The 56397-nt window shown below is 66.7% G+C and carries 55 protein-coding genes (1 of these 55 only partly in view); 29 read left to right on the top strand and 26 right to left on the bottom strand.

Going from position 1 to position 56397, the window contains the following annotated elements; all coding sequences use genetic code 11:
- The 11 genes from mnmG to DIE13_RS28045 all read right to left on the bottom strand — a co-directional run.
- Positions 1–636, bottom strand: the start of a protein-coding gene (mnmG, locus tag DIE13_RS28100) for a tRNA uridine-5-carboxymethylaminomethyl(34) synthesis enzyme MnmG (RefSeq protein ID WP_124830310.1). 1335 nt of this gene lie to the left of the window's left edge; only the first 636 of its 1971 coding nucleotides appear in the window; it begins with the start codon at positions 634–636; its stop codon lies beyond the left edge, outside the window.
- Between the two features lie 538 nt (positions 637–1174).
- Complete coding sequence (locus tag DIE13_RS28095; RefSeq protein WP_124830309.1) at positions 1175–1930, bottom strand: ABC transporter ATP-binding protein; 756 nt, start codon at positions 1928–1930, stop codon at positions 1175–1177.
- Complete coding sequence (locus DIE13_RS28090) at positions 1930–3714, bottom strand: ABC transporter permease subunit (RefSeq protein ID WP_124830308.1); 1785 nt, start codon at positions 3712–3714, stop codon at positions 1930–1932. The genes DIE13_RS28095 and DIE13_RS28090 overlap by 1 nt, the downstream gene beginning before the upstream one ends.
- A 4-nt stretch (positions 3715–3718) precedes the next feature.
- On the bottom strand, positions 3719–4774 hold the full coding sequence (locus DIE13_RS28085) for a branched-chain amino acid ABC transporter permease (RefSeq protein WP_124830307.1): 1056 nt from the start codon (positions 4772–4774) through the stop codon (positions 3719–3721).
- A gap of 199 nt (positions 4775–4973) precedes the next feature.
- Positions 4974–6131 carry an ABC transporter substrate-binding protein gene (locus DIE13_RS28080; RefSeq protein WP_124830306.1) on the bottom strand — a complete coding sequence of 386 codons (1158 nt, stop codon included), beginning with the start codon at positions 6129–6131 and terminating at the stop codon, positions 4974–4976.
- A 1115-nt stretch (positions 6132–7246) separates the two neighbouring features.
- A complete protein-coding gene (locus DIE13_RS28070) occupies positions 7247–8221 on the bottom strand; it encodes a branched-chain amino acid ABC transporter permease (protein WP_175752065.1) in 975 nt (324 codons plus the stop codon).
- The gene (locus DIE13_RS28065) at positions 8221–9105 is read right to left on the bottom strand and encodes a branched-chain amino acid ABC transporter permease (protein ID WP_124830303.1); all 885 of its coding nucleotides are present in this window, start codon (positions 9103–9105) and stop codon (positions 8221–8223) included. Before DIE13_RS28065 ends, DIE13_RS28070 begins: the two co-directional genes overlap by 1 nt.
- Before the next feature lie 114 nt (positions 9106–9219).
- Entirely contained in the window at positions 9220–10419 is a 1200-nt protein-coding gene (locus DIE13_RS28060) for an ABC transporter substrate-binding protein (protein ID WP_124830302.1), read from the bottom strand.
- Positions 10420–10496: 77 nt separating this feature from the next.
- Positions 10497–11252: an ABC transporter ATP-binding protein gene (locus DIE13_RS28055; RefSeq protein ID WP_124830301.1), complete on the bottom strand. Its 756-nt coding sequence runs from the start codon at positions 11250–11252 to the stop codon at positions 10497–10499.
- Positions 11249–12028: an ABC transporter ATP-binding protein gene (locus DIE13_RS28050; protein WP_096506728.1), complete on the bottom strand. Its 780-nt coding sequence runs from the start codon at positions 12026–12028 to the stop codon at positions 11249–11251. Before DIE13_RS28050 ends, DIE13_RS28055 begins: the two co-directional genes overlap by 4 nt.
- A gap of 467 nt (positions 12029–12495) precedes the next feature.
- Positions 12496–14184, bottom strand: a complete 1689-nt coding sequence (locus tag DIE13_RS28045) for a GMC family oxidoreductase (protein ID WP_124830300.1) — start codon at positions 14182–14184, stop codon at positions 12496–12498.
- A 302-nt stretch (positions 14185–14486) separates the two neighbouring features.
- Here DIE13_RS28045 and DIE13_RS28040 point away from each other — a divergent pair, with 302 nt between their 5' ends.
- Together DIE13_RS28040 and DIE13_RS28035 are read left to right on the top strand one after the other, a co-directional pair.
- On the top strand, positions 14487–15386 hold the full coding sequence (locus tag DIE13_RS28040) for a LysR family transcriptional regulator (protein WP_124830299.1): 900 nt from the start codon (positions 14487–14489) through the stop codon (positions 15384–15386).
- Positions 15387–15599: 213 nt separating this feature from the next.
- Positions 15600–16133, top strand: coding sequence for a class IV adenylate cyclase (locus DIE13_RS28035; RefSeq protein WP_124830298.1), 534 nt, complete (start codon positions 15600–15602; stop codon positions 16131–16133).
- Between the two features lie 54 nt (positions 16134–16187).
- Here DIE13_RS28035 and DIE13_RS28030 read toward each other — a convergent pair whose 3' ends face one another.
- Positions 16188–16673: an Lrp/AsnC family transcriptional regulator gene (locus DIE13_RS28030; RefSeq protein ID WP_124830297.1), complete on the bottom strand. Its 486-nt coding sequence runs from the start codon at positions 16671–16673 to the stop codon at positions 16188–16190.
- A 106-nt stretch (positions 16674–16779) separates the two neighbouring features.
- Here DIE13_RS28030 and phhA point away from each other — a divergent pair, with 106 nt between their 5' ends.
- Both phhA and DIE13_RS28020 read left to right on the top strand, forming a co-directional pair.
- Positions 16780–17706 (top strand): phenylalanine 4-monooxygenase, encoded by a 927-nt coding sequence (gene phhA / locus DIE13_RS28025; RefSeq protein WP_124830296.1) that lies wholly within the window; start codon positions 16780–16782, stop codon positions 17704–17706.
- Positions 17706–18134: a 4a-hydroxytetrahydrobiopterin dehydratase gene (locus tag DIE13_RS28020; protein WP_409333480.1), complete on the top strand. Its 429-nt coding sequence runs from the start codon at positions 17706–17708 to the stop codon at positions 18132–18134. Before phhA ends, DIE13_RS28020 begins: the two co-directional genes overlap by 1 nt.
- 92 nt (positions 18135–18226) lie before the next feature.
- On the opposite strand, the gene DIE13_RS28015 is transcribed toward DIE13_RS28020, so the two are convergent.
- Positions 18227–18457, bottom strand: a complete 231-nt coding sequence (locus DIE13_RS28015; RefSeq protein ID WP_069746363.1) for a DUF3717 domain-containing protein — start codon at positions 18455–18457, stop codon at positions 18227–18229.
- Positions 18458–18579: 122 nt separating this feature from the next.
- On the opposite strand from DIE13_RS28015, the gene DIE13_RS28010 reads away from it, so the two are divergent.
- Together DIE13_RS28010 and DIE13_RS28005 are read left to right on the top strand one after the other, a co-directional pair.
- Complete coding sequence (locus tag DIE13_RS28010; protein WP_006401494.1) at positions 18580–19272, top strand: response regulator transcription factor; 693 nt, start codon at positions 18580–18582, stop codon at positions 19270–19272.
- Between the two features lie 118 nt (positions 19273–19390).
- Positions 19391–20875, top strand: a complete 1485-nt coding sequence (locus tag DIE13_RS28005) for a sensor histidine kinase (RefSeq protein WP_124830295.1) — start codon at positions 19391–19393, stop codon at positions 20873–20875.
- A gap of 107 nt (positions 20876–20982) precedes the next feature.
- Here the strand turns inward: DIE13_RS28005 and DIE13_RS28000 are convergent, their stop codons facing one another.
- From DIE13_RS28000 to mnmC, 7 genes are all read right to left on the bottom strand, one after another.
- Positions 20983–21513 (bottom strand): SET domain-containing protein, encoded by a 531-nt coding sequence (locus DIE13_RS28000; RefSeq protein ID WP_124830294.1) that lies wholly within the window; start codon positions 21511–21513, stop codon positions 20983–20985.
- Positions 21514–21692: 179 nt separating this feature from the next.
- Entirely contained in the window at positions 21693–22805 is a 1113-nt protein-coding gene (locus DIE13_RS27995; RefSeq protein WP_124830293.1) for an NADH:flavin oxidoreductase/NADH oxidase, read from the bottom strand.
- A gap of 188 nt (positions 22806–22993) precedes the next feature.
- Complete coding sequence (locus DIE13_RS27990; RefSeq protein WP_124830292.1) at positions 22994–23704, bottom strand: glutamine amidotransferase; 711 nt, start codon at positions 23702–23704, stop codon at positions 22994–22996.
- A 28-nt stretch (positions 23705–23732) separates the two neighbouring features.
- Positions 23733–24371, bottom strand: a complete 639-nt coding sequence (locus DIE13_RS27985) for a MarR family winged helix-turn-helix transcriptional regulator (RefSeq protein ID WP_096506737.1) — start codon at positions 24369–24371, stop codon at positions 23733–23735.
- A gap of 505 nt (positions 24372–24876) precedes the next feature.
- Positions 24877–25992, bottom strand: a complete 1116-nt coding sequence (locus DIE13_RS27975) for a YbdK family carboxylate-amine ligase (protein ID WP_096506738.1) — start codon at positions 25990–25992, stop codon at positions 24877–24879.
- Between the two features lie 14 nt (positions 25993–26006).
- Entirely contained in the window at positions 26007–27221 is a 1215-nt protein-coding gene (locus DIE13_RS27970) for a cation:proton antiporter (protein ID WP_124830291.1), read from the bottom strand.
- 687 nt (positions 27222–27908) lie between these two features.
- Positions 27909–29879: a bifunctional tRNA (5-methylaminomethyl-2-thiouridine)(34)-methyltransferase MnmD/FAD-dependent 5-carboxymethylaminomethyl-2-thiouridine(34) oxidoreductase MnmC gene (gene mnmC / locus DIE13_RS27955; RefSeq protein ID WP_124830289.1), complete on the bottom strand. Its 1971-nt coding sequence runs from the start codon at positions 29877–29879 to the stop codon at positions 27909–27911.
- 388 nt (positions 29880–30267) lie between these two features.
- On the opposite strand from mnmC, the gene DIE13_RS27950 reads away from it, so the two are divergent.
- A complete protein-coding gene (locus tag DIE13_RS27950; protein ID WP_006401505.1) occupies positions 30268–30546 on the top strand; it encodes an HU family DNA-binding protein in 279 nt (92 codons plus the stop codon).
- A gap of 131 nt (positions 30547–30677) precedes the next feature.
- Here the strand turns inward: DIE13_RS27950 and DIE13_RS27945 are convergent, their stop codons facing one another.
- Positions 30678–31991 (bottom strand): GTP-binding protein, encoded by a 1314-nt coding sequence (locus DIE13_RS27945; protein ID WP_124830288.1) that lies wholly within the window; start codon positions 31989–31991, stop codon positions 30678–30680.
- Between the two features lie 159 nt (positions 31992–32150).
- Complete coding sequence (locus DIE13_RS27940) at positions 32151–32600, bottom strand: lytic transglycosylase domain-containing protein (RefSeq protein WP_124830287.1); 450 nt, start codon at positions 32598–32600, stop codon at positions 32151–32153.
- Between the two features lie 367 nt (positions 32601–32967).
- Between DIE13_RS27940 and gspD the strand changes: the two genes are divergently transcribed.
- Genes gspD through gspF form a run of 3 tightly spaced genes read left to right on the top strand, consistent with a single transcriptional unit; the run spans position 32968 to position 38016 of the window.
- A complete protein-coding gene (gene gspD / locus DIE13_RS27935) occupies positions 32968–35298 on the top strand; it encodes a type II secretion system secretin GspD (RefSeq protein ID WP_124830286.1) in 2331 nt (776 codons plus the stop codon).
- Complete coding sequence (gspE, locus tag DIE13_RS27930) at positions 35295–36794, top strand: type II secretion system ATPase GspE (protein ID WP_124830285.1); 1500 nt, start codon at positions 35295–35297, stop codon at positions 36792–36794. Before gspD ends, gspE begins: the two co-directional genes overlap by 4 nt.
- 4 nt (positions 36795–36798) lie before the next feature.
- Positions 36799–38016 carry a type II secretion system inner membrane protein GspF gene (gene gspF / locus DIE13_RS27925; protein ID WP_124830284.1) on the top strand — a complete coding sequence of 406 codons (1218 nt, stop codon included), beginning with the start codon at positions 36799–36801 and terminating at the stop codon, positions 38014–38016.
- Positions 38017–38046: 30 nt separating this feature from the next.
- On the opposite strand, the gene DIE13_RS27920 is transcribed toward gspF, so the two are convergent.
- Positions 38047–38457, bottom strand: a complete 411-nt coding sequence (locus DIE13_RS27920; RefSeq protein ID WP_124830283.1) for a general secretion pathway protein GspC — start codon at positions 38455–38457, stop codon at positions 38047–38049.
- 181 nt (positions 38458–38638) lie between these two features.
- Here DIE13_RS27920 and gspG point away from each other — a divergent pair, with 181 nt between their 5' ends.
- From gspG to DIE13_RS27880, 8 genes are read left to right on the top strand one after another with little or no spacing between them, the layout of a single operon-like run.
- On the top strand, positions 38639–39091 hold the full coding sequence (gspG, locus tag DIE13_RS27915; RefSeq protein ID WP_124830282.1) for a type II secretion system major pseudopilin GspG: 453 nt from the start codon (positions 38639–38641) through the stop codon (positions 39089–39091).
- Between the two features lie 44 nt (positions 39092–39135).
- Complete coding sequence (locus DIE13_RS27910) at positions 39136–39675, top strand: GspH/FimT family pseudopilin (RefSeq protein ID WP_124830281.1); 540 nt, start codon at positions 39136–39138, stop codon at positions 39673–39675.
- Between the two features lie 2 nt (positions 39676–39677).
- Positions 39678–40133, top strand: a complete 456-nt coding sequence (gspI, locus tag DIE13_RS27905; RefSeq protein ID WP_261323699.1) for a type II secretion system minor pseudopilin GspI — start codon at positions 39678–39680, stop codon at positions 40131–40133.
- Positions 40111–40815: a type II secretion system protein J gene (locus DIE13_RS27900; RefSeq protein WP_124830280.1), complete on the top strand. Its 705-nt coding sequence runs from the start codon at positions 40111–40113 to the stop codon at positions 40813–40815. The genes gspI and DIE13_RS27900 overlap by 23 nt, the downstream gene beginning before the upstream one ends.
- A gap of 2 nt (positions 40816–40817) precedes the next feature.
- The gene (gspK, locus tag DIE13_RS27895) at positions 40818–41942 is read left to right on the top strand and encodes a type II secretion system minor pseudopilin GspK (protein ID WP_124830279.1); all 1125 of its coding nucleotides are present in this window, start codon (positions 40818–40820) and stop codon (positions 41940–41942) included.
- Between the two features lie 24 nt (positions 41943–41966).
- Entirely contained in the window at positions 41967–43340 is a 1374-nt protein-coding gene (gene gspL / locus DIE13_RS27890; RefSeq protein WP_124830278.1) for a type II secretion system protein GspL, read from the top strand.
- Positions 43337–43843, top strand: coding sequence for a type II secretion system protein GspM (gspM, locus tag DIE13_RS27885; protein ID WP_124830277.1), 507 nt, complete (start codon positions 43337–43339; stop codon positions 43841–43843). The genes gspL and gspM overlap by 4 nt, the downstream gene beginning before the upstream one ends.
- A 31-nt stretch (positions 43844–43874) precedes the next feature.
- Positions 43875–44663, top strand: a complete 789-nt coding sequence (locus tag DIE13_RS27880) for a type II secretion system protein N (protein WP_124830276.1) — start codon at positions 43875–43877, stop codon at positions 44661–44663.
- A gap of 40 nt (positions 44664–44703) precedes the next feature.
- Here DIE13_RS27880 and DIE13_RS27875 read toward each other — a convergent pair whose 3' ends face one another.
- Both DIE13_RS27875 and DIE13_RS27870 read right to left on the bottom strand, forming a co-directional pair.
- A complete protein-coding gene (locus DIE13_RS27875) occupies positions 44704–46263 on the bottom strand; it encodes an efflux transporter outer membrane subunit (RefSeq protein WP_124830275.1) in 1560 nt (519 codons plus the stop codon).
- A gap of 280 nt (positions 46264–46543) precedes the next feature.
- Complete coding sequence (locus tag DIE13_RS27870) at positions 46544–46828, bottom strand: multidrug ABC transporter ATPase (protein ID WP_124830322.1); 285 nt, start codon at positions 46826–46828, stop codon at positions 46544–46546.
- Positions 46829–47004: 176 nt separating this feature from the next.
- Between DIE13_RS27870 and DIE13_RS27865 the strand changes: the two genes are divergently transcribed.
- Entirely contained in the window at positions 47005–47493 is a 489-nt protein-coding gene (locus tag DIE13_RS27865) for a MarR family winged helix-turn-helix transcriptional regulator (protein ID WP_096506756.1), read from the top strand.
- A 179-nt stretch (positions 47494–47672) separates the two neighbouring features.
- The gene (locus tag DIE13_RS27860; protein ID WP_124830274.1) at positions 47673–49235 is read left to right on the top strand and encodes a DHA2 family efflux MFS transporter permease subunit; all 1563 of its coding nucleotides are present in this window, start codon (positions 47673–47675) and stop codon (positions 49233–49235) included.
- Between the two features lie 64 nt (positions 49236–49299).
- Here the strand turns inward: DIE13_RS27860 and DIE13_RS27855 are convergent, their stop codons facing one another.
- Positions 49300–50226 (bottom strand): LysR family transcriptional regulator, encoded by a 927-nt coding sequence (locus tag DIE13_RS27855; RefSeq protein WP_124830273.1) that lies wholly within the window; start codon positions 50224–50226, stop codon positions 49300–49302.
- Positions 50227–50367: 141 nt separating this feature from the next.
- Here DIE13_RS27855 and DIE13_RS27850 point away from each other — a divergent pair, with 141 nt between their 5' ends.
- The 9 genes from DIE13_RS27850 to fliR all read left to right on the top strand — a co-directional run bounded on the left by DIE13_RS27850 (position 50368) and on the right by fliR (position 56271).
- Positions 50368–50844 (top strand): CidA/LrgA family protein, encoded by a 477-nt coding sequence (locus DIE13_RS27850; protein ID WP_124830272.1) that lies wholly within the window; start codon positions 50368–50370, stop codon positions 50842–50844.
- A gap of 13 nt (positions 50845–50857) precedes the next feature.
- On the top strand, positions 50858–51580 hold the full coding sequence (locus DIE13_RS27845; RefSeq protein WP_124830271.1) for an LrgB family protein: 723 nt from the start codon (positions 50858–50860) through the stop codon (positions 51578–51580).
- 203 nt (positions 51581–51783) lie between these two features.
- Positions 51784–52320, top strand: coding sequence for a flagellar basal body-associated protein FliL (gene fliL / locus DIE13_RS27840; RefSeq protein ID WP_124830270.1), 537 nt, complete (start codon positions 51784–51786; stop codon positions 52318–52320).
- A gap of 22 nt (positions 52321–52342) precedes the next feature.
- Positions 52343–53341, top strand: coding sequence for a flagellar motor switch protein FliM (gene fliM / locus DIE13_RS27835; protein ID WP_124830269.1), 999 nt, complete (start codon positions 52343–52345; stop codon positions 53339–53341).
- A complete protein-coding gene (fliN, locus tag DIE13_RS27830; protein WP_096506765.1) occupies positions 53334–53804 on the top strand; it encodes a flagellar motor switch protein FliN in 471 nt (156 codons plus the stop codon). Before fliM ends, fliN begins: the two co-directional genes overlap by 8 nt.
- Positions 53801–54370 carry a flagellar biosynthetic protein FliO gene (gene fliO, locus DIE13_RS27825; RefSeq protein ID WP_124830268.1) on the top strand — a complete coding sequence of 190 codons (570 nt, stop codon included), beginning with the start codon at positions 53801–53803 and terminating at the stop codon, positions 54368–54370. Before fliN ends, fliO begins: the two co-directional genes overlap by 4 nt.
- 36 nt (positions 54371–54406) lie before the next feature.
- The gene (gene fliP / locus DIE13_RS27820; protein WP_124830267.1) at positions 54407–55168 is read left to right on the top strand and encodes a flagellar type III secretion system pore protein FliP; all 762 of its coding nucleotides are present in this window, start codon (positions 54407–54409) and stop codon (positions 55166–55168) included.
- A 19-nt stretch (positions 55169–55187) separates the two neighbouring features.
- Entirely contained in the window at positions 55188–55460 is a 273-nt protein-coding gene (gene fliQ / locus DIE13_RS27815; RefSeq protein WP_006750427.1) for a flagellar biosynthesis protein FliQ, read from the top strand.
- Between the two features lie 28 nt (positions 55461–55488).
- The gene (gene fliR, locus DIE13_RS27810; protein ID WP_124830266.1) at positions 55489–56271 is read left to right on the top strand and encodes a flagellar biosynthetic protein FliR; all 783 of its coding nucleotides are present in this window, start codon (positions 55489–55491) and stop codon (positions 56269–56271) included.
- Positions 56272–56397 lie beyond the last annotated feature (126 nt).

Below are 56397 nucleotides of genomic sequence, written 5' to 3'. Positions count from 1 at the left end.
AAAGTCAATCGAGCGCCCATCGATACGCGGCGGCGTACCGGTCTTCAGGCGGCCCTGTGGCAGCTTCAGTTCCTTCAACCGTGCCGACAGCGACACGGCCGCCGGATCGCCCGCGCGACCGCCCGTATAGTTGTTCAGGCCGACGTGGATCTTGCCGTCGAGGAACGTGCCGGCCGTCAGCACCACCGCGCGTGCGCGGAAACGGATGCCGATCTGCGTAACGGCGCCGACCACGCGGTCGCCTTCGACCATCAGGTCGTCGACGGCCTGCTGGAACAACCACAGGTTCGGCTGGTTCTCGAGCCGGTGGCGGATCGCGGCCTTGTACAGGATACGGTCGGCCTGCGCGCGCGTCGCACGCACAGCCGGCCCCTTCGATGAATTGAGGATCCGGAACTGAATACCACTCTCGTCCGTCGCGGCCGCCATCGCGCCGCCGAGCGCGTCGACTTCCTTGACCAGATGGCCCTTGCCAATGCCGCCGATCGACGGATTGCAGCTCATCTGCCCGAGCGTTTCGATGTTATGGGTCAGCAGCAGCGTCTTCGCGCCCATACGCGCGGATGCCAACGCAGCCTCCGTACCGGCGTGACCGCCACCGACGACGATGACGTCAAATTCTGTGGGAAAAAGCATGGTGGATTCCGTACGCAGAGCTACGCACGAACCTATCTGAGAAATGTATGGGCCGAATTATAGCGGGTTCGCTTTTCACCCGAAGACCGTCCGAATGGTAGGGTCGGTTCGTTTCGCTGTTTTTTTTGTTTTTTTGCGCGCCAAGCGGTCGAACTGTGGGGCTGAGCCCTGCTCCGACCGCACATCCGCCACCTCACAGCACATCGTCACGCTGCGCAGAATCGACGGATTGGATAGAACGGACTTCCCCGGAGCTTCCACCACAGTGTTCTCGATCCGTCGCCAGGCACTTATCCACTGTGCCATGCAACACGCGCCGGCGGGGCCCCGCCGGTCACGCGACCCTCGGGATTCTGTGCAATTCACACGTCGCCAAGATCAATCTCTTTCCTGCTCATCACAGAGCTTCCGACTATTCCTTCGGCACTTATCCCCTGCCAAGTCCCCCCGACGCAATCCAATCGCCCTGTGCCCCAAAACAAAAGCGGCGTGTTTCACGTGAAACACGCCGCCCGTTTCCCGCCAACCGTACCGATCATCAAGCCATTTTCTTCGCCAACCCGAGGTACGTCTCGATCACACGCGGATTCTGAGCCAACTCGGCCGCCGGCCCTTCGAGCACAAACTCCCCGGTCTCCAGCACATAGCCGTAGTCGGAGATCTGCAGCGCGGCTCGTGCATTCTGTTCGATCAGCAGCGTCGCGACGCCCGTGCCGCGCAACGCGCTGATGATATGAAAGATCTCCTTCACGATCAGCGGTGCCAACCCGAGGCTCGGCTCGTCGAGCATCAGCAGATCCGGCTTGCCCATCAGTGCACGGCCAACTGCGAGCATCTGCCGTTCGCCGCCCGACAGCGTGCCGGCGGCCTGCTTGCGCCGCTCCTTGAGCCGCGGAAACAAGGCAAACACGGGGTCGAGCTGATCCAGAAAGCTGGATTCGCCCGCCAGCTTGCGGCGGTACGCGCCCAGCACAAGGTTGTCCTCGACCGTCATCGTGCTGAACAACTCGCGCTTCTCCGGCACGAGGCACATCCCGCGCGCAACGCGCTGCTCGACGGGCAGCGCGCCGACGTCGTTGCCGCGATACACGACCGCGCCCGATGCATGTCCGGTCACCGGCAGCGCACCCATGATCGCGTTCAGCAACGTCGATTTGCCCGCGCCGTTCGGGCCGATCACGCTGACGATCTGTCCCGCTTCGACCCTGATCGCTGCACCGTGCAGCGCCTCGACCTTGCCATACCGGACCGCCAGCCCGCGTACTTCGAGAATCGGCATCGTCGTGTCCGTCATCACTCCACCCCGCCCAGATACGCTTCGAGCACCGCAGGATCCTGCTGCACATCCTGCGGCAGCCCTTCCGCGATTCGCGTGCCAAATTCCATCACCACCAGCCGGTCGGTGAGATTCATCACGAAATCCATGTCATGTTCCACCAGCAACACGCTCATCCCTTCAGCCTTCAGGCGTCGCAGCAGATCGGCAAGCTGCTGCTTCTCCTGGTAGCGCAGCCCGGCGGCCGGCTCGTCGAGAAGCAGCAGCGTCGGGTCGCAGCACAGCGCGCGCGCGATTTCGAGGATGCGCTGTTGGCCGAGTGCGAGGCTGCCTGCTTCGTCGTACATGTGCTTTTCCAGCCCGACACGGCGGATCTGCCGCGCGGCTTCCGCGAGCAACTGCGCTTCCTCATGCCCATTGAGCCGCGCGATGCTGCGCCACACGCCCGTCCGGCCGCGCAGATGCGCGCCGATCGCGACATTCTCGAGCACCGTCATCGTCGGCAGCAATTTCACGTGCTGGAACGTACGGCCGATGCCGCGCCGCACGATCTGGCGGGACGTGAGCCCGTCGATCCGTTCGCCGCGGAATGTGATCGTGCCGCCGGTCGGCTGCAGCACGCCGGTCACGAGATTGAAGGTAGTCGACTTGCCGGCGCCGTTCGGCCCGATCAGCCCGATGATTTGCCCCGCTTTCACATCGAAGCTGACGTCGTTGACCGCCACCAGTCCGCCGAACTGCTTGCGCGCGTTGTCGACCACGAGCAGCGGCTCGCCCGCGACCGGCTTGCCGCGCTGCGGTAACGGATCGGCATGTTCAGGGACGTGCGCACGCGGCCCGCGCGGAAACAGCCTCGCGACGAACGGCCACACGCCCTGGCGCGCGTACTGGAGCAGCAGCACCATCAGCACGCCGAACACGATGATCTCGAAGTTGCCTTCCGAGCCGAGCAGCTTCGGCAGCAGCGTCTGCAGGTAGTCCTGCAGCACGGTGAGGATCGCCGCGCCGAGCACCGCGCCCCACACATGCGACACGCCGCCAACCACGGCCATGAACAGGAATTCGATCCCGTGGTTCAGGCCGAACGGGGTCGGGTTCACGGCGCGTTGCAGGTGCGCGTACAGGAAGCCCGACACCGCCGCGAGCACGGCCGCGTAGACGAAGATCACGACGCGCATCCATGCCGTGTTCACCCCCATCGCCTCGGCCATCACGCCGCCGCCGCGCAGCGCGCGGATCGCACGGCCGGGCCGGCTGTTGAGCAGGTTCTGCACCGACACGATTGCGGCCAGCACGACGACCCAGATCAGGAAGTACAGGCTGCGGCCGCTGTCGAGCTCGATGCCGAACAGGTTCAGCGCCGGAATCCCGTTGATCCCGTCGTACTTGCCGAGCAGTTCGAGGTTGCCGAACAGGTAGAACAGCGCGAGGCCCCATGCGATCGTGCCAAGCGGCAGGAAGTGCCCGGACAGCCGCATCGTGACCGCACCGAGCACAAGCGCGACGAGCGCCGTCAATACGACGCCGACGATCAGCGCGAGCCACGGCGACACGCCGTACTGCGTTGTCAGGAACGCGGTCGCATAGGCACCGATGCCGACGAATGCCGCCTGCCCGAAGCTCGTCATCCCGCCGACACCGGTCAGCAGCACGAGCCCGATCGCGACGATCGCGTACAGGCCGATGTAGTTCAGCAGCGTGATCCAGTACTCGGGCACCTGCAGCGTGCCGGGCAGCACCGGCAGCGCGAACAGCACCACGAGAAACACCCAGAAGGTCTTGTTGCGTACGATCGTCTTCATCGCGTCACTCCTCTTCCTCTTCCGCATGCGGCGTCGCGAAGCTGCGCCACAGGAGCACCGGGATGATCAGCGTGAACACGATCACTTCCTTGTAGGAACTCGCCCAGAACGACGAATACGATTCGAGCACGCCCACGAGCAGCGAGCCTGCGGCCGCGAGCGGATAGCTGACGAGCCCGCCGATGATCGCGCCGACGAAGCCCTTCAGGCCGATCAGGAAACCGGAGTCGTAATAGATCGTCGTCAGCGGGCCGACAAGGATGCCGGACAGCACGCCGAGCCCCGCCGCCAGCGTGAACGCGAGCCGCCCTGCCGCGGTCGTGCCGATGCCGACCAGCTGCGCGCCGAGCCGGTTCACCGACGTCGCCCGCAGTGCCTTGCCGGCGATCGTGCGGCCGAAGTACACGTAGAGCGCGCCGATCAGCACCAGCGCGGTCACGACCACGAGAATGCTCTGCACCGACACCGTCATGCTGCCGATCGACAGCGACGCATCGGCGAATCCGTTGGTGCGTGAACCTTCCGCGCCGAACATCACGAGTCCGAGGCCGACCATCGCGAAATGGACGGCGACCGATACGATCAGCAGCAGCAACGTCGTGCCTTCCGCGATCGGCTGATAGACGAGCCGATAAATGAACGGCCCCATCGGCACGACGATCGCGAGCGTGAGCGCGATCTGCGCGAGCATCGGCAACGGCTGCGCGGCGACGCTGCGCGTGATCGCGAACACCGCCAGCGGCAGCAGGACGTAGCGGCTGGCAAGCGTGGCGAGCGTGCGTCCGAGCTGATGGCGGCGCTCGCGATGGCGGACCAGTCCGCCGACTTCCAGCAGGAAGCACGCGATGCCCATCACGAACAACAGCCAGCACGTGGCGGGAAATTTTTGCGCCTGCAACGCAGCGAGCGTCAGCGCACCGTAGGCGACGAATTCGCCCTGGGGAATGAAGATCACCCGCGTGACGGAAAACACCAGCACGAGCGCCAGCGACAGCAATGCATAAATGGCGCCGGTCGTGATGCCGTCTTGCGCGAGGATCGCCGCAATCGAGAGATCCATACGTTTCGTGTATCGAGAATGCTGCGGGGAAACGGCGATGGGAGCGGCCCGGGCGCGTGCCGGCAGAACCGGAGTGCAGGCGCCGCGCGGGGGCTTCCCGGAAGTTCCATGCGGCGCGAATGCAGGCCGCGAGGCCCGCTGCGCCGCCGACGGCGTGCGCGGCGCCGTTCGCGCCGCGCACGCCGGTTTCACGTGATGCTTACTCGGCTTGCAACTTCCACTTGCCGTCGACGATCTGCACCATCACGCGCGCACGCGTGTCGAAGCCGTTGTGATCGGTCGGCGTCATGTTGATCACGCCGTGCGACACGGGCAGATCCTTCACGTTCTCGAGCGACGCGCGCAGCGCCTCGCGGAATGCCTCGGTGCCCGGCTGGCCCTTCTTGAGCGCTTCGGGAATCGCACGCTGCAGCAGCAGCCCCGCATCCCACGCATGTCCGCCGAACGTCGACAGCGAACCCGCGCCATATGCTTTCTCGTACGCCGCCTTGTACGCGAGCGCCGGCTTCTTTACCGGATTCGAATCGGGCAGTTGATCGGTCACGAGCACGGGGCCGGCCGGCAGGATCTCGCCTTCGCAATCCTTGCCGCACACGCGCAGGAAGTCGTTGTTTGCAACGCCGTGCGTCTGGTAGATCTTGCCCTTGTAGCCGCGCTCCTTCAGCGTCTTGGCCGGCAGCGCGGCCGGCGTGCCGGAACCGGCGATCAGCACCGCGTCCGGGTTCGAGCTCATCAGCTTCAGCACCTGCCCCATCACCGATGCGTCGGTGCGGTTGTAGCGCTCGTTCGACACGACCTTCAGGCCGTTCTTCGCGGCCGCCGCGTTGAATGTGTTGTACCAGCTGTCACCGTACGCGTCGGCGAAGCCGATGAAGCCGATCGTCTTCACGCCGTGCTTGGCCATGTAGCCAGCGATCGCGTCGGCCATCAGCTGGTCGTTCTGCGGGACCTTGAACATCCACGCACGCTTCGCGTCCATCGGCGCGATGATCTGCGCGCTCGCCGCGAGCGAGATCGTCGGCGTCTTGCCCTGCGACACCGGGTCGAGCATCGCGAGCGAGTTCGGCGTGACGGACGAACCGATGATCGCGTCGACATGATCCTCGTCGATCAGCTTGCGCACGTTCTGCACCGCGCGGCTCGTGTCGGACGCATCGTCGAGCACGATGTACTGCACGCTCTTGCCGGCGATTTCCTTCGGCAGCAACGCGATCGTGTTCTTTTCCGGAATCCCGAGCGACGCAGCCGGGCCGGTGGCCGACAGCGTCACGCCGATCTTCACCTGTGCCGACGCCGTTGCCGACGCACACACGAGGCCCACGGCAAGCACGGCTTCCATCCATCGATTCATCTTCATTTACGTTGTCTCCAAACGCTGCTCGAAAAATCCGCGGGTCGCTCGGGCGGCCCCGGTCATCAAACAAGTTAATATTTTAAGTATCTCGCTGTGCCACTGCCTACGCTCGTTTTCCCGTGAAACACCGCTGCGACAGGCCTCTGCCGGCATCGGCACTGCTCACGCACGCGCCGCGCCGCGGCCGCAACGGTCGTGCGACCGCCACGATGCGTGGCAGCAATGTCGTCAGGATGAAGAAAGCCGGAAAAGGTGACGTTGCAGACGCAACGATCGGGGGAAGATGCGCAGACCTGGCGCGGCTCGACCACGCTCGCCGACGGCGCAAAACAGGAAAAGCGGCCGCTCATGCGCAGGCGATCGAGGAGTCGGATGCGGACACAACGACCGGGGGGACAGTCGTGCAGGCAAATCGCGCCGAAGCGCGCATACCCGCCGCAGGACGGTTCGCGACAGCCGGGACATGCCCAGGCACCCCCGAACTCGAACGAGCGGCCCATGCCACCCCTGCTGCCCCGACGATTCGTCCTGCGCTTCTCATCCAACCGTGCTCCCTCTTCTGCATTTTGCTTGTAGGAGAACTGCCGACCGATTTTCCCGACCGTGCGGTCGGCGAAAGCCGAGTGTAACGGACGCTTTTTGCGCACGCCAACCGGGTAAGCCCGAACGGCATGCGCGTGGCCGCGCGCCATCTGCGACATGCTTGCGGCAAAAGGGAAGAACGGGGGGACGGACGTGAAACGCGGGAGATGCGAGATACCGGCGCGGTCGCGAACCTGCGACGCCGGCCGCTGCACCATCAAAGGTAATTCGCGCACACAAATGAAAAAGCGCTGTTGGATTCCGTCCAACAGCGCTTTGGGGTCCGGGCACTTTGTGCCTCGATTGTCTCCTCGTTCTCCACCTGCAAATTCGTTTCGCGGTGCATCAGAACTGAAACGAAGATTAAAGGAGCTTTCACCCTGCGACAACTTAGCATTTACCCCTATGGTGCATCGCCGCACGAAATTGGGGCACCAGCCTTGCCGCGCGGCGCCGGCCGGAGCCGGTCGCGATGCCCTTTCCGGCCGCGCCGGATGGTGCTTCGCATCAACGCGCCGCAAGGCCGCCCCCCGCTCTCAGGACGGCCTGAGTGGCTTGATTCGCGCGACCATCTCGCCGACGATCCCGCGCCGGAACGCCAGCACGCATGCGATGAAGATCAGCCCCGTGACGATCGTTGCCGACTCGCCGAGCGAGTGGAACCAGCCGATACCGGTGGTCGACGCGAGCCATTCGCCGATGTCGCCGAGGCGATCCTCCAGCGCGACGATCAGCGCCGCGCCAAGCAGCGGCCCGAACAGCGTGCCCATCCCGCCGACGAGCGTCATCAGCACGACCAGCCCCGACATCGTCCAGTACGCGTCGGACAGCGTCTCGAAGCCGAGCACAAGCACCTTCAGCGAACCGGCCAGCCCCGCGAGCCCGGCCGACAGGATGAACGCAAGCAGCTTGAAGCGGTCGGTGTCGTAGCCCAGCGAGATCGCGCGCGCCTCGTTCTCCTTGATCGCGACGAGCACCTGGCCGAACGGCGAGTGCACGATCCGCACGATGAACGCGCATGCGGCGACGATCACCGCGAGCACGATGTAGTACAGCGTCACGTCGCTGGACAGGTCGAGCAAGCCGAACAGATGCCCGCGCGGCACGCCCTGCAGGCCGTCCTCGCCGCCGGTGAACGGCGCCTGCAGGTAGATGAAGTAGACCATCTGCGCGAACGCGAGCGTGATCATCGCGAAGTAGATCCCCTGCCGGCGGATCGCGAACAGCCCGACGACGAGCCCGAGCAGCGTCGCGGCGAACGTGCCGACGAGCACGCCGAGCTCCGGCGTGAAGCCGAGCGTCTGGATCGCATAGCCGGTCGCGTAGCCGGCGGTCGCGAGGAACATCGCATGGCCGAACGACAGCAACCCCGTATAGCCGATCAGCAGGTTGAACGCGGCCGCGAACAGCGCGAACGTGAGCACCTTCATCACGAAGACCGGATACGCGCCGATGAACGGCGCGGCGAGCAGTGCGGCGAGCAGCACGCCGTAGAGCACTTTTCTCTGCATCATTTTTCCTTGCCGAACAGGCCCGCCGGGCGGATCAGCAGCACGATCGCCATGATCACGAACACGACGGTGGCCGACGCCTCCGGATAGAACACCCGCGTGAAGCCCTCGATCACGCCGAGCAGCAGACCGGTGACGATGGAGCCGAGAATCGAGCCCATCCCGCCGATCACGACCACCGCGAACACGGTGATGATCATCGGCTGGCCCATCAGCGGCGACACCTGGATCACCGGCGCGGCCAGCACGCCCGCGAACGCCGCGAGCGCGACGCCGAACCCGTAGGTGAGCGTGATCATCATCGGCACGTTCACGCCGAACGCCTCGACGAGCTTCGGGTTCTCGGTGCCTGCGCGCAGATAGGCACCCAGCCGCGTCTTCTCGATCACGAACCACGTTGCGAGGCACACCGCGAGCGACGCGACGACCACCCAGGCGCGGTAGTTCGGCAGGAACATGAAGCCCAGATTGGTCGCGCCGGACAGTTGCGACGGCACGTCATACGGCTGGCCGGACGAGCCGTAGATCGACCGGAACACGCCTTCGACGACGAGCGTGAGGCCGAACGTGAGCAACAGTCCGTACAGGTGATCGAGCTTGTACAGCCAGCGCAGCATCGTCCGCTCGATCACGATCCCGAACGCGCCGACGATCAGTGGCGCGAGCACGAGCATCGCCCAGTACGGCAACCCGAAGTACGACAACCCCATCCACGCGAGCATCGCGCCCAGCATGAACAGCGCGCCATGCGCGAAGTTGATCACGTTGAGCAGCCCGAAGATCACCGCGAGCCCGAGACTCAGGATCGCGTAGAACGAGCCGTTGACGAGCCCGAGCAGCAACTGGCTGAGCATCGCCGGCAACGGAATGCCAAAGATTTCCATCGACTTAGCCGTCAGAATGAGTTTCGTTGCGTGCGCAACGTTCAAGCCGTCGCGCACGCGGGCGGCGCAGCGGGCGCATCGCTGCGGCCGCCGCCGCGCGCCGCTACGTCGCGCTTACTTCCACAGCGCGCAGCGCGATTCCTGCTTGGTGCCGAACGCCTGGTCGCCCGGAATCGTCGCGAGCACCTTGTAGTAGTCCCACGGCTCCTTCGATTCCGACGGCTTCTTCACTTCCATCAGGTACATGTCGTGGATCATGCTGCCGTCCTGGCGGATGTAGCCCTTCGCGTAGAAGTCGTTGATCTTCATCTTCCTCAGCTCGGCCATCACCTTGTCGGAGTCGGTCGTGCCGGCGGCCTGCACGGCCTTCAGGTAGGTCGTCACCGATGAATAGTCGGCCGCCTGCAGGCTCGACGGCATCTTCTTCATCTTGCCGAAGTAGCGCTGCGCCCACTGGCGCGATGCCGCATCGCGGTTCCAGTACCAGCTGTCGGTCAGCACGAGCCCCTGCGTCGTCTCGAGGCCGAGGCTGTGCACGTCGTCGATGAACATCAGCAGCGCGGCGATCTTCATCGTCTTCGTGATGCCGAATTCCTTCGCGGCCTTGATCGCGTTGATCGTGTCGCCGCCCGCGTTCGCGAGGCCGAGGATCTGCGCCTTCGACGCCTGCGCCTGCAGCAGGAACGACGAGAAGTCCGACGCCGACAAAGGATGCCGCACCGAGCCGAGCACCTGGCCGCCGTTCGCCTTCACGACGTCCGACGTGTTTTTCTCGAGCGCCTTGCCGAATGCATAGTCGGCGGTCAGGAAGAACCACGTCTTGCCGCCCTGCTTCACTACCGCCGACCCCGTGCCCTTCGCGAGCGCCATCGTGTCGTATGCGTAGTGGACCGTGTACGGCGTGCACTGCTCGTTGGTCAACGTGTCGGCGCCCGCGCCGATGTTGATGTAGACCTTCTTCTTTTCGGCCGCGACCTGGTTCATCGACAGCGCGGTCGCGGAGTTCGTGCCGCCGACCAGCAGGTCGAGCCCACCGCGGTCCATCCATTCGCGCGCCTTCGACGCGGCGATGTCCGCCTTGTTCTGGTGGTCCGCATAGACGACCTCGATCGGCTTGCCGAGCACCTTGCCGCCGAAGTCGGCGACCGCCATCCGGATCGCCTCGAGGCCGCCCTGCCCGTCGATGTCCGCGTACAACCCCGACATGTCGGTGATGAAGCCGATCTTCACGCTGTCCGCGGCGTGTGCGGCACCGGCGGTCAACGTTGCAGTGGCGAGTGCGAGACACGCATGCGCAAGGGTCTTCATTTTCATTGACGTCTCCTGTTGTTCTGATGCGTTGTGGTTGTTAGAGGGCCGCCACGGCTAGCGGCAAGGGAAACGGGGCGGCGTCACACCCCAAGCAGGTCGTGAAGGATCGGCATCTTGCCTTCCAGTTCGGCCGCGCGGAAATGCTCGACGATGCGGCCATGCTCCATGACGTAGAACCGGTCAGCGAGCGGTGCGGCGAAGCGGAAATTCTGTTCGACCATCACCACGGTGTAGCCGCGCGCCTTCAGCGCGACGATCATCCGCGCGAGCGCCTGCACGATCACCGGTGCCAGGCCCTCGGAAATCTCGTCGAGCAGCAGCAGGTTCGCGCCGGTACGCAGGATCCGCGCGACCGCGAGCATCTGCTGTTCGCCGCCCGAGAGCCGCGTACCCTGGCTCTGCCGGCGCGAAGCGAGGTTCGGAAACATCGCGTAGATCTCGTCGAGCGACATCGCATGGTCGCGCGGCCCGATCGGCGGCGGCAGCATCAGGTTCTCCTCGCACGACAGGCTCGAGAAGATCCCGCGCTCCTCCGGGCAGTAGCCGACGCCGAAATGCGCGATGCGATGCGTCGCGAGGCCGATCGTCTCGTTGCCCGCGACCTTGATCGAGCCGCTGCGGCGGCCCGTGAGCCCCATGATCGCGCGCAGCGTCGTCGTACGCCCCGCGCCGTTGCGGCCAAGCAGCGTGACGACCTCGCCGCGATGAACGCTCAGGTCGACGCCGTGCAATATGTGGGATTCCCCGTACCAGGCTTCGAGGCCCGTGATCTCCAGCGCGGGCGTGCCGCTCTCGACACCGCTCAATTCGCGTTCCTCCCGTTCGCTGCGCTTCATGCGTGCGCCCCCGCGAGCGCCGCGTCGGCGCTGCCCATGTATGCCTCGATCACCAGCGGATTCTTCGATACTTCCGCATACGACCCTTCGGCCAGCACTTCGCCGCGCTGCAGGACGGTGATCGTGTCGGAGATGCCCGCGATCACGTTCATGTTGTGCTCGACCATCAGGATGGTGCGGCCATTCGCGACCTTCTTGATCAGCGCGGTCACGCGGTCGACGTCCTCGTGGCCCATCCCCTGCGTGGGCTCGTCGAGCAGCATCAGTTCGGGCTCCATCGCGAGCGTCGTCGCGATCTCGAGCGCGCGCTTGCGGCCGTAGGCGAGTTCGACGGTCGGTACATGCGCGAAATCGGTAAGGCCGACCTGCGTGAGCAGGTCCATCGCGCGATCGTCGAGGCGCCGCAGCGTGCGCTCGCTGCGCCAGAAATGGAATTCGGTGCCGAGTGCGCGCTGCAGGCCGATGCGCACGTTCTGCAACGCGGTCAGGTGCGGGAATACCGCCGAGATCTGGAATGAACGGATGATGCCGCGGCGCGCGACCTGCGCGGGCCGCTCGTCGGTGATGTCGATCCCGTTGAAGACGATCTGACCGGCCGTCGGCGTCAGGAACTTGGTCAGCAGGTTGAAGCAGGTGGTCTTGCCTGCGCCGTTCGGTCCGATCAGCGCATGGATCGCACCGCGTCGCACACGCAGGTTGACGCCATTCACGGCGGTGAAGCCCCGGAATTCCTTCGTCAGTCCACGTGTTTCCAGAATCGTGTCGCCGAGAATCATGTTCCCTTCCGTACGAAGTCAGGCGAAGCACCGGGGAAGATTCGCGCAAGCGACCGCGAACAGGTCAGCGGATGAGCGGACTGCCCCCGGCGCCGTGCTATGCATCGAGGGTGGTCTCCCGCGCCGATGCACATGCATGCTGCGCAACATTGTCGCCCCGTTGGTGCAGTGCAATCATCGGGATTTGCACTTATAGGGCTGGCCGCCATACGGGGCGTTGCCGTGCTCGGTTTTTCGACGCGTTTTTTTGGCGCGCGCATCATCGTCGACGGTACGCGTCAGGCTGCGCCCGCTCGTCCGCTAGACACAATGCAAGCCGCGCTCGATGCGCCGCTTCATGATCCAGCCCGTTCGAGCACGACAACCGGGCGCACCGTGCAAGTTGCTTCGCATGGCGAATCAGCAGACGCCTGCGTGGCCGCCCGCTGTCGCGCGGGTCGGCGTATGTCAGCGCGTGTCGGCATGTGTCATGCCGCGGTCATCACCGTTTCCGTTCGCACCTGCGTCGCTTCTTCGCGCGATGCGCGACGATCGGCGCGGATCATGTCGCTCGCGCGCTCCGCGATCATCAGCGTCGGCGAATTCGTGTTGCCGGACGTGATGAACGGCATCACCGACGCGTCGACAATCCGCAGCCCGGCGATGCCGCGCACGCGCAACCGGCTGTCGACGACCGCGCGATCGTCGTCCGCGCGGCCCATCCGGCAGGTCCCGACCGGATGGAAGATCGTGGTGCCGACGGCCCCCGCCGCTTCGATCAGTTCCGCTTCGGTCTGATACTGCGTGCCCGGCAGGATCTCCTGGGGACGGTAGCGCGCGAGCGCCGGCGCGGACGCGATCCGGCGCGTGAGTCGCAGCGCGTTCGTGGCGACATGGCGATCGTGATCGGTCGACAGATAGTTCGGCGCGATCGTGGGCGCCACACCCGAATCGGGGCTGGCGACATGCACGCTGCCGCGCGAGCTCGGCCGCAAATGGCACACGGATGCGGTAAAGGCGTTGAAACGGTGCAGCGGCTCGCCGAAGCGCTCGAGCGACAGCGGCTGCACGTGGTATTCGAGATCGGGACGCGTGAGCGCCGGATCGTCGGGATCGGATTTTGCGAATGCGCCGAGCTGCGACGGCGCCATCGACATCGGCCCGCGTTGCAGCAGCGCATATTCGGCGCCGATCATCAGCTTGCCCCACCAGTGCGCGGACAGCGTGTTGAGCGTGCGTACACCTTCGACGCGATATGCCATCCGCAGCTGCAGGTGATCCTGCAGGTTTTCGCCGACGCCCGGCAGGTCCTGCACGACGTCGATGCCGAGCGCCTGCAGCCGGTGCCCCGCACCGATGCCCGACAGTTCGAGCAGTTGCGGCGAATTCACCGCGCCTGAGGTCAGCAGCACTTCGGCGCGGGCACGCGCGACGTAATCGGTGCCGCCGCCACGATATTCGACACCCACCGCGCGCCGCCCGTCGAAAACCACCCGCTGTGCCTGCGCGCCGGTGATCACGGTCAGGTTCGGGCGCGTCATCGCGGGCCGCAGGAACGCCTTCGACGTATTCCAGCGCACGCCGCGCTTCTGGTTCACCTCGAAATAGCCGACCCCGGAATTGTCGCCGCGGTTGAAATCGTCGGTTGCCGGGATGCCCGTCTGCTGCGCGGCTTGCGCGAACGATTCGAGGATCTCCCAGCGCAGCCGCTGCTTCTCGACACGCCAGTAGCCGCCCGCGCCGTGCGCGTCGCTTGCGCCTGCATGGTGATCCTCGCTGCGTTTGAAGATCGGCAGCACGCTGTCCCACGACCAGCCGGCGTCGCCGGTTTCCTGCGCCCAGCTGTCGTAATCCTCGCGCTGGCCGCGCATGTAGATCATCCCGTTGATCGACGAGCAGCCGCCGAGCACGCGGCCGCGTGGATACGACAGCGCGCGGCCGTTCAGCGCTGCCTCTGGTTGCGTCTTGTACAGCCAGTCGGTGCGCGGATTGCCGATGCAGTACAGATAGCCGACCGGGATGTGGATCCAGTGGTAGTCGTCCTTGCCCCCCGCCTCGAGCAGCAGCACGTGGATGTCGGGATCCTCGGTCAGGCGGTTCGCGAGCACACAGCCTGCGGTGCCTGCGCCGACGATCACGTAATCGAATTCGCCCTCGAGCGTGCGTTGAGTAGTCACGGTATGTCTCCTGTCGACCCGAGTCAGCGCTTTGGCGCTTACTCCATCCCCACGGCGGTCGACCTGAGTCAGTGCTTCAACGCCTACTCGGGTCCCACCGCGAAGCTGGACGAAGTTAGCACCTCAGCGCTTGCTCGTATCCCACCCCAATCTTTTTGTTGTCCAACGCGCGGCGCAACGCCGCTCTCATTCCAGCATAGTGCGCCGCCGGTGACGCGATTGATGAAGCGTACTCCCGCAGCCGGCCGGCGATCCAATGAGTTATGCTGAACTGCGTTATAAGCTGCACTCATATCACGACGATGGATCTCACCCTGCTCCGCGCGTTCGCGACGGTCGCCCGAGAAGGCAATCTGACGCGGGCCGCTGCCCAACTGCACGTGACGCAGCCGGCCGTGAGCCTGCAGATCAAGCATCTGCAGGAAACGCTCGGCGTCGCGCTGTTCACGCGCACGTCGCGCGGGCTCGCGCTCACGCGCGACGGCCAGACGCTGCTGCCGCACGCGGAGCGCGCGCTGGCTGCGGCCGCCGACGTCGCGCGCGCCGCTGCTGCGCTGCGGCACGAGGTGCGCGGCCGGCTCCGGATCGGCACGATTCTGGATCCGGGCTTCCTGCGGCTCGGCGGCTTCCTGCGCGCGCTGGTCGAAACCCACCCGCAGGTCGAAACCGCGCTGCGGCACGGGATGTCGGGATGGGTGCTCGAACAGGTGCGTGCGCGGGCACTCGACGTCGGCTATTACATCGGCCGGCCCGGCGAGGACGATCCGCGCGACGATGCGCTCTTCCACACCGTCACGCTCACGCATTTCCAGTACCGCGTGCTCGCACCGGCCGGCTGGCGCGAGCGCGTGCAGCGAGCGCACGACTGGCGCGCGCTCGCCGCGCTGCCATGGATCTGGACGCCGCCGGCATCCGCGCATCACCGGCTGCTGTCGCGCGTGTTCGCGGCGGCCGGCGCGCAGCCGGTCAAGGTTGCCGAGGTCGACCAGGAGCAATCGATGCTCGATCTCGTCAAATCGGGCATCGGGCTGACGCTCGCGCGCGATTCGACCGCGCTGGCCGAAGCGCACGCGCATGCGCTGACGATCGTCGAACGCGTGACGATGCCGACCCAACTGACGTTCGTAACGCTCACCGAGCGGCGCGACGAGCCTGCGATCACGGCTGCGCTGCGGCTGATCGAGACTCAGTGGGCGATATGAGTGCGGCTGATGGCGTCGTGGGCGGGCGTTCGATGAACTGCAATGCGTGACGTGTTGGCAATCGGGCAATCGTAGTCGCGCGCCCCGCACCATCGCGGTCGAGCCCGATCGCCCGCCCCGCCTCGCATCACCGCGTCGTCACGCCACCATCGCAAGCTTTTTGCTAGATTGTGCGTTCGCACACCGCGAGACCCCGGATTGAAGGAGACCCGCATGGCCCGCAACATCGAGATCAAAGCCCGCGCCCGCGAATTCGACCAACTGCGCGAACGCGCGGCGGCGCTCGCCACCGAAGCGCCGCTCTTCTACCGCCAGCAGGATTTCTTCTACGACGTGCCGCGCGGCCGGCTGAAACTGCGCCGCTTCGAGGACGGTACGCCGGCCGAGCTGATCTTCTACCAGCGCGACGACCGCGACGGCCCGAAGGCGTCGTACTACACGCGCAGCCCGGTCACGAACCCGGACGCGATGCATTCGCTGCTCGCGACCGCACTGACCACGCGCGGGATCGTGACGAAGGAGCGGCACGTGTACCTGGCCGGCCGCACGCGCATCCACCTCGACCGTGTCGACGGCCTCGGCGACTTCATCGAACTGGAAGTCGTGCTCGGCCCGGACGACGATGAAGCCGGCGGAGAGGCCGAAGCGCACGACGTGTTCGCGAAGCTCGGCGTGTCGTCGGACGATCTCGTTGCGGTCGCGTACGTCGACCTGCTGAACGCCGATACGCAGTCCGAAGCGGCCTGATCCGGCCCTCGCCGCGGCGAGGCCTTGTACCCCGCCGCCGGCCCGGCCACCGCATCATGCCGCGCCGGGCGCCAGATGCGCGAGCGGCAGTGCGCCGTTGCGCTTGAAGGTCGTCAGCACGATGTTCGAGCGCACGCTGTCGACACCCGGCACGCGCATCAGCTTCTTCATCACGAACTGCGACAGCGCGCTCAGGTCCGGCGCGACGATCCGCAGCAGATAGTCGGCATCGCCGACCACCGCATGGCATTCGAGCACTTCGGGCAGCACGTCGATCTGCTGCTGGAACTGCTCGATGATCGAATCGCCGTGGTGCTTGAGCTTCAGGCTCGTGAACGCGGTGACGCCGAGCCCGAGCTTCTCGGGGCGCAGCATCACACGGTAGCCTTCGATCACGCCCGCCGCTTCCAGCCGCTGCAGCCGCCGGCCGATCTGCGACGGCGACAGCGGCACCTCCTCGCCGAGCTGCTGGTGCGTCGCGCGTCCGAAGCGCTGCAGCACGTCCAGCAGCGCGAGATCGAAGTGATCGAGTTCCAGCATGAGCATTCTCCGCATAAATTCCTGATTTGATGCGCAATTATCGCATCAACATGTAAATCCACGCCATCTTTGCGCCCATTCCGCACGGCTGCCGCTCTACACTTGCATGATTCCCAACCACGGCATGCAGAGCCCGATCATGTCCACCGTCGTCACCGCGAAACTGCAGGAGCAGTTCGACGCGGGCCTCGAAACCCGCGCCGATTTCACCATCGACCAGCCGCTCGAACGCTACGGCCAGGTCGACCACGCGGTGTGGCAGCAGCTCTATGCGCGACAGTCGGCGCTGCTGCGCGGACGCGCGTGCGACGCATTCGTCGCCGGACTCGGGAAGATCGACCTGCCGGCCGACCGCGTGCCGTCGTTCGCCGACGTGAACCGCCAGCTGAAGCCCGCCACGGGCTGGGAAATCGTCGCGGTGCCGGGCCTCGTGCCCGATCGCGTGTTCTTCGAACACCTTGCGAACCGGCGCTTTCCGGTCACCTGGTGGATGCGGCGCCCCGACCAGCTCGACTACCTGCAGGAACCGGACTGCTTCCACGATCTGTTCGGCCACGTGCCGCTGCTGATCGACCCGGTATTCGCGGACTACATGCAGGCGTACGGCCGTACCGCGCTCGCGGTCGCGGACGACGAAGCAGCGCTCGCGCGGCTGGCGCGGCTGTACTGGTATACGGTGGAGTTCGGCCTGATCCGCAACCCGAACGGCACGAACGGGCTGTCGATCTACGGCGCGGGGATCGTGTCGAGCAAGGGCGAGAGCCTGTACAGCCTCGAAAGCGCGGCGCCGAACCGGCTCGGCTTCGAACTGGAGCGCGTGATGCGCACGAAGTATCGGATCGACACGTTCCAGAAGACCTACTTCGTGATCGACGATTTCGCGCAGCTGTTCGCGCTCGCCGACGTCGACGGCCATGCGCTGGCCGAGCGGCTCGCCGAACTGCCCGAATTCCCGGCCGGCGCGGTGATCGACGGCGACCGCGTGCTGCAGCGCGGCACGGGCGAAGGTTGGCCGGACGACCCGGACGCGTGATGCAAACACTGGCGCCCGCCTCCGGATGCCCGTTCGCCAACTATGAAACAATGACCGGTACCGGCTTTGCCGCGCGGCCTCTGCCCGCGCGCGAGCGCCGTTACCGAACGAGGTGCAACATGATCCACAAGCTCACATCCGAAGAACGCAAGACCCGGCTCGAAGGCCTGCCGCACTGGACGGCCGTGCCGGGCCGCGACGCGATCCAGCGCAGCCTGCGCTTCGCCGATTTCAACGAGGCCTTCGGCTTCATGACGCGCGTCGCGATCAAGGCGCAGGAAATGAATCACCACCCGGAATGGTTCAACGTGTACAACCGCGTCGACGTGACGCTGTCGACCCACGACGCGGACGGCCTGACCGAACGCGATATCCAGCTCGCGCAATTCATCGATCAGGTCTGCGCGCACACCCAACCCGCGGCCTGAGCGTTTCCTCTGCCGCCGCGCATCTTTCGACGCGCGGCGCGTCAACTTTTCATTTCGATGAACGTTTTCTAGGATGTACTCAGTGGAAGCCTTCAGCTTTCCAAGCCATCCTTAAGGCGCACGTAAGTCTCGTACGCTTTCCGCGCCTTGGGGTCCAAACCTTCCAGTTGCAGCGCGCTTTCGCGCTGTACAATCAGCAGCGCATACGGCTTGGAGAGCGCGTTGGCCTCTTCGCAGAGTTTGAGTTCGTCGCCGCTCGACGGCGAGCGGGCGCGCCAGAAATTGATCGCGGCTTCGAGGTCGTGGATCGAAATATCGGACATGATTGGATTTAATCGTTCGCTGGCCGCCATGCTTGATGTCAGGCGAAGCGGCGCCCCTGTGGAAACGGCGTCGTGCTGTCCGCGTGCCTGAACCGCCAACCCATTGTACTTGAGCGAACTTCATGCGACTCCTTCTGATCGAAGACGACCGCCCCATCGCACGCGGTATCCAAAGCAGCCTCGAGCAGGCTGGCTTCACCGTCGACATGGTGCATGACGGCATTTTTGCCGAACAGGCGCTGGCACAGAACCGCCACGAACTCGTGATCCTCGACCTCGGCCTGCCGGGCATCGACGGGATGACGCTGCTCACGCGTTTCCGCCAGACGAACCGCCACACGCCCGTCATCGTGCTGACCGCTCGCGACGAACTGAACGACCGGATCCAGGGCCTGAACTCCGGCGCCGACGACTACATGCTCAAGCCGTTCGAACCGGCCGAGCTCGAAGCGCGCATCCGCGCGGTGATGCGCCGCAGCGGCCCGCACAGCGACATGCCGCGTCCGGAAGTGTCGCTCGGCGGCGTCCGCCTGTCGGGCGTCGATCGCCGCATCTTCAACGACGACAAGCCGCTCGAACTGTCGCCGCGCGAGTTCGCGGTGCTCGAGATGCTGCTGCTGCGTCATGGCCGCGTCGTCAGCAAAGCCCAGCTGCAGGATCACCTCACGCACTTCGGCGGCGATCTCGGCGACACCGCGATCGAAGTCTACGTGCACCGGGTGCGCAAGAAACTCGAGCAGTGCCGTGTCGAAATCGTCACGGTGCGCGGCTTCGGCTACCTGCTGCAGGAAATCCGCCAGACGGCGAGCGTCTGAGCGGTGCCGCACGCCGGCCGGCCACGTGCCGCCGCCGGCGAGCGCCCTGCCCGCGTCGCCATCCGACGCACGACCGCGCCGCTCCCCGTGAGCGGCGCTTATCCATTTGCCCGTCGAAATGTCTTCTGATCCGGCTGTAACCACCAGCCTGCGCCGCTCGCTGCTCCGGCGCCTCGCCGCGCCGCTGTCGATGCTCGCGCTGATGAGCGGCCTGATTGCCTACTGGCTCGCGTGGCAATACACGCAACACGTGATCGACCGCTCGCTCGCCGATCTCGCGACCGCCATCTCCAAACAGATCCAGATCGCCGGCCCCGACGCGCCGTTCACGGTGCCGCCGCTCGCGCAGGCGATGTTCTCCGATCCGGCCGAGGCGCTGATCTACCGGATCAGCGACGGCGAGCAGGAGCTCGCCGGCGACCCGAAGCTGCCGCTGCAGGGCATCAACGTGCGCCGCATGCATCACGCGTACGTGTTCGAAGCCGAGTACGATAACCGCGCGGTGCGGGTCGCGCAGGTGCGCGTCGACGATGTCGAGGGCGGCCGGCCGATGGTGGTCGAAGTCGCGCAGCCGGTGCGGCACCGCTACCGGATCGCCGCCGAATTCCTCGTCGCGATCATGATGCCGCTGCTGCTGCTGCTGCTCGCGGGCTGGGGCATCGTGTGGCGCGTCGTGAACCAGCAGCTCGGCCCGCTCACCCATCTCGCCGATTCGCTGAACCGGCAGACCCACACGTCGCTGGAGCCGGTCGACGAAACCGACGTGCCGCTCGAGATCCGGCCACTGACGAGCGCGATGAATGCGCTGCTCGGCCGCCTGAAGACGGCGCTCGACGCGCAGCGCAAGTTCATCGCCGATGCCGCGCACCAGTTGCGCACGCCGCTCACGGCCGTGAAGCTGCATGCCGAGCAGGCGGCCGTCGCGCGCGACCCGCAACAGACCTATACCGCGGTGCGCGAACTACGCGCCGCCGCCGACCGCGCGGTGCGGCTGTCGAACCAGTTGCTGTCGCTCGCGCGCGCGGAGCCGGGCGAGCAGGCCGCGCGTTTCGTCGACGTCGACCTTGCGGCGATGGCGTTCGAGACGGGCGCCGAATGGGTGCCGCGCGCGCTCGCGTCGCATGTCGACCTCGGCTTCCAGCGCAGCGACGAACCCGGCGACGATGAAAAGCTGAACGTGCGTGGCAACCCGGTGCTGCTGCGCGAGGTGATCGCGAACCTGCTCGACAATGCGTTGAAGTATGTGCCGCTCGCGCGGCCGGACGGTGCGCGGATCACGGTGAACGTCGCACGCGGCGCGCTCGAGAGCGGCCAGCCCGCCGCCGAGATCGTCGTCGAGGACAACGGCCCGGGCGTGCCCGCGAACCAGCAGGCGGACCTGTTCAAGCGGTTCTTCCGCGGCGATGCGCAAAGCGGCAACGGCGTCGAGACGGGGGCCGGGCTCGGCCTCGCGATCGTGCACGACATCATCGCGATGCACGGCGGCACGGTGTCGTATGAAGACGCGTCGGAAGGCGGTTCGCGCTTCGTGGTGCGCGTGCCGCTCGCCGAACGGGCCGAGACGCCGACCAGCGAAACGCCGGCCGCCACACCGACGCACTGAGCCAGGAACGGCGGGCCCGCATCGGGATGGATGGCCGGGCTGCGCGGCGATACGGCGCACGGCGGCCATCCGGCAACGCAGCCGCGCGCGATGCGCGGCCGCGTGGTTCACTTCTTCTTTTTCCTGTCCTTCGCGCCGGACTCGGACTTGCCGTCCTTCTTGTCCTTCTTCTTTTTCTTTTTGCCGTCGTCGTCCGGCGTCGCGAGCAGCGTGCCGCGACACGTCGCCGCGCCGCAATGGCACGCGTATTCGCGCTTGAGCTTCTTCGTGAGCTTCTCGTCGATCACGAGGCCATAGTCGTAGAACAGCTCCTCTTCCGGGCCGATGTCGCGCAGCGCGTGGATGAACACGCGGCCCTTGATCTCCTCGGCCTCGCAGTTCGGCGCGCACGAATGGTTGATCCAGCGCGCGCTGTTGCCGTCGATCTTGCCGTCGATCACGCCACCCTCTTCCAGTGCGAAGTAGAACGTATGGTTCGGCTCGTTCGGGTCGTGCGGATGGCGACGCAGCGCTTCCTTCCATGAAATCCGCTCGCCCTTGTATTCCACTACGCGCTCGCCGGCCTTGATCGGTTCCACCGCGAACACGCCCTTGCCGTGTACTCCCGAGCGGCGCACCGCGATCCTGCGTGAACTCATCGAACGAATCCTTGTGAAGACGACTTGAATGGAAGACGGCCGCGATCGCGGCCCTGTGCCGCGCAAACGAAAACGCGGCACCGCTCGGTGCCGCGTCGGGGCATGCGGCGAATCACCCGCATCCTACACGTTCACGATTGCTTCGTTCAACATCGCGCGCAATGTTGCGCGCATGACGCTCAGCGCTGACCGAATTCGATGTCGCCGAACAACGCCTTGTGCTCGCGCGGCTGCGAGCGCCAGTACTGCGGCGGCGCCGACACCTGCGCGCCGAGCTCGGCGGCCGCATGCCACGGCCAGCGCGGGTCGTACAGCATCGCGCGCGCCATCGCGACGAAGTCGGCGTCGCCGGCCTCGATCAGGCGGTTCGCATACGCGGGCTCGTTGATCAGGCCCACCGCGATCGTCGGCATCCCGACCGCACGCTTCACGGCTTGCGCGAACGGCACCTGGTAACCCGGCGACAGCGGAATTTTCTGCAGCGGCGACACACCGCCGGACGACACGTCGATCCAGTCGCAGCCGCGCCGCTTCAGTTCGTGCGCGAACGCGATCGTGTCGTCGAGCTCCCAGCCGCCCTCGACCCAGTCGGTCGCGGACACACGCACGCCAACCGGCCGGTCCTCCGGAAACGCCGCGCGCACGATGTCGAAGATTTCGAGCGGGAAGCGCATCCGGTTCTCGCGCGAACCGCCGTATTCGTCGGTGCGCCGGTTCGAGATCGGCGAAAGGAACTGATGCAGCAGATAGCCGTGCGCCGCGTGCACTTCGATCGCGTCGATGCCGAGGCGTGCCGCGCGCTTGGCGGCCGCCGCGAACGCTGCGCGGATCCGGTTCAGGCCGGCCGCATCGAGCGCCAGCGGCGGCGTCTCGCCGTCCTTGTGCGGAACGGCCGACGGCGCATGCGGCAGCCAGCCGCCGTCGGCGACGGATACGAGCTGGCCGCCCTTCCAGGGCACCTCGCTCGACGCCTTGCGCCCGGCATGCGACAGCTGCATCGCAACGCGGACCGGCGAGTACTTGCGGATCGACGCCAGCACGGGCTTGAGCGCCGCTTCGGTCACGTCGTCCCACAAACCGAGGTCGCCGGCCGTGATGCGTCCATCGGGTTCGACGGCGGTCGCTTCGATGCAGAGCAGGCCCGCGCCCGACAGCGCGAGATGGCCGAGATGAATCATGTGCCAGTCGGTCGCCTCGCCGCGCTCGGCGGAGTACTGGCACATCGGGGAGATCACGATACGGTTCGGAAGGGTCACGCCGCGCAGCGTGAACGGGGAAAACAGCGCAGTCATGGATGCCGCTCGCCAGGAAGGGGAAAGAGCAGACGAGCGTAGCACGCAGCCTGCAAGCGTGCTGGCGACCGGATCGGCAGTAAGCGGATGGTCAGGTCGGGGCCGGCACACGGCCGACGGCGACACGGGATGCACGGCGAAGCCGGCCCGAATGCGAGCCGGTCACGCTCAGTCCGGAATGGGCGGGATCAAAGCCCGACGCTGTCGAGCCACTCCGCGAACATGCGCCGCGCGGCCGTCTCGAGCACGGGACCATGCTGCGCGGTATCGGCACGCAACTGGCGCGCGTCGATACCGGGCGTCGACGCGATCTCGCCTGCGTTCCCGATCAGCCAGGGTTCGAAGCGGTCGGCGCGGATTTCCGGATGGCATTGCAGCGCCAGCACATGCTGCCCCCACGCGAACGCCTGGTGGCGGCACACGGGCGTCGACGCGAGATGGATCGCGCCGCCCGGCAGATCGAACGTGTCGCCGTGCCAGTGCAGCATCGACGTCGCAGCACCATCGAGATGACGCAACGGCGACGCGCGGCCCGCGTCGGTGAGCGTCAGCGGCGCCCAGCCGAGTTCCACCTGCGCAGCCGGATAGACGCGCGCACCGAGCGCACGGGCGATGAACTGCGCCCCCAGACAGATGCCGAGGATCGGCAGGCCCGCGTCGATGCGCCGGCGCACGAGCGCCGCGAGCGGCGCGATCGACGGGTACTGCGCATCGTCGTACACGCTGAGCGGGCCGCCGAGCACGACGAACAGCGACGGCTGGAGCGCGTCGAGCACCTCGAAGCGCGACGAGCCGACGTCGACGTAACGCACCCGACGGCCGCGCTCCCCGAGCACCTGCTCGAAGCTGCCGAGGTCCTCGAAATGCACATGGCGGATCGCCACTACTTCAGCGTTCATCATCGGCCTCCCGGTCGATCGACGGACGTCAGCCGGCGAAAATCTTCCAGGTCTTCTTTTGCGTCGCCGCGTCGGCTTCTTCGTGCACCGAGCAGTCCAGACGCAGATCGCTGTCGGCCATCGAGATGTCGAGCGTCGCGCAATGGTGCAGCGTCTTCTTCGACGGCTTGCCCGGCTGGAACGACGAGCACGTCAGGCACATGCGCTGCGGCGGCGTCACGCCGGCCACCTGCAGTTCGCGCAACGTCTTCAGCAACGCGCGATACAGCGTGCCCTGCTCGTCCGCGCCCAGCTTGCCGACCGCCTTCGTCAGGAATTCCGGCCATTGCAGCGCCTTCTTTGCCGCCGTACGGCCGCGGGCCGACAGGCGCACCGCGAGTGCGCGGCCGTCGTCCAGCGCACGACGCTTCTCGACGAGCCCCTTCGTCTCGAGCGTGCTGACCGCATCGCTGGTGGTCGCGGCGGTGAGCTGCGTCTCGCGCGCGATCTCGCCGAGCCGCATCGGGCCCTTGCGCTGCAGCAGCAGCACCAGGATCTCGCCCTGCGTCGGCGTGAGGCCCGCGCCTTCCGCCCAATCCCATGCCTGGCTTCGCATGGCCGTACTCAACCGCAGCAGGCTGTGGGTCACACGTCCCGAAGCCTGATTCCCGTAAACGCCTTCGCTCATAGTCTTTTCGCTTTGCCGCCGCCCGGATTGCCGAGCAGCCGTAGTGTGGAGATCGAATGTCTATCTCAAAACAGACGCCCGTTGAAGAGCGTCGACACGGCCGTCGCGAGGCACACGCGGCGGTCGCGTTCGCGGCGACCGGTGAGACACGCGTCGTTCCGGTGTCCGCAAAGCCGACATTCTAAGCGAGAGCGGAAAATCGCACAGCTAAGTTATCCCCTTCATTTTGTGGAAAATCGCTGGATAACCGTTTTTTTTCGTTGTGCCTGCAATGTCCGCGGGCCGTGCGGCGGGACACGAAAACATTTTCCTGTTCGGATCGGCCGCCGTGCCGGCGGCCCGGATCCACCGGGTTATCCAGCCCGCAGAGCATTGACTTTGAAGCGGAATATCCGGTTATCCACAGAATTTCAGGACGATTGGCAACACGATCGGGCCGAATCGGCGTCGACCGTCGTCCAGCGAATCGCCGCGCGGTCGAGCCTGTAATCTGCAAAACATATTTTCATTCGCGCCAGCGCAGGCACTGCTGGCGAACCGTCTCGTTCAGCGATTTTTCCTGCTTGAAAACGGTTCTCAACCACGACGCGTCGTTGACGCGCGCCTTCGCGAGCGCGCCGATCTCGTCGAGCGCCGCGCGCGAGCCGAGCGCGGCCGCATGCGGCGCGATCCGGTCGAGCGTGTCGAGGATGTCCTCGGCGATCGTGCGGCGCTCACCCGTCTGAGGATTGACGCAGGTACCCTCGAGCCCGAAGCGGCACGCTTCGAACCGGTTGAACGTGTAGACGAGGTAGTCGTCCTCCGACAGCTTCAGCGGCCGGTCGGTCAGCAGGTAGCGCGCGAGCGTCTGGATGTAGCACGCAATCGCCGCCGCGCGGTCGACCGACAGCGGCGTATCCATCACGCGCACCTCGATCGTTCCGTAGCCGGGCTTCGGGCGGATGTCCCAGTAGAAGTCCTTCATCGAGTTGACGACGCCCGTGTTGACCATCTTCGTGAAGTACTCCTCGAAGCTGTCCCAGGTCAGCACGAAAGGCGCTCGGCCCGACAGCGGGAACGCGAACACCGAGTTCAGGCGCGCCGAATGAAAACCGGTGTCGACGTTCTGCACGAACGGCGAAGACGCGGACAGCGCGATGAAGTGCGGAATGAAGCGCGACATCGAGTGCAGCAGGAACAGCGCGCTGTCCGGATCCGGGCAGCCGATGTGCACGTGCTGGCCGAACACCGTGAACTGCTTCGCGAGATAGCCGTACAGCTCCGAGATGTACTGGAAGCGCGGCGCATCGTAGATCTGCCGGTCGCTCCATTGCTGGAACGCGTGCGTGCCGCCGCCGCCGAGTCCGACGTTGAGCTGGTCGGCCGCCTTCACGAGCACGTCGCGGATCGCATGCAGCTCGCTGACCGCCTGCTCGTGCGAATGGCAGATGCCGGTCGACAGCTCGATCATGCTCTCGGTGATTTCCGGCGTGATGTTGCCGGGGAAGGTTTCGCCCTGAATCAGGCGCATCAGGTCGGATGCAGCCTTGGTCAGATCGTAGTTGTGCGTGTTGACGACCTGGATCTCCAGTTCGACACCGAACGTGAACGGTTCGGAATTGACGAAGGTTTCGAGTGCCATGGCAGGTTCCGGAATCAGTTTCTGTCGCTACGTTCGCTGACCGCCGACAGGCATCGGTAGACGACGAACGGGCTGACGAGCTGCAGGATCACGATCGAGCACATCACGATCGCGCGCAGGTGCGGGTCGAAATTCGGATAAAGCTGGTAGGTGTCGTCGACGAGCAGGTACGACAGCGCGGACATCGGCGTGAGCGCGATGCCGAGCGCGACGCCCTGCTTCATCCCGAGCCCGCTCGGCTTCGCGAACACGACGACGCCGGCCAGCTTCGCGGCGAGCCGCGTGACGATCAGCGCGATCGCGAACAGCCCGCCGAGCGCGATGTCGCCCCACGTGAACGACGTGAGCGTCAGCACGAACAGGACCACCGTCAGCAGCCAGCCGGCCGTGCCGAAATGCTCCGGCCACAGCTGCGGACGCGCTTCCAGGTTCTTCACGATGATGCCCGCGAGCAGCAGCGTGAGCAGCGTCGACAGCTTCAGCGCCTGGGCAACCGCGATCGCAAGCATCACGAGGCCGAACAGCGCGACGAACGAATGCTCGTCGCGCATCGTCGAGGTCATGTGGCGGAACAGGTAGTTGCACGAGCGCGCGACCAGATACGCGACGATGAACGAACCGACGATCAGGTAAAGCGGTTGCAGGATCGTCGCGAAAACGTTCCCGTACGCTTCCTGGTGAAGCCAGCTCGTCACGAGCTTGGTCAGTACGATCGCGTACACGCTGTTGAGCGCGGTCAGCGTGATGAGACGCTGCGACACCTGCCCTTCCGCGCGCAGTTCGGTCTTCAGCTGGATCACCATCGATGGCGACGTCGCGATCGCGATCGCCGACAGCACGAGCGCGACCATGCCCGACACGCCGAGCGCGAGCATCACGAACAGCACGAGCACGAACGTGAGCGTCGCCTCCGCGAGGCTCGATGCGATGAGCCACGGATTGCGACGAATCCATTTCAGGTCGAGGCGACTGCCGAGCTCGAACAGCAGCAGGCCGAGCGCGACATTCATCAGCAGCCGCGAAGTTTCGTCGGTACTCGAATCGATCACGCCGAATCCGAACGACCCGGCGACGAGACCGATCACCGCATAACCGGTAATGCGCGGCAACCGCCACGCGCGATAGCACAGCTCGCCACAGAGACCGGCCGCAAACAACGCGAGCCCGGCCCAGAACACGGCATCCGGCGACAGCGGCCAGTTGGGCAGGAATGAGAACGCCGACTTCATCGTGGTGACTTCTCCTTTGGAAGCAACCGCCAGCGACGCGGGGTCAAGCGTCAGAAATGAGATGCGCGCCGGCTGGGTATCGCCCCGAATGTGATTGTTGTGGTCGACGACGGCGAGACATGGGATTCGCCTGTTCCGCCATCCGGCGGAAATGTCGTTCAGGTTGCCGATCTGGATTGTCGGCCTGGTGTGTGAACGGACTACGCAGTCTCGAAGATTCAGATTCGAAAACGAGCCGACCGTTCCGTTGAAGCATGTCCGGCGCTTGGCCGAACTGACGCGAAGGAAACCGATTGTGCCACAGCTTTTTCGCTCTGGAACCGATTGAATCGACTTGCGGTGCTGTGAGGCATCACAGGTCTTTGGTTTCAAAGGTTTATCTGTATATATACGTAGTAGGAGTTAACAAAGCAGGCTCGATTCTGTGGATAACTCTGGTTTACGTAGCAAGATCAATGTGTTGGCGCTGCCATAACCCGTTGCACAGACTGTTTGCTCACAGAGGTTTGAGTTGAGCAACTTTTGGGCCGCTTCACAGCTGTGCCGAGTTGCCCAGTTTACGTCCACTGTGATTGCACACGAAGTGCGTGCGGATTTTGTGCGGTTATCCACAGCGCTGCGTGGATAACCTTGCACGAAAAAATAGGAAGACTGTGAGGATTCGACCGACCAATCGGCCGGTAGGTGTCAGCCGATGTGACGACCTCGCAATGCGCGGATCAGAAACCGCGCCGGGTCGACGGCATCGGCGAGTTCGCGCTCGAGCGGCAGCGGCTCGCCTTCGAGCTGGGACGCGATGAGCTCCGCGCCGAGTGCGGCCCACACGAGGCCGCGCGAGCCGTAGCCGAATGCGCCGTAGAGACCGGCGGTGCGCGGCAGGTCGCGCGCCTTCGCACCGCTCAGCGAGCGTGCATTCGCGACGGCCTGCGCTTCGTCGGCGAGCGGACCGATCAGCGGCACCCGGTCGGCGACGACCCAGCGGAACGCGACGCGACCGCGCAGCGCATCCGGGGCCGGCAGATCGCCGATCAGGCCGGGCAGCAGACGCCGGACGCGCTCGAGGTTATCGATATGTCCGGCGGTGCGCATCGAGGGATCGACGTCGTCGGGCTCGAAGGTCGCACCGATCAGCAGCGTGCCGTCGTCGAGGGGCACCGCGTAACCGTCGCCGATCGTCGGGCATGGCAGTGGCGCAGTGCTGCCGGGCGGCAGCAGCGTGAGCTGACCGCGCACCGGTTGTACCGCGACATGCCGCAGGCCTGCGAGCCGCACGGCGTCACCCGCGTTCGCAAGCACGACGACCGGCGCTTCGGCCAGCGTGCCGCCCGCCGCATCGAGTGCACGCCATGCGTCGCCGTGCCGTTCGAGCCGTGCGACTTCGGTGCCGGCGACAAGTGTCGCGCGCTCGCCGGCGGCCGCGAATTGCGCTGCGCAGAGCCCGGCCGGCCACACGGCGCCGCCCTGCGGAAACAGCAGGCCGCCATGCGCGACCGGCAGGTTCAGATGCGCGCGCGCGGCGTTGGTATCGAGCAGCGATGCGTAGTCGGATGGCGTGCCGAGTGCATCGAATGCGTCGCGCATCCGTATGAAATCGTCGGCCGATTCCGCGAGATGGATCATTCCGTGCGTGCTGCGCGCGAACGCATGACCGGCCGCTTCGAGTGCGCGCCAGCGTGCGAGCGCATGCAGAAAACCGGTGCGCGTGAGCCGGCTCGCGATGTTGTCGTCGCGCGTCATCAACGGATGGAATACGCCGGCCGGATTGCCTGACGCCTCGCTCGCGATCCGCTCGTGCCGCTCGATCAGCGTGACGTCCCAGCCGCGCGCGGCGAGGCGTTCGACCACCGCGCAACCTGCGAGGCCCGCGCCGATCACGATCGCGCTGCGCTCGGAAACCGGCAACGCGCGCGGCGGTTCGTGCCGGCGCATGTGCCAGCGCGGTGCATATTCGCCGACGCGCAGCGCCTGTTCGCCTGCGCAATCGTCGACGTCTCGATGCGTGAAGCCAGATGTATCGAGTGCATGTTTCACGGTGTCGTCGTGCGAATGCGTTGCGTAAGTCGCGCCTTCCGCGGCGATGCGTGCGAGCGCGCGAATCACGTCGGCCGACAACGAATCGTCATGCCCGGCCGATGCGCGATGGCCAAGATAGAACGCATCGGCGCGCGCGACGAGCCGTTGCAGCAGGTCCTGCGCATTGCCGAATGCGAGCGTGAGCACCACACGCCCGGCGTCGAATTCGAGCCGGTGCAGGCCGGGCACGAGCATCGGCCACGCGTCGACGAGTGCAGCGGCGCACGTCGATACGTTCTCCGAAATGGTTGCGCACTCGGCCATGTTTGAAACGGCACGACGCAGGTCGTCGCGCGAGAACGGATGCGGTTCGACCGCGACGAAATGCAGCCGCTCGCAGCGCTGCGGATCGTCACGCCATGCGGCCCAGGTCGCGAGGAAGCGGCCGCCCGCGCCGAACCCGGTCTCGACGATCGTGAACGTGCGGCTGCCGTGCCAGCGGGCCGGCAGCCCGTTGCCGGCGAGCATGCGATTCGCGTGTGCGAGCGCGCACGACGCGTCGCGATGGAGGTCGCCGTACTGCGGCGAGACGAGCGTGCCGTCGTCGCGAACGGCGAGCGTGGCGGGAACGAGTCGGTCGGGCATGCGAAACAAAAAACGTGGCAGCCAAGCCTGGCAAGGGATTGCGCGGAGGCGTCCGCGACGCCGTTGGCAAAAACCAACGGCGTTGCGCGCGGGCGGACCCGGCTGCGTATCCTGTCCGGTTGGCGCAGGTCAAAAAACGGGCAATCGACGATTCATTCGGCGAAATACCGATGAAAATCTTTGAAACCCTTGTCGTTATTGGGTTTGCGCTGCGCTATCATAGCAACGCCGTACCGCGGGGTGGCCTCCGGCAAGCCGGACGGCACGTCGCGCGGGCCAGGATTCGGCGCTGTGCCGTTGGAGTCAGACTCTCGACGGCACGGTTCGCGCACGTATAATCGGCGCGTTCGCGCTGTTCGTGTCAACCTAACCTGAAAAAGGAACCTTAATGAACAAACAGGAACTGATCGACGCCGTCGCCGCCCAAACGGGCGCCAGCAAGGCTCAAACCGGCGAAACGCTGGACACGCTGCTCGAAGTCATCAAGAAGGCCGTGTCGAAGGGTGATGCGGTTCAGCTGATCGGCTTCGGCAGCTTCGGTTCGGGCAAGCGCGCAGCACGTACGGGCCGCAACCCGAAGACCGGCGAAACCATCAAGATCCCGGCAGCCAAGACGGTCAAGTTCACGGCTGGCAAGGCGTTCAAGGACGCCGTCAACAAGCGTTAAACCAGCGCCTGTTCAAAAAAAACCCGCCATTCGGCGGGTTTTTTGTTGGGCGCGCGCGGCATTTTTGCCACAGTCCGCGCCCGTCTTGCAAGAATTGACGGTTGTTTTACGCGAGCCGTTTTTACCGGCCGTTACGCGTGCACGATCTGCGCGTCGCCGGGATCTTCGTCGTCGTGCGCGTCGACGTCCCACGCTGGAAACGGATCGTCGAATGCGCTCCATTGCTCGGCGCCCAGCGCGAATTCCGTATCGGTGAGCAGGCACGCGTCGAGCTTCGCGCGCCATGCGTCGGCGTCGAGACCGATGCCGATCAGCACGAGTTCCTGACGACGATCGCCGACCGAGCGGTCGTCGAGATCACCCTGCCATTCCGCACGAATTTCGCCGAGCAGCTCGTCATCGTCCGGCCATTCCGCACGATCCTGCGCGGCCCACCAGAGGCCTGCGGGGCCGTGCCGGCATACGCCGCCCGCCTGCGACAGCGAACCTGCGATGTCGTTGCGCGTCGCGAGCCAGAAGAATCCCTTGCTGCGCAGCACGCCCGGCCACTCCCGATGCAGAAGCGCCCAGAGTCGCGCCGGATGAAACGGCCGGCGCGCACGGTAGACGAAATTACCGATGCCGAATTCGTCGGCTTCGCCGTGCACGTGCGCATGATGCGCATCGTGACAGTCGGGATCGTCGCAATCGGTGTGATCGTGATCGAGCGACGCGAGCCAGCCCGGCGCGTTCGCGGCTTCGTCGAAATCGAAACGGCCGGTGTTCAGCACTTCGGCGAGTGGCACATTGCCGAACGTCGATACGACCTGGTGCGCGCGCGGATTGAGCCGCGCGAGGATGTGCTGCAGGCGCGCGAGTTCGTCCGCGCCGACGAGATCGGCCTTGTTGATCACCAGCACGTCGCAGAATTCGATCTGCTCGATCAGCAGCTCGACGAGTGTGCGATCGTCTTCGTCCGACGCGGCGATGCCGCGCGCAGCGAGCGCATCGTCCGAACCGTAGTCGCGCAGAAAATTGAACGCGTCGACGACCGTGACGAGCGTGTCGAGCCGCGCGACGCTCGCCAGCGATGCGCCGTCGTCGTCGACGAACGTGAAGGTTTCGGCGATCGGCATCGGCTCGGCGATGCCGGTCGACTCGATCAAGATCGCATCGAAGCGGCCGTCCGCCGCGAGATTGCGGATTTCGACGAGCAGGTCGTCGCGCAGCGTGCAGCAGATGCAGCCGTTCGACATTTCGACGAGACGCTCTTCCACCTGCGACAGCGCCTGCGCATCGCGCACGAGCGATGCGTCGATGTTGACCGCCGCGAGATCGTTGACGATTACGGCGACCTTCAGGCCCGCGCGGTTCGCGAGGATATGTTTGAGCAGCGTGGTCTTGCCGGCGCCGAGAAAACCGGACAGCACGGTGACGGGCAACGGCTGGTTCATTGCCGGATTCATAGCGATATGCACCAACGGAAAAAATGAAAAAGCAGCCGCGACGCCCTTCAGGGGGCGCGATCGGCCAGAGGCCGGGCGAAACTGCGGCGTGAGCCCGCATTGTGCATCAAACGCGCGCCGGCCGAGCGGCACCGCGTCAGCGCGCGATGCGGCGCGGCGTCACCGGGTGGGCGGAAGCAGCTTCCACTGCGTCAGGATCCCGGCGATCTGCCGCGCGTACTTGTCGCGCAGCGACGGTGTTTCCGAATGATAGGCGCCGACGGCCTGCCATGTGTTGCCGTAGCGATTCATCTTCTGGCGCAAGTGCCACGCGGCGATGTAGACGTTCTTGCACGGCTCCATCAGCGTGTCGCGGCCGATGCCGTAGCGCGACAGCGTCGACAGGTGGATCGAGTTGATCTGCATCAGGCCGTAGTCGACCGAGCCGTTGTTGTTCTTGTTCAGCGCATCGGGCCGGTTGCGCGATTCCTGCCACGCGATCGCACGCAGGATCAGCGGATTGACCTTCTGGTACCGGGCGGCCTCGTCGAAACAATCCGCGCGCGCGTTTCCGCAGGCAAACCATACGCCGGCGGCGATCAGCGCGATCGAAGCGAACCGTCTGTTCATGGTGCGGAAACGAAAAGGAAATTGCGTGAGGGTCGGGAAAACCCGTGTTCTTTATTCGTGCGACGAGAAACGTGCCGCCCGTATCATACCGGCAGTCCGTCACGTCGCGACATACGGGAAGACGGCAGCCCGGTTATAGCGTATTTCCGCGTCGATTCATCGCAAATCGACGGCGATGACCGGAATGCCGACCAGGCGTCCAATCTTACATATCACATACACTGCGCCGGGTACATGTCGTATGTGAGACAGTCCTCGGATCAATGTGATATTTCGGACATGAAAAACTGCTAATGTCGCGCCTTTAGGACTTGGATCCCAGCACTACCGCCGGAAGTGGCCTGAGCCGGCATCGACCCATTCATCCATGACAAGAAATCGCTTCGTTATGCGGCGCGTTGCCACGACCCTGATCGCCGCCGGCATCATCGTCTCGCAGGCCGCCTACGCTCAGGTCACGCTCAATTTCGTGAATGCGGACATCGACCAGGTCGCCAAGGCGATCGGCGCCGCAACCGGCAAGACCATCATCGTCGACCCCCGCGTGAAGGGGCAGCTCAATCTCGTTGCCGAACGGTCGGTGCCGGAAGACCAGGCGCTGAAAACGCTGCAGTCGGCGCTGCGTATGCAGGGCTTCGCGCTCGTGCAGGATCACGGGGTGCTGAAGGTCGTGCCCGAGGCCGACGCGAAGCTGCAGGGCGTGCCGACCTATGTCGGCAACACGCCGCAGGCGCGCGGCGACCAGGTCATCACGCAGGTGTTCGAGCTGCACAACGAATCGGCGAACAACCTGCTGCCGGTGCTGCGGCCGCTGATCTCGCCGAACAACACGGTCACCGCCTACCCGGCGAACAACACGATCGTCGTCACCGATTACGCGGACAACGTTCGCCGCATCGCGCGGATCATCGCGGGTGTCGACAACGCCGCGGGCGCCCAGGTCCAGGTCGTGCCGCTGCGCAACGCGAACGCGATCGACCTCGCCGCGCAGATGCAGAAGATGCTCGATCCGGGCGCGATCGGCAACAGCGATGCGACGCTGAAGGTGTCGGTCACGGCCGACCCGCGTACCAATTCGCTGTTGCTGCGCGCATCGAGCGCCGCGCGCCTCGCTGCCGCCAAGCGCCTCGCGCAGCAGCTCGACGCGCCGAGCGCTGTGCCCGGCAACATGCACGTCGTGCCGCTGCGCAACGCGGATGCGGTGAAGCTCGCGAAGACGCTGCGCGGGATGCTCGGCAAGGGCGGCAACGACAGCGGCTCGTCGGCGTCATCCAACGATGCGAACAGCTTCAACCAGAGCGGTGGCTCGTCGTCGAGCGGCAACTTCTCGACCGGCACGTCCGGCACCCCGCCGCTGCCATCCGGTGGCCTCGGCAGCTCGTCTTCGTCGTCCTACGGCAGCGGCTCGTCGGGCAGCGGCGGCCTGGGCACGGCCGGCCTGCTCGGCGGCGACAAGGACAAGAGCGACGACAACCAGCCGGGCGGGATGATCCAGGCCGACGCGGCCACCAACTCGCTGATCATCACTGCATCCGATCCGGTCTACCGGAACCTGCGCTCGGTGATCGACCAGCTCGACGCGCGGCGTGCGCAGGTCTACATCGAAGCTCTGATCGTCGAGCTGAACTCGACGACACAGGGCAACCTCGGGATCCAGTGGCAGGTGGCGAGCGGCCAGTTCCTCGGCGGCACGAACCTGGCGGCCGTGGCCGGCAACGTGGCGGGCAACAGCATCATCAACCTGACGACGGGTACCTCGGGTACCACCGGCGCCGGCCTGGCGGCCAATCTGTCGACGCTCAACCAGGGCCTCAACATCGGCTGGCTGCACAACATGTTCGGCGTGCAGGGACTCGGTGCGCTGCTGCAGTACTTCTCGGGCGTGAGCGACGCGAACGTGCTGTCGACGCCGAACCTCGTCACGCTCGACAACGAGGAAGCGAAGATCGTGGTTGGCGAAAACGTGCCGATCGCGACCGGTTCGTATTCGAACCTGACGAGCGGCACGACGAGTAACGCGTTCAACACCTATGACCGGCGCGACGTCGGCCTGACGCTGCACGTGAAGCCGCAGATTACCGACGGCGGGATCCTCAAGCTGCAGCTCTATACCGAGGATTCGGCAGTTGTCGCCGGCACGACGAGCGCGCAGACCGGCCCGACCTTCACAAAGCGCTCGATCCAGTCGACGATCCTGGCCGACAACGGCGAGATCATCGTGCTCGGCGGCCTGATGCAGGACAACTATCAGGTATCGAACAGCAAGGTACCGCTGCTCGGCGACATTCCGTGGATCGGCCAGCTGTTCCGTTCGGAATCGAAGCAACGCCAGAAAACCAACCTGATGGTGTTCCTGCGCCCGGTGATCATCAGTGATCGCAATACCGCTCAGGAAGTCACGGCCAACCGCTACGACTACGTCCAGGGCGTGACGGGCGCATACAAGTCGGACAACAACGTGATGCGCGACAAGGACGATCCGGTCGTCCCGCCGATGCCGCTCGGCCCGAGCCAGGGCGGTACGCCGGCCGGCAACCTGTTCGATCTCGACAAGATGCGCCGTCAGCAGGTGCAGCGACAGGTGGTGCCGGTCCCGGCCCAGCCGATGCCGGAGCAGACGCCCGTGCAGCCGCAGAGCGTGCCGCAGCAGTCGGTGCCGCAACAACCGCTGACCGCCACGCCGGGAGTCTCGCAGTGAGCGACGTGCGCGCGTCCTCCGCCCCAGACGGCGCGCCGGGTGAGCGGCAGCCGCCGTCGCCGCTCGCCGCTCGCCTGTTGCCGTACGGCTTCGCGAAGAACGGCCAGGTGCTGATCGCGCACCAGCTCGACGACACGCTCGAGGTGTGGATCAGCGAACGCACGAGCGACGCGGCGCTCGCGGAAATCGCCCGCAACTTCGGCTCGATTTCCGTGCACCGCGTGCCGGCCGACGAGCTCGCGCAGGCGATCAACCAGGCCTACGCGCGCCAGGACGGCAGCGCCGCGCAGATCGTCGGCGAGGTCGAAGGCGAAGTCGACCTGTCGCGATTGATGCAGGACATCCCCGAAGTCGAGGATCTGCTCGAATCGGAAGACGACGCGCCGATCATCCGGATGATCAACGCGCTGCTCACGCAAGCGGCGCGCGAACAGGCGTCGGACATCCACATCGAGCCGTTCGAGAACGCGTCGGTCGTGCGCTTTCGCGTCGACGGCACGCTGCGCGACGTCGTGCGCCCGAAGAAGGCGCTGCACGGCGCGCTGATCTCGCGGATCAAGATCATGGCGCAACTCGACATTGCCGAGAAACGCCTGCCGCAGGACGGCCGCATCACGCTGCGCGTCGGCGGCCGGCCGGTCGACGTGCGCGTGTCGACGCTGCCGACCGGGCATGGCGAACGTGCGGTGCTTCGTCTGCTGGAAAAGGATGCGCAGCGGCTGAACCTCGAAGCGCTCGGGATGGGCCGCGACACGCTCGGCCAATTCGACAAGCTGATCGGCCGCCCGCACGGGATCGTGCTGGTAACGGGGCCGACCGGCTCGGGCAAGACGACGACGCTGTACGCGTCGATGTCGCGGCTCGAAACGGCGACGACCAACATCATGACCGTCGAGGATCCGATCGAATACGACCTGTCCGGCATCGGCCAGACGCAGGTGAACGAGCGGATCGGGATGACCTTCGCACGTGCGCTGCGTTCGATCCTGCGTCAGGACCCGGACGTGATCATGATCGGCGAAATCCGCGACCTCGAAACCGCGCAGATCGCGGTGCAGGCGTCGCTGACGGGCCACCTCGTGCTCGCGACGCTGCACACCAACGACGCGGCATCGGCGGTCACGCGTCTGACCGACATGGGCGTCGAGCCGTACCTGCTCGCGTCGTCGCTGCTCGGCGTGCTCGCGCAGCGTCTGGTGCGCCAGCTCTGCCCGGTGTGCAAGGAAGAACGGCAGGAAGAAGGCCGTACCGCGTGGCATCCGGTCGGCTGCGCGAAGTGCGGGCATTCGGGCTATGCGGGCCGGCGCGGCGTGTACGAGCTGCTGGTGATCGACGACGCGATCCGCTCGCTGATCCACCGCAACGCGGCCGACGCGGAAATTCTCGCCGCGGGCCGCGCGCAAGGCATGCGCACGCTGCGCGACGACGCCGAGCGCTGGCTCGCGGCCGGTGCGACGTCGCTCGAGGAAGTGTTGCGCGTGACGGGAGGCGCATAGCGCGATGCCGGCATTCCGTTTCGAAGCAATCGATTCGGCGGGGCGCGCGCAGAAAGGCGTGATCGATGCCGACAGCGCGCGCAACGCGCGGAGCCAGCTGCGCACGCAGGGGCTCACGCCGCTCGTCGTCGAACCCGCCGCCAGCGCAAGCCGCGGCGCGCGTTCGCAGCGGCTCGCGTTCGGCCGCAAGCTGTCGCAGCGCGAGCAGGCGATCCTCACGCGCCAACTCGCAAGCCTGCTGATCGCGGGGCTGCCGCTCGACGAGGCGCTCGGCGTGCTGACCGAGCAGGCCGAGCGCGACTACATCCGTGAACTGATGGCCGCGATCCGCGCCGAGGTGCTCGGCGGCCATTCGCTCGCGAATGCGCTGGGCCAGCATCCACGCGATTTCCCCGAAATCTATCGGGCGCTCGTCGCCGCGGGCGAGCACACCGGCAAGCTCGGCATCGTGCTGTCGCGCCTGGCCGACTACATCGAGCAGAGCAATGCGCTCAAGCAGAAGATCCTGCTGGCGTTCACGTATCCGGGCATCGTCACGCTGATCGCGTTCGGCATCGTCACGTTCCTGCTGAGCTACGTCGTGCCGCAGGTCGTGAACGTGTTCGCGAGCACGAAGCAGCAACTGCCCGTGCTGACGATCGTGATGATGGCGCTGTCGGACTTCGTGCGGCACTGGTGGTGGGCGATCCTGATCGCGGTCGCGCTGGTCGTGTGGTTCGTGAAGTCGACGCTGTCGCGCGACGGGCCGAGGCTTGCGTTCGACCGCTGGGTGCTGACCGCACCGCTCGCGGGCAAGCTCGTGCGCGGCTACAACACGGTGCGTTTCGCGAGCACGCTCGGCATTCTCACCGCGGCCGGCGTGCCGATCCTGCGCGCGCTGCAGGCGGCCGGCGAGACGCTATCGAACCGCGCGATGCGCGCGAACATCGACGATGCGATCGTGCGCGTGCGCGAAGGTTCCGCGCTGTCGCGCGCGCTGAACAACGTGAAGACCTTTCCGCCGGTGCTGGTGCACCTGATTCGCTCCGGCGAGGCGACGGGCGACGTGACGACGATGCTCGACCGCGCAGCGGAAGGCGAGGCGCGCGAGCTCGAGCGTCGCACGATGTTCCTGACGAGCCTGCTCGAGCCGCTCCTGATCCTGGCGATGGGCGGCATTGTGCTCGTGATCGTGCTGGCCGTGATGCTGCCGATCATCGAACTGAACAACATGGTGCAGTGACGGCCCGACGGTCGGTCAGGCCGGCGCCGTTCAGCGCATGTAGATCGCGGGGGACGGCGTGTTCGCGGGGAGCTGGATTTCGGCGCGGGCGCCGTTGCGGTCGACGATGATCGAGCGGCTGCGGACTTCGGCGAGTTTCGCGCCGGGCGTGACTTCCGCGCCGAGCGGCACCGCGCGCGGCGGCTCTCCGCCGACGCCGACGATCGCGGCGGCGCCGTGAGCGAGCGCGAGAATGCCGAACAGGTGGATGTCCTGCACGGGATTCTTGTCGAGCTGTCCGCCGAAGAGCGCGGCGGCGTCCTCGGTGCGGATCGGCAGCCGCGCGGCGGCGGCGGGCAGCGGCGCTTCACGGGCGGACAGCGTGACGACCCAGTAGGTGGCCGTCGCGCACAAACCCGCGAAGAGGGCGAGGGATAGGATCCGGATCGAGAGCGCGTTCATGCGCGCTATTGTACGGATGTATATGAAATTTGCGTTGGGTGAAAGCCCTCGGCAATGCGCGCCTTACAATGCGTGCTCCGTGCCCGGGGTGTCGGAAGCTTGTCGTCAGGCAAGCATTCCGGAATGCACACCGGGTGCGTCACTCAATCGACGACATTTTTTTGGAAAGAGGTAGTCAGTCATGCAAACGTGGATCACTCGCCGTAATGCGGCCGTGCGCCGTCAGCGCGGTTTCACGCTGATCGAGATCATGGTGGTGGTCGCGATCCTCGGGATCCTGGCGGCACTGATCGTGCCGAAGATCATGAGTCGCCCCGACGAGGCGCGCCGTATCGCCGCGAAGCAGGACATCGGCACGATCATGCAGGCGCTCAAGCTGTACCGTCTCGACAACGGCCGCTATCCGACCCAGGAACAGGGCCTGACCGCGCTGATCCAGAAGCCGACCACCGATCCGATCCCGAACAACTGGAAGGACGGCGGCTATCTCGAGCGCCTGCCGAACGATCCGTGGGGCAACGGGTACAAGTACCTGAACCCGGGCGTGCACGGCGAGATCGACGTGTTCAGCTACGGCGCCGACGGCAAGGAAGGCGGCGACGGCAACGACACCGACATCGGTTCGTGGCAGTAAGCGTGCGCTGACCGGCCCGACTTCCGTTCCCGTTCTTCATTTTCATGCCCGCCCTTCGCACGCCGTTGCGCTCAGCTCGCGACAGTCGCGCCGGCCATGTGCGGCGCGGCGCGGCCATGGCTGCCGCGCCAACGCGCGCACACGGCTTCACGCTGCTCGAGATGCTCGTCGTGCTCGTGATCGCGGGCCTCCTGGTGTCGCTCGCGTCGCTGTCGCTCACGCGCAATCCGCGTACCGACCTGCGCGAGGAGGCGCAGCGCATCGCGCTGCTGTTCGAGACCGCCGGCGACGAAGCACAGGTGCGCGCACACCCGATCGCGTGGCAGCCCACCGCACACGGCTTCCGTTTCGACGTGAGCTCGCCCGACGGCTGGCGCACGCTGCGCGACGACCTGCTGCGCCCGCGCGACTGGGACGGCGGCGTCACGAGCGCCGAGATCGACTATCCGGGGTCCGACACGCATGCGAGCCGCGTCGTGTTCGGCACCGAAAGCATCGACACGCCAGTGCGCGTGACGCTGCATTCGGCCGTCGGCAGCGCGACGATCGTCGGCACCGGCAACGGTCGTTACGAGGTGCAGTGACGATGCGTCGTCGTATGCCCTTCCCGCTTGCTTCGTTCCGCTTCTCGAAAGGGTTTCGCTCGGGGCGCGCCAACGGCACTTTCTCCGGCGCACGCGGCTTCACCATGATCGAGGTGCTCGTCGCGCTCACGATCATCGCCGTCGCGCTCGCCGCGTCGATCCGTGCGGTCGGCACGATGGCGACCAATGCGTCCGATCTCCATCGCCGGCTGCTCGCCGGTTGGAGCGCGGACAATGCGCTCGCGCAATTGCGGCTCACGCATGCGTGGCCGGAGGTCGGCGAGCAGAGTTTCGACTGTTCGCAAGGCAACGTGCAGCTCGTCTGCACGCAGCGTGTGAGCACGACGCCGAACCCCGTGTTCCGGCGCGTGCAGGTTTCGGTGAGCATGCCGGGGCGCGCCGGCGTGCTCGCACAGATGGTGACGGTGGTCGCGAATGAAACCAGCCGTCCGCTCTGACGCGCCGCCGCGGCGCCGGCCCGCGCGTTTCGTCGGCTCGCGCCGCGTGCGCGGCTTCACGCTGATCGAACTGATGATCGCGATCGCGATCCTCGCGGTGGTCGCAATCCTCGCGTGGCGCGGGCTCGACCAGATCATGCGCGGTCGCGACAAGGTCGCGTCCGCGATGGAAGACGAGCGCGTGTTCGCGCAGATGTTCGACCAGATGCGCATCGACGCGCGGCTCGCCGCGACCGACGACGAGGCCGGCCAGCCGGCGATCGGCGTCGCCGGCAACACGTTGCAGATCGTTCGCGAGCTCGACGTGCCGGGCGCCGCGCCGCGGCTGCAGGTGGTCCGTTACCGGATCGCCGGCGGGCGCGTCGTGCGTTATGCGTCGCCGCCGATCGACGATGCGAACCGGCTGCACGACGTGCTGAAGGACAGCAGCGTCGACGGCTGGAGCGGGGTCGCATTGATGGGCGGCGTCGGTGCGATCGACGCGAAACTGTACGTGCCGCGCGTGGGCTGGACCACCAATCTGCAGACGGCCAACGACGCGCTCGCGCAGAACAACGATGCGCTGAAGGTGCCGCAGATCGGCAACGCGCCGCCGACGCGCGCGGTGACGGGGCTGCAGGTCAGCATCGGCGCGACGTCGCTGCGCGTGCCCGTCACGCGTATCTTCCTCGTCGGGGAATGACGATGCCCGCGCGCCCTCCCCGTTTCCGGTTCGCCGCCCGCGCCGCCACGCGCGTGCCGGCGCGCGGACGCCGCGAACGCGGCGCGGCGATCATCACCGCGCTGCTTGTCGTCGCGCTGTCGGCGATCCTCGTGTCGGGCATGCTGTGGCGCCAGCAGGTGCAGATTCGCCGCATCGAGAACCAGCGCGTGCTTGCGCAGGCGCAGTGGGTCGCGCGCGGTGCGCTCGACTGGACGCGGATGATCCTGCGCTCCGAAGGCGACACGGCGCCCGGCATCACCTATCTCGGCGGGATCTGGGCCGTGCCGATCGCGAAGACCAAGCTGTCCGACTTCCTCGGCCGGATCGGCGCGCCCAACGACGGCGGTGGCGAAGACACCTACATCTCCGGATCGATCGAGGATGCGCAGGCGAAGTTCAACCTGCGCAACCTCGTGTCGTCGCCGGCGCCCGGCGTGCTGCAACTCAACGTGATGCAGCTCCAGGCGTTCCAGCGGCTGCTGGCGACGCTCGGCTACGACGGCGCGCTCGCGAAGCGGATCGCGCTGCAGATGCGCGCGGGCCTCATGCATTCGGCAACGCGTTTCCAGACGCCGACGCTGCCCGGCGCCGGGACGGCCGCCACCGCGCCGGTGCCCGGCGGCGACATGGCAGGCAACTTCACCGACGACCCGGGGATGTCCGGCGGCGACCGCGGGCCCGCCCCGCTCATGATGACGGGCGTCGACAGCCTGCTCGACGTCGACGGCGTGACGCCCGAGATGGTCGCGCGGCTGCGCCCGTTCGTCACCGTGCTGCCGACCACGACGCCCGTGAACATGAACACCGCGCCGGCCGAGGTGATCGCCGCACTCGTGCCGGGGATGAGCGTGTCGTCGGCGCAGGCGCTCGTGTCGCGCCGCGAGACCGTGTTTTTCCGCAACGTCGGCGACGTGCAGCTCGCGCTGCGCGGTGCCGGCGCGCCGAACGTGACGATCGACTCGAGCCTCGTCGACGTCAATTCGAGTTACTTCATCGTGCATGGCCGGATCCAGCATGATCGCGCGGAGGTCGATCGCACCTCGCTCGTGTATCGTGATCCGACCACGCACTCGACGCGGGTCGTGCGCATCCGCGACCAGCTATAACGACGCCATCCGGGAGAGGAGCTCTTGAGCACGCTGATTGTTTCTTTGCCGCCGCGCGAGCCGGCCGTGCCGTTACAGGAATGGCAGTGGCCCGAGCTGCCGTTTACGCTCGTCGACAAGGCCGGCCACGTGCAGCGTGCGGGCCGCGCCGCGCTCACGCTGTTGCCGCGCGCGAACGCGACGGTGCTGATCGTCGCCGCGCGCGACGTGCTGCTGCTGGCCGCGACCGTGCCGCCGCTCAAGGGGCCGAAGCTGCGCCAGGCGTTGCCCAACATCGTCGAGGATCAGCTGATCCAGGATCCGGCAGGCTGCCACATCGCGCTCGATCCGGCCGCACTGCCCGACGGGCGCCGTGTGCTGGCCGTCGTCGACCGCGCGTGGTTCCGCACGATCTGCGACGCGTTCACCGCAGCCGGCCACCGGCACCTGAGCGCGGTGCCGGCGACGCGCTGCCTGCCAGCGCCGCGCGCCGCGGCGGCGCAAGCTGCCCCGGACACGCCTGCCGACGGTGACACCGCGCAAGCCACCGCGATCACGGATGCGGCCGAGCCGCTCGCGCGCCCGACCGCGGTGGCCGCTGTGCTTGGCCTCGCGACCGCAGTCGAACCGGTGCTCGTCGAAGCCGGCGCGCAGCCGGCCGCGGCCGGTGCGCCGCGCCTCGAACTCGCGATCGCGCGCGGCGCGCTCGGCGAAGGCTTTGCGGCGCCTGCCGCGCGCGCCAGCGGCACGCTCGCCGCGCTCTCGGGCGGCGGCGATGTCGAGCTGTACGAACTCGGCGAACCGGGCGCGGAGCCGCGGCTCGCATCGGTCGGCCCCAGCGACGGCCCGCTGCTGCCGGGTGCGCAGCCGCTGTCGTTCGACGCATTTGCGCGACGCGCGCTGAGCGAGCGCCTGGATCTGTGCCAGTTCGAATTCGAATCGCAGCCGTGGCGCTTCGACCGGGCGACGCTGAAGCGCCTGCGCGTGCCGATCGCACTCGCCGCGGCGACGCTCGGCGTCGCCGTGATCGGGATGAACCTGCACTGGTGGAAGCTGTCGCGCGAACGCGATGCGCTGTCCGCGCAGATCACCGAGACGTTGCTGTCCGCATTCCCGAAGACGACCACGGTGCTCGATCCGCCCGCGCAGATGCAGCGCCAGCTCGATCAGTTGCGCCTCGCGGCGGGCGAGCTGTCGCCGAACGATTTTCTCGCGCTGTCGAGCGGGCTGTCGCGTTCGATGGGCGCGCTGCCGCTGAACGGGATCGCATCGCTCGATTATCACGACCGGCGGCTTGACGTCGGCTTCAAGCCGGAGGTCAAGGTGGACCCCGATTTCCCGCAGCGTCTCGCACGCAACGGGCTGGCCGGCGAAGTCGACAGCAGCACCGGCAAATGGACGATCCGGAGCCGCTCATGAACACCGAACAACTGAACCAGGCATTCGCGCAGTTCTGGGGCGAGCGCTCGCAGCGCGAAAAGATGCTGCTCGGCTGGGGCGGCGCCGTGCTGGCCGTCGCGATCGCGTATTCGGTGCTGTGGTCGCCCGCGCAGGAAGGCAGCGCGCGGATCCGCAACACGCTGCCGACGATGCGCCGCGAGCTCGCGGAGATGACCGCGCAGGCCAACGAGGCGAAGTCGCTGACGGCCGCCGCGCAAGGCGTCGCGCCGACCGGGCTGGCGCTGAAGGACGCGCTTGCCGCATCGCTGTCCGATCACGGGCTGCAGGGCGCGCAGGCGCAGGTCGTCGGCAACGGCGTGCAGATCCAGATGAAGAACGTGCCGTTCCCGGTGTGGACGCAGTGGCTCGACGACGCGCGCCGGCAGTTCAAGGTGCAGGTCGGCGAAGCGCACGTGACCGGGCTGAAAGAAGACGGCCAGGTCGACCTGACGGCCGTGATGCAACCCTCGATGCAGAAATGACGCAGTGGATGAAACACGCAGCAGTCGGCCGATGAGGCCGGGGATCAGGCGGCTCGTCGCCGCATTGCCGTGGGTGGCGGCAGGCGGGCTCGCGACGGCGGTGACGCTCGTCGCGCTCGCGCCGGCCGCATGGATCGCGCCGCAGTTCGCGCGCGCGACCGGCGGGCACGTGAATCTCGTCGATCCGGACGGATCGCTGTGGCAGGGTTCCGGCACGCTGATGCTCGCGCCGGGCGCGGACCAGAGCGCAGCGACGCTGCTGCCGGGCCGCGTCGAATGGACGACGCGCTTCTGGCCGCTCCTCACCGGCCGCGTGCGGATGCACATGCGGCAGACCGAGGCGATGCCCGATGCGGTCACGCTCGACGCGACGTGGCGCGGCGCGGTGCTGTCGGCGGGCACGATGGCCGTGCCCGCGTCGCTGCTCGCCGGGCTCGGCACGCCGTTCAACACGCTCGACCTGCAGGGCGACGTGCGGCTCGGCTGGACCGACTGGCGCCTGCTCGGCAACAACGCGTACGGCCAGCTGACGGTGACGATCGATTCGATGAGTTCGCGCGTGTCGCGCGTGAAGCCGCTCGGGTCGTACCGTGCGGTGCTGCAGGCGAAGGGGACGGGGGCCGATCTCGACCTGTCGACGACGCAGGGGCCGCTGTTCCTCGAGGGGCACGGCAGCTTCGGCCCCGGTCAGGGATCGTTCCGCGGCACCGCGCATGCGGCGCCGGAGCAGCAGGCGAACCTCGCCGGGCTGCTGAACCTGCTCGGTCATCCGATCGGCAACAACCAGGTGTCGCTGATCTTCGGCGACGCGATGCGCTGACGCGCACAGCAGCGTCGCCTTTTCCGTTCCTGCTTCTACTCTACTTCTGCGCGAGCGGCGCGGTGGCCACTGGCGCGGTTGCAGCCGGCAACGCGGCCCCCGACGCCGGTGCCGGCGCGGCCATGTCGCCGGTTTCGCGCGCCATCTCCGACGTATTCCAGCCGCCGCCGAGCGCCTTCACGAGCCCGACCGACGACACCATCCGCTGGCCGGCGATCGTCGCGAGCTTCTGCTGCGCGGTGAACGCCGTGGTCTGTGCGCTCAGCACGTTCAGATACGCGACCGTGCCGGCCTTGTACTGGTTCGTGACGATCGCGAGCGAGTGCTCGGCGCTGTCGACGGCCTGCCGCTGCACGTCCACTTCCTGCGCGAGGATGCGTTGCGACGCAAGGTTGTCCTCAACGTCCTGGAATGCGGTGAGCACCGCGAGGCGATACGCGGCGACGTTCTCGTCGTAGGTCGCGCGGGCGGCGTCGGTCTGCGCGGCGCGCAGGCCCGCGTCGAACAGCGTCGCGGCGAGTTGCGGGCCGACCGTCCAGAACCGTGCGGGCAGCGTGAACAGTTGCGACCACACGGAGCTCTGGAAGCCGCCGCTCGCCGACAGCGTGAGCGTCGGGAAGAACGCGGAAATCGCGACGCCGATCTGCTCGTTCGCGGAGGCCGCGCGGCGTTCGGCCGCCGCGATGTCGGGCCGGCGCTCGAGCACTGCGGACGGCACGTCGACCGGCGTGATCGGCGGTTCGGCCGTGAGCGGGGCCGGTGGCAGCGAGAACGTGGACGCAGGTTCGCCGACCAGCGTCGCGATCGCATGCTCGTACTGCGCGCGTGCGACGCCGTTGTCGATCGACGCCGCCTGCGCGCTCTGCAGCTGCGTCTGCGCCTGGATCACGTCCGCGCGCGCGGCCACGCCTTGCGCGTACTGGTTCTGCGTGAGCTTCAGCGATTCGCCGTACGACTTCACGGTGTCGTCGAGCAGTTTCTGCAGCGCATCGGACGTGCGCAACTGGAAATAGGTTTGCGCGAGCAGCGCCTGCTGCGACAGCCGCGCGTTCGCGAGATCGGCCGCGGCGGCCGCTTCGCCGGCGCGCTGCGCGCTGACGGTGCGGCTCACCTTGCCCCACAGGTCAGGTTCCCAGCTCGCATCGAGGCCGACACTGTAACTGTTGCTGATCGACGAGCTGCTGCTGAAATTCGACGACGTGCCCGACGACACCGACGTACGGCCCGCGCGGGAACGCGAGCCCGATGCGGTCAGCCCGACGGTCGGGAAATACGCGGCGCGCGCCTCGGTGACGAGTGCACGGGCCTGCCGGTACGCGGCGGCCGATTGTGCGATGGTCTGGTTCGACGCGTTGAGCTTGTCGATCAGCGCGTCGAGCTGCGGATCGTTGTAGACCGTCCACCACGGGCCGCGGTCGGTGCGGTCGGCAGGCTGCGCGACCTTCCAGCCGGCCGGCGCTTCTTTGTATGCGGCGGGGATCGACGTGTCGGGCCGATGGTAGTCGGGCCCGACGGCGCAGCCGGCGAGCAGCACGGCCGTCGCAACGGCGACGGCGGCGCTCAGCGGGCGAAGGGCGCGCGGGAGGGGGGCGTACGGCATCGTGGTTTTCCTGTCTGGGCGCGACGGCCGGCGAGCGGCGTCGCGCGATGCGGTCGTTGTGCCGCTGGCGGACAAATGGTAACTGACGGCGGGGTTGCTGCGCAGCCCCAAGGGTACGGTGTGCAACGGCACGAATGTGTTACCGGCGCGACCGGCCGGTTTACCGGCCATTACGGATCGCTTGCGGGTGTGACAGGCGCGCGGCGGGCACGACGACGGGCCGCGCATCGCGCGGCCGGTGCCCGGTCAGGATGGCGGGAGCGGCGTGATGACGGTGGCGTCAGTGGCAGCGCACGGGCACCGGGACGGATTCGGCGGCGGACCGCCATGACGACGGCTCCGTGGCCGACGGCTGGCCCGTGCGGCGGACGGCGCCCTTCGCATTGCGCTGCCGGCGATGATCGAACCATGCGAACCCGAGCGCCGCGAGCGACCCTCCCGGCACCACCAGCATCGTCACGTACAGCGCGATCTTCCAGCCGCGGTGCGGCCCGGAAACCACGTGATGAGCGGTATCGGTCAGGTTGCGGCGCAGCGCGCCGGCGGCATTTTTCAGGGACAGCATCGCGAACATCCTCGGGGTGCCCGGCAGCGCGGGCGAAGCGGTCAGAACATCGTCTCCGGCAGTGCAACATGCACGTCGTAACTGATTGACTGAAATAATATTGACTAAGCAATCATTTTTCAAGATACTGGGCGCGTTTTGACCTGAAACGCACTGTTGCTGCGCGCGCAAATCGCATGAACGGCGGCCTCTACGATCCCGACACCATCGCACTGGAAACGAGCCTCGGTTATTACCTGACCAAGGCCCGGCAGGCGCTCGTCGAGCGGATGGACCGCGCGCTCGAGCCATTCGACCTCACCGCGCAGCAGATCGGCGTGATCCTGCTGTTGTCGCGCGGCTATGCCCGCACGCCGTTCGAGCTGTCGCGCAAGATGTCGTACGACAGCGGATCGATGACGCGGATGCTCGACCGCCTCGAGCGCAAGGGCCTGGTCGCGCGCTCGCGCAGCGAACAGGACCGCCGGATGATCGAGCTGACGCTCACCGAGCGCGGCGCCGACGCGGCCCGCGCGCTGCCGTCGCTGATCGCCACCGCGCTGAACGCGCAACTCGCCGGCTTCTCGGCCGACGAACTCGCGATGCTCACCGGCCTGCTGCAACGCTTCATCGCGAACGGGCCCGGCGACGCGGGCTGTCCGACTCCCGACGACCCCGATCGCTGAGCGCACGGAGACACGATGTCTAGGTTAAGCATTCGCTTATTTATCTGTCTGGGCAGAAGATGACGAGGCACGTGGTCTTTCGCTTCCCTGCTACCCTGTTCCATCCGGACGGGCCGCGCGGTATCGCGCGCCCGTGCGTTGTGCCGGCGCGTCGCGCGCGCCGCGTCTAGGAGATTCCGATGTCCGCCACCACGGCATCCGCCGCGCCGTCCGCGGCCGAACCCGCACCGCTCACCGGTGGCGCGCTCGCGCTGCTTACCGTCGGGCTCGCGCTCGGTACCTTCATGGAAGTGCTCGACACGTCGATCGCGAACGTCGCGGTGCCGACCATCTCGGGCAGCCTCGGCGTCGCGACGAGCGAAGGCACGTGGGTGATCTCGTCGTATTCCGTCGCGTCCGCGATTGCGGTGCCGCTCACGGGCTGGCTCGCCCGGCGGGTCGGCGAGGTGCGCCTGTTCACGTTGTCGGTGCTGGCGTTCACGATTGCATCGGCGCTGTGCGGCTTCGCGTCGAACTTCGAGACGCTGATCGCGTTCCGGCTGCTGCAGGGTCTCGTGTCGGGCCCGATGGTGCCGTTGTCGCAGACGATCCTGATGCGCAGCTATCCGCCCGCGAAACGCGGGCTCGCGCTCGGGCTATGGGCGATGACAGTGATCGTCGCGCCGATCTTCGGCCCGCTACTGGGCGGCTGGATCAGCGACAACTACACGTGGCCGTGGATCTTCTACATCAACCTGCCGATCGGCATCTTCTCCGCGGCCTGCGCGTATTTCCTGCTGCGCGGCCGCGAGACGAAGACGACCAAGCAGCGGATCGACGCGATCGGCCTCGCGCTGCTCGTGATCGGCGTGTCGTGCCTGCAGATGATGCTCGACCTCGGCAAGGACCGCGACTGGTTCAACTCGACCTTCATCGTCGCGCTCGCGCTGATCGCGGTCGTGTCGCTCGCGTTCATGCTCGTTTGGGAAGCAACGGAGAAGGAGCCGGTGGTCGACCTGTCGCTCTTCAAGGACCGCAACTTCGCACTCGGCGCGCTGATCATCTCGTTCGGCTTCATGGCGTTCTTCGGCTCGGTCGTGATCTTTCCGCTGTGGCTGCAGACGGTGATGGGCTACACGGCCGGCAAGGCGGGCCTCGCGACCGCGCCGGTCGGGCTGCTCGCGCTGGTGCTGTCGCCGTTGATCGGGCGCAACATGCACCGGCTCGACCTGCGGATGGTGGCGAGCTTCGCGTTCATCGTGTTCGCGATCGTGTCGGTCTGGAACTCGACGTTTACGCTCGACGTGCCGTTCAACCACGTGATCCTGCCGCGGCTCGTGCAGGGTATCGGCGTCGCGTGCTTCTTCGTGCCGATGACGACGATCACGCTGTCGAGCATCCCGGACGAGCGGCTCGCGAGCGCGTCGGGGCTGTCGAACTTCCTGCGCACGCTGTCGGGCGCGATCGGAACCGCGGTCAGCTCGACGTTCTGGGAGAACGACGCGATCTACCACCACGCGCGGCTGTCGGAATCGGTGAGCGTCTACGCGCAGAACACGACCGACTACCAGGGAGCGCTCGCGCAGCTCGGCATCGTCGGGCAGACGGCCAATGCGCAGCTCAACCAGCTCGTCACGCAGCAGGGCTTCATGATGGCGACCAACGATTTCTTCCACCTGTCGGCGGGCGTGTTCATCGTACTGGCGGCGCTCGTATGGATCACGAAGCCGAAGAAGGGCGCGGGGCCGGCGATGGGGCATTGAACGCGCGGCGGGCGGGCGCTCCCCGTCCGTTCGCCGCCGCGCTCGCCCGCCCGCGTGGCCGGCATCACTCCCTCGCGCGCAATCCCCCGAACGCGAGATCGTCGCCCGACGCGATCGGCAGCGTCGCCCGCGCGACCTCGAGCCATGCCCGCGCCGCGTGCGACAGATACCCCTTCTTCAGCCAGCCGAGCGCGATCGCCCATGTGATCTCCGGCTCGACGATCGGCCGGCACGTGAACTGCCGCGTGTCGAGCCGGCGGCAGTACGGCTCCGGCAACAGCGCGATGCCGACGCCCGCATGCACGAGCGCCGCCATGAAATCCCAGTGACCGCTGCGGCTCACGATCGACGGCGTGAAGCCGGCCTGCCGGCACGCGTCGAGCACCGCGTCGTGCAGCGCGAGGCTTTCCGCATAGAACACGAACGACTCGCGGGCGAGGTCGGCGAGCGGCACGGCCGCGTGATCCTCCCAGCGCGACTCGCGCGGCGCAACGAGCCACAGCGGTGCATGCACCATCGGCAGCCGGTCGAATGTGCCGGGGTCGACCGGCTCCAGCAGCCCGCCGAGTTCCAGCTCGCCCGACGTCAGCGCGGCCTCGATCATCCGCGCGCCCTGCTCGAACAGCTTCAGCTCGATGTTCGGATAGCGCTGCTTGTAGGCGGCGATGATCGGCGTGAACAGCGACCCTCCGAGCGGCGGAATGCCGATCGTCAGCTCGCCGCGCCCTAGCGTGCCGAGATCGTTCAGCTCCGACTGCAGTTGCGCCTGCGCGGCGAGCACGTCCTGGCCGCGCTGGAACACGATCCGCCCCGCGTCGGTCAGCACCATCTGCCGGCCGTCGCGCAGCAGCAGCGGCGAGCCGATCTCGTCCTCGAGCGCCTTCACCATCTTGCTGATGGTCGGTTGCGTGACGAACAGGCGGTCGGCGGCCGCTGTGAAGCTCTGCTGACGGACCACCTCGACGAAGTACCGCAGCGCGCGCAATTCCATCGATCACTCCCCAGATTGGTGCGGCAAGCCGCAACTGAATTCCGAATTGGAATGACAAGGATAGAGACAAGTCATTTTATTTATGGTTAGGGGAAACCCTATACTGAGGCCATCGACAGACTTATCCGTATGGAGCCCGCCATGAACAAGCCGACCGCTACGACCGTCGCCCGCCCCGCCGCTTCAGGCAACGTTGCGCGCACCGGCCGGATCGTGCTGCAGGCCGCCGCGCTCGGCGTGCTGTGGATGGGGGTCGACTGGGCCGTGCGCGCGGTCGGGCTGCCGGTGCCGTCCGGCGTAATCGGTCTCGCGGTGCTGCTCGCGCTGCTGTTCTCGGGCCGCGTTGCGCCGGCATGGGTGAAGGACGGCGCGAACTGGCTGCTATCCGACATGCTGCTGTTCTTCGTGCCGGCCGCCGTCGCGGCGGTTCAGTACGGCGGGCTGTTCCGCGAGGACGGCTGGCGCATCGCGCTGGTCATGCTTGCTGGCACCGCATTCGTGATGGTCGCGGTGGCCGTCGCGGTCGACCTCGCCGCGAAGCTCGAACGCCGGCTCGCCGCGCAGCGCGTGTTTGCCGAACGCCGCCGCGCCCGCCTCGCCGCCGTGTCGGTCCACTGAGCCGGAGCCCGCGATGTTTACGCTGCCGTCGAACCTGTCCGCCGACCACGTGAATACCGCGATCTCCGTCGGCTGCTTCGTGCTGACGGTCGTGCTGTATTTCGCGTCGAAGCGGCTCTACGCGTACAAGAAGACGCTGCTGTTCTCGCCGCTCGTGTTCGTGCCGGGCGTGCTGGTGCTGCTCGTCCTGCTGACCGGCACGCCGTATTCGGTCTATTTCCGCGACACGCGCTGGCTGATGTGGCTGCTCGGCCCGGCGACGATCGCGTTCGCGGTGCCGATCTACGAGTATCGCGACCTGATCCGCCGCCACTGGCTGTCGCTGTCGGTCGGCGTCGCGGTCGGGATCGGCGCGGGCGTGTGCGGGTCGCTGCTGCTCGCGAAGCTGCTGCATCTGTCGCCGGAGCTGCAGCGCTCGCTGATGACGCGTTCGGTCTCGACCCCGTTTGCGCTCGCCGTGTCCGACAAGATCCACGCGCCGAAGGACCTCACCGCGCTGTTCGTGATCGCGACCGGCATCTGCGGGATGCTGCTCGGCGAAATCGTGCTGGCGCTGGTGCCGATGCGCACGCGGCTCGCGCGCGGTGCGCTGTTCGGCGCCGCTGCCCACGGCGTGGGCACTGCGAAGGCGCGCGAGATCGGCAGCGAGGAAGGCGTCGTGTCGAGCCTCACGATGATGATCGCGGGTGTCGCGATGGTGCTGATCGCGCCGCTGCTGTCGTTGCTGCCGACCTGACGATGTCCGGGCGGGCGCCGTTGCCGGCCCGGCCCGCCGTTTCCATTCGCAGCCCGGGCGCCCGCCGGCCGTGCCGCGTTCCGCATGGCCGCTTCCCCGCCGCTGCCACCCTGCATCGAGCCGACACCCGGCCGACAATCGGCTGAGATAGCCGCAAATCCCCCCTCTTTTCCACCCATCGCGCCCGGCCCGGATGCCGAACAATGCATGCTACGAGATATCACGCACGCATTCACATGGCCTCCACGACCGCAAACCCGACTGCCGACAAGCCGGCTTCGTCGGGCAAGTTCAAGCGCATCGCGCTCATCGCCGTCATCGCGCTGGGCGCTGCCGCCGCTGCCGCCGCCGGCATGTACGTGTTCATGAGCAAGGCAGGCGTCGGCCATCCGGGCACGCACGCCGAGCCTGCGCCGCTCGCCGCGCCGGTGTTCTTCCCGCTCGACCCGCTGACCGTGAACCTGCAGTCGGACGACGGCATGCAGCACTACCTGCGCGTGGGCCTGTCGCTGAAGCTCACCGACCCGAAGGTGCAGGAGCAACTGACCGCGCGGATGCCCGAAATCCGCAGCCGGATCCTGCTCGCGCTGTCGAACAAGCATCCCGAGGATCTCGCGACGCCGGACGGCAAGCGTGCGCTCGCGAAGGAACTGCGGGATCTGATCGGGCAACCGACGCAGCCGGGCAACGAGCGCGCGAAGGTCGACGACGTGCTGTTCACCGAATTCGTCGTCCAGTAACGCGGCCGAAAAAGGAGCGCGCATGGGCCACCAGGAGTTCATGTCCCAGGAGGAGGTCGACGCCCTCCTCAAGGGCGTCACGGGCGAAACCGATACAGTCGACGAGCAGCGCGACACGTCGGGCGTCCGCCCCTATGACATCGCGACGCAGGAACGGATCGTCCGCGGCCGGATGCCCGGTCTCGAGATCATCAACGACCGCTTCGCGCGGCTGCTGCGGATCGGCATCTTCAACTTCATGCGGCGCACGGCGGAAATTTCCGTGAGCCAGGTGAAGGTGCAGAAGTACAGCGAGTTCACCCGCAACCTGCCGATTCCGACCAACCTGAATCTGGTGCACGTGAAGCCGCTGCGCGGCACGTCGCTGTTCGTGTTCGATCCGAACCTCGTGTTCTTCGTCGTCGACAACCTGTTCGGCGGCGACGGGCGTTTTCACACCCGCGTCGAGGGCCGCGATTTCACGGCAACCGAGCAGCGGATCATCGGCAAGCTGCTGAACCTCGTGTTCGAGCAGTACGCGAGCGCGTGGAAGAGCGTGCGGCCGCTGCAGTTCGAATTCCTGCGCTCGGAGATGCACACGCAGTTCGCGAACGTCGCGACGCCGAACGAGATCGTGATCGTCACGCAGTTCTCGATCGAGTTCGGGCCGACCGGCGGCACGCTGCACATCTGCATGCCGTACTCGATGATCGAGCCGATCCGCGACGTGCTGAGTTCGCCGATCCAGGGCGAGGCGCTCGAAGTCGACCGCCGCTGGGTGCGCGTGCTGTCGCAGCAGGTACAGGCCGCCGAGGTCGAGCTGAGCGCGGATCTCGCCGAGATCTCGACGAACTTCGAGAAACTCCTGAACCTGCGTACGGGCGACGTGCTGCCGCTGGAAATCGCGGACACGATCGTCGCGAAGGTCGACGGCGTGCCGGTGATGGAGTGCGGTTACGGCATTTTCAATGGTCAATATGCGTTGCGCGTGCAGAAGATGATCAGCGCAAGCGACACGATGAAGGAAGGTGGATATGAGTGAGCTGAACCAGACGCCCGATCTCGACCCGCAGGCGCTCGCCGACGCCGCACTCGCGGAATCGGCCGCCGCCGCGCAGGCAGATCCAGGCATGGACGACTGGGCCGCCGCGCTCGCCGAGCAGAACCAGCAGCCGGTGCAGGCAGGCGCGACGGGCGCCGGCGTGTTCCAGCCGCTGTCGAAGGCCGCGCCGAGTTCGACGCACAACGACATCGAGATGATTCTCGACATCCCGGTCAAGATGACCGTGGAGCTGGGCCGCACGAAGATCGCGATCCGCAACCTGCTGCAGCTCGCGCAGGGGTCGGTCGTCGAGCTCGACGGCCTCGCCGGCGAGCCGATGGACGTGCTCGTGAACGGCTGCCTGATCGCGCAGGGCGAAGTGGTCGTCGTCAACGACAAGTTCGGCATCCGGCTGACCGACATCATCACGCCGGCCGAACGCATCCGGAAGCTGAATCGATGAAAGCCGCGCCGTTCGGCCGGCGCATGTGCCGCGCGACTGCAGCGGCGGCGGCCGGCGCCGCATCGCTCGCCTGCGCGCCGGCCGGCGCGGCCGACATGAACGCGGTGAACCACGCCGGCGCGATCGCGTCGGGCGTGATCGTCGGTTCGGCCGCACCGTCGCTCGGTGTCGGCGCGGTGCTGCAGACGCTCGTCGGGCTCGCGGTCGTGATCGGTCTCGTGTTCGGCTGCGCGTGGCTCGCGCGCCGCTTCGGGTTCCAGCCCGCGCGGCGCGGCGGCCCGCTGAAGGTCGTGTCGAGCGTCGGGCTCGGCGCGAAGGAAAGCGCGACGATCGTCGAGATCGGCGACACCTGGCTCGTGCTCGGCGTCGCGCCGGGCAACGTGCGGCTGCTGCATACGCTGCCGGCCGGCTCGGCCGCCGCATTGACGGCGGCGTCGGCCCCGGCCGATGCACCCGCCGGCGCCGCACCGGCCGACCGCGGACTGCCCGGCACGTTCGGCGCGCGCTTTCGCGACGCGCTCGCGGGCGAAGCCGCGAAGCGACTCGGGCGCGGCAAGGACCGCTGACATGCCGCCGTGCCCTCTTTCCGTTCCTGCATTCCGATGAAACACGAATTCCTGCGCTGCACGGCGCGCTTCGCGCCCGTGCTGATCCTCGGCCTCGCCCCCGCGCTTGCCTGCGCGCAGGCGGCCGGCCTGCCCGCGTTCAACACGAGCCCGGGCCCGAACGGCGGCACCACCTATTCGCTGAGCGTGCAGACGATGCTGCTGCTCACGATGCTGTCGTTCCTGCCGGCGATGCTGCTGATGATGACGAGCTTCACGCGCATCATCATCGTGCTGTCGCTGCTGCGCCAGGCGCTCGGCACCGCGACGACGCCGCCGAACCAGGTGCTGGTCGGCCTCGCGATGTTCCTTACCTTCTTCGTGATGTCGCCGGTGCTCGACCGTGCCTACACCGACGGCTACAAGCCGTTCTCCGACGGCGCGATGCCGATGGAGCAGGCCGTGCAGCGCGGCGTCGCGCCGTTCAAGACCTTCATGCTGAAGCAGACCCGCGAGACCGATCTCGCGCTGTTCGCGAAGATCTCGAAGGCCGCGCCGATGCAGGGCCCGGAAGACGTGCCGCTGTCGCTGCTGGTGCCCGCATTCGTCACGAGCGAGTTGAAGACCGGCTTCCAGATCGGCTTCACGATCTTCATCCCGTTCCTGATCATCGACATGGTCGTCGCGAGCGTGCTGATGTCGATGGGGATGATGATGGTGTCGCCATCCACCGTGTCGCTGCCGTTCAAGCTGATGCTGTTCGTGCTGGTCGACGGCTGGCAGCTGCTGATCGGCTCGCTCGCGCAGAGTTTCATGTGAGCGGCGGAGGAATCGCGCGATGACACCCGAACAAGTGATGACGCTGGCGCACCAGGCGATGATGGTCGGCCTGCTGCTCGCCGCGCCGCTGCTGCTGGTCGCGCTCGCGGTCGGCCTGGTCGTGAGCCTGTTCCAGGCCGCGACGCAGATCAACGAATCGACGCTGTCGTTCATCCCGAAGCTGCTCGCGGTGGCCGCGACGCTCGTGATCGCCGGCCCGTGGATGCTGACGACGATGCTCGACTACCTGCGGCAGACGCTGCTGCACGTCGCGACGCTCGGCGCCGGTTGACCGGCAGGCCAGGCCCGGTTCCACGGCGATGTTCTCGGTTACCTACGCGCAGCTCAACGGCTGGCTGACCGCCTTCCTGTGGCCGTTCGTGCGGATCCTCGCGCTCGTCGCGACGGCCCCCGTCGTCGGTCACGCGTCGGTGCCGGTGCGCGTGAAGATCGGCGTGGCCGCGTTCATGGCGCTGGTCGTCGCGCCGACGCTCGGTGCAATGCCCGGCGTCACCGTATTCTCCGCGCAGGGCATCTGGATCATCGTCACGCAGTTCCTGATCGGCGCGGCGATGGGCTTCACGATGCAGATCGTGTTCGCGGCCGTCGAGGCGGCCGGCGACTTCATCGGGCTGTCGATGGGGCTCGGCTTCGCGACCTTCTTCGACCCGCATTCGAACGGCGCGACGCCGGTGATGGGCCGGTTCCTGAACGCGATCGCGATGCTCGCGTTCCTCGCGGTGGACGGCCACCTGCAGGTCTTCGCGGCGCTCGCCGCGTCGTTCCAGTCGCTGCCGGTGTCCGCCGGCCTGCTGCACGCGCCCGGCTGGCGCACGCTCACCGCCTTTGGTGCGACCGTGTTCGAGATGGGGCTGCTGCTCGCGCTGCCGGTGGTCGCGGCGCTCCTGATCGCGAACCTCGCGCTCGGGATCCTGAACCGCGCGGCGCCGCAGATCGGCATCTTCCAGATCGGCTTTCCGGTCACGATGCTGGTCGGACTGTTGCTCGTGCAACTGATGATCCCGAACCTCGTGCCATTCGTGTCGCATCTGTTCGACATCGGGCTCGACGCGATGGGGCGGGTGCTGCTGGGCTGGCGCTAGCAGGCCGTTGAAATACCCCCGCCGATCCGTCACGATGTAGCGAACCCGATCCCAAGGCACGAAGGCAGCATGCGAGGCACCGACAGCTACAACGAATCCCTGTTCAGTACAGTCAGACTGGAGGAG

The organism is Burkholderia sp. Bp9016 (assembly GCF_003857765.1).
GTDB lineage: Bacteria > Pseudomonadota > Gammaproteobacteria > Burkholderiales > Burkholderiaceae > Burkholderia.
Note: the sequence above shows the minus strand (reverse complement) of the source record. Positions and strands in the feature narration are given on the sequence as shown.

Coding starts and splice junctions, on each gene's coding strand:
- DIE13_RS27920 (WP_124830283.1), bottom strand. CDS start 38,457: ATGAACGCGCTCTCGATCCGGATCCTATCCCTCGCCCTCTTCGCGGGT.
- DIE13_RS27970 (WP_124830291.1), bottom strand. CDS start 27,221: ATGAAGTCGGCGTTCTCATTCCTGCCCAACTGGCCGCTGTCGCCGGAT.
- fliM (WP_124830269.1), top strand. CDS start 52,343: ATGGGCCACCAGGAGTTCATGTCCCAGGAGGAGGTCGACGCCCTCCTC.
- DIE13_RS28095 (WP_124830309.1), bottom strand. CDS start 1,930: ATGACGGACACGACGATGCCGATTCTCGAAGTACGCGGGCTGGCGGTC.
- fliR (WP_124830266.1), top strand. CDS start 55,489: ATGTTCTCGGTTACCTACGCGCAGCTCAACGGCTGGCTGACCGCCTTC.
- DIE13_RS28090 (WP_124830308.1), bottom strand. CDS start 3,714: ATGAAGACGATCGTACGCAACAAGACCTTCTGGGTGTTTCTCGTGGTG.
- DIE13_RS28055 (WP_124830301.1), bottom strand. CDS start 11,252: ATGAAGCGCAGCGAACGGGAGGAACGCGAATTGAGCGGTGTCGAGAGC.
- DIE13_RS27845 (WP_124830271.1), top strand. CDS start 50,858: ATGTTTACGCTGCCGTCGAACCTGTCCGCCGACCACGTGAATACCGCG.
- DIE13_RS27990 (WP_124830292.1), bottom strand. CDS start 23,704: ATGAACGCTGAAGTAGTGGCGATCCGCCATGTGCATTTCGAGGACCTC.
- DIE13_RS28060 (WP_124830302.1), bottom strand. CDS start 10,419: ATGAAAATGAAGACCCTTGCGCATGCGTGTCTCGCACTCGCCACTGCA.
- DIE13_RS28005 (WP_124830295.1), top strand. CDS start 19,391: ATGTCTTCTGATCCGGCTGTAACCACCAGCCTGCGCCGCTCGCTGCTC.
- phhA (WP_124830296.1), top strand. CDS start 16,780: ATGATTCCCAACCACGGCATGCAGAGCCCGATCATGTCCACCGTCGTC.
- fliP (WP_124830267.1), top strand. CDS start 54,407: ATGAAACACGAATTCCTGCGCTGCACGGCGCGCTTCGCGCCCGTGCTG.
- gspF (WP_124830284.1), top strand. CDS start 36,799: ATGCCGGCATTCCGTTTCGAAGCAATCGATTCGGCGGGGCGCGCGCAG.
- DIE13_RS28085 (WP_124830307.1), bottom strand. CDS start 4,774: ATGGATCTCTCGATTGCGGCGATCCTCGCGCAAGACGGCATCACGACC.
- DIE13_RS27870 (WP_124830322.1), bottom strand. CDS start 46,828: ATGCTGTCCCTGAAAAATGCCGCCGGCGCGCTGCGCCGCAACCTGACC.
- DIE13_RS28015 (WP_069746363.1), bottom strand. CDS start 18,457: ATGTCCGATATTTCGATCCACGACCTCGAAGCCGCGATCAATTTCTGG.
- DIE13_RS28070 (WP_175752065.1), bottom strand. CDS start 8,221: ATGCAGAGAAAAGTGCTCTACGGCGTGCTGCTCGCCGCACTGCTCGCC.
- DIE13_RS27975 (WP_096506738.1), bottom strand. CDS start 25,992: ATGGCACTCGAAACCTTCGTCAATTCCGAACCGTTCACGTTCGGTGTC.
- DIE13_RS27875 (WP_124830275.1), bottom strand. CDS start 46,263: ATGCCGTACGCCCCCCTCCCGCGCGCCCTTCGCCCGCTGAGCGCCGCC.
- mnmC (WP_124830289.1), bottom strand. CDS start 29,879: ATGCCCGACCGACTCGTTCCCGCCACGCTCGCCGTTCGCGACGACGGC.
- fliL (WP_124830270.1), top strand. CDS start 51,784: ATGCATGCTACGAGATATCACGCACGCATTCACATGGCCTCCACGACC.
- DIE13_RS27860 (WP_124830274.1), top strand. CDS start 47,673: ATGTCCGCCACCACGGCATCCGCCGCGCCGTCCGCGGCCGAACCCGCA.
- DIE13_RS28040 (WP_124830299.1), top strand. CDS start 14,487: ATGGATCTCACCCTGCTCCGCGCGTTCGCGACGGTCGCCCGAGAAGGC.
- fliN (WP_096506765.1), top strand. CDS start 53,334: ATGAGTGAGCTGAACCAGACGCCCGATCTCGACCCGCAGGCGCTCGCC.
- DIE13_RS27865 (WP_096506756.1), top strand. CDS start 47,005: ATGAACGGCGGCCTCTACGATCCCGACACCATCGCACTGGAAACGAGC.
- DIE13_RS27850 (WP_124830272.1), top strand. CDS start 50,368: ATGAACAAGCCGACCGCTACGACCGTCGCCCGCCCCGCCGCTTCAGGC.
- gspD (WP_124830286.1), top strand. CDS start 32,968: ATGACAAGAAATCGCTTCGTTATGCGGCGCGTTGCCACGACCCTGATC.
- gspG (WP_124830282.1), top strand. CDS start 38,639: ATGCAAACGTGGATCACTCGCCGTAATGCGGCCGTGCGCCGTCAGCGC.
- gspM (WP_124830277.1), top strand. CDS start 43,337: ATGAACACCGAACAACTGAACCAGGCATTCGCGCAGTTCTGGGGCGAG.
- DIE13_RS28000 (WP_124830294.1), bottom strand. CDS start 21,513: ATGAGTTCACGCAGGATCGCGGTGCGCCGCTCGGGAGTACACGGCAAG.
- gspK (WP_124830279.1), top strand. CDS start 40,818: ATGCCCGCGCGCCCTCCCCGTTTCCGGTTCGCCGCCCGCGCCGCCACG.
- DIE13_RS28035 (WP_124830298.1), top strand. CDS start 15,600: ATGGCCCGCAACATCGAGATCAAAGCCCGCGCCCGCGAATTCGACCAA.
- fliO (WP_124830268.1), top strand. CDS start 53,801: ATGAAAGCCGCGCCGTTCGGCCGGCGCATGTGCCGCGCGACTGCAGCG.
- DIE13_RS28020 (WP_409333480.1), top strand. CDS start 17,706: ATGCAAACACTGGCGCCCGCCTCCGGATGCCCGTTCGCCAACTATGAA.
- gspI (WP_261323699.1), top strand. CDS start 39,678: ATGCGTCGTCGTATGCCCTTCCCGCTTGCTTCGTTCCGCTTCTCGAAA.
- DIE13_RS28050 (WP_096506728.1), bottom strand. CDS start 12,028: ATGATTCTCGGCGACACGATTCTGGAAACACGTGGACTGACGAAGGAA.
- DIE13_RS27880 (WP_124830276.1), top strand. CDS start 43,875: ATGAGGCCGGGGATCAGGCGGCTCGTCGCCGCATTGCCGTGGGTGGCG.
- DIE13_RS27940 (WP_124830287.1), bottom strand. CDS start 32,600: ATGAACAGACGGTTCGCTTCGATCGCGCTGATCGCCGCCGGCGTATGG.
- DIE13_RS28030 (WP_124830297.1), bottom strand. CDS start 16,673: ATGCTGGAACTCGATCACTTCGATCTCGCGCTGCTGGACGTGCTGCAG.
- DIE13_RS27855 (WP_124830273.1), bottom strand. CDS start 50,226: ATGGAATTGCGCGCGCTGCGGTACTTCGTCGAGGTGGTCCGTCAGCAG.
- DIE13_RS27910 (WP_124830281.1), top strand. CDS start 39,136: ATGCCCGCCCTTCGCACGCCGTTGCGCTCAGCTCGCGACAGTCGCGCC.
- DIE13_RS27985 (WP_096506737.1), bottom strand. CDS start 24,371: ATGAGCGAAGGCGTTTACGGGAATCAGGCTTCGGGACGTGTGACCCAC.
- DIE13_RS28065 (WP_124830303.1), bottom strand. CDS start 9,105: ATGGAAATCTTTGGCATTCCGTTGCCGGCGATGCTCAGCCAGTTGCTG.
- DIE13_RS27900 (WP_124830280.1), top strand. CDS start 40,111: ATGAAACCAGCCGTCCGCTCTGACGCGCCGCCGCGGCGCCGGCCCGCG.
- DIE13_RS27950 (WP_006401505.1), top strand. CDS start 30,268: ATGAACAAACAGGAACTGATCGACGCCGTCGCCGCCCAAACGGGCGCC.
- DIE13_RS28010 (WP_006401494.1), top strand. CDS start 18,580: ATGCGACTCCTTCTGATCGAAGACGACCGCCCCATCGCACGCGGTATC.
- DIE13_RS28080 (WP_124830306.1), bottom strand. CDS start 6,131: ATGAAGATGAATCGATGGATGGAAGCCGTGCTTGCCGTGGGCCTCGTG.
- fliQ (WP_006750427.1), top strand. CDS start 55,188: ATGACACCCGAACAAGTGATGACGCTGGCGCACCAGGCGATGATGGTC.
- DIE13_RS27995 (WP_124830293.1), bottom strand. CDS start 22,805: ATGACTGCGCTGTTTTCCCCGTTCACGCTGCGCGGCGTGACCCTTCCG.
- DIE13_RS27945 (WP_124830288.1), bottom strand. CDS start 31,991: ATGAATCCGGCAATGAACCAGCCGTTGCCCGTCACCGTGCTGTCCGGT.